47 protein-coding genes, 1 tRNA gene and 1 pseudogene (1 of these 49 only partly in view) are annotated in these 57,671 nt (G+C 43.6%); 21 read left to right on the forward strand and 28 right to left on the reverse strand.

Annotation, left to right across the window (positions count from 1 at the left end; all coding sequences use genetic code 11):
* The 3 genes from NBH14_RS05130 to NBH14_RS05140 all read left to right on the forward strand — a co-directional run.
* Positions 1–615: the 3' end of a DUF4906 domain-containing protein gene (locus NBH14_RS05130; protein ID WP_250817224.1), read on the forward strand. Its footprint begins 2,031 nt before the window's first position; 615 of the gene's 2,646 nt are visible here — the last part of the coding sequence; its start codon lies beyond the left edge, outside the window; it ends in the stop codon at positions 613–615.
* A gap of 59 nt (positions 616–674) precedes the next feature.
* Positions 675–1,037, forward strand: coding sequence for a hypothetical protein (locus tag NBH14_RS05135; RefSeq protein WP_186958577.1), 363 nt, complete (start codon positions 675–677; stop codon positions 1,035–1,037).
* 195 nt (positions 1,038–1,232) lie between these two features.
* A complete protein-coding gene (locus NBH14_RS05140; protein WP_186958578.1) occupies positions 1,233–1,676 on the forward strand; it encodes a thioredoxin family protein in 444 nt (147 codons plus the stop codon).
* Between the two features lie 328 nt (positions 1,677–2,004).
* Here the strand turns inward: NBH14_RS05140 and NBH14_RS05145 are convergent, their stop codons facing one another.
* The 8 genes from NBH14_RS05145 to NBH14_RS05180 form a co-directional block, all read right to left on the reverse strand.
* On the reverse strand, positions 2,005–3,939 hold the full coding sequence (locus NBH14_RS05145) for a RagB/SusD family nutrient uptake outer membrane protein (protein ID WP_186958579.1): 1,935 nt from the start codon (positions 3,937–3,939) through the stop codon (positions 2,005–2,007).
* Between the two features lie 13 nt (positions 3,940–3,952).
* Positions 3,953–7,402 (reverse strand): TonB-dependent receptor, encoded by a 3,450-nt coding sequence (locus tag NBH14_RS05150; RefSeq protein WP_250817226.1) that lies wholly within the window; start codon positions 7,400–7,402, stop codon positions 3,953–3,955.
* 141 nt (positions 7,403–7,543) lie between these two features.
* Positions 7,544–8,518, reverse strand: a complete 975-nt coding sequence (locus NBH14_RS05155) for a FecR family protein (protein WP_186958581.1) — start codon at positions 8,516–8,518, stop codon at positions 7,544–7,546.
* A 73-nt stretch (positions 8,519–8,591) separates the two neighbouring features.
* Positions 8,592–9,134 carry an RNA polymerase sigma-70 factor gene (locus tag NBH14_RS05160; RefSeq protein WP_186958582.1) on the reverse strand — a complete coding sequence of 181 codons (543 nt, stop codon included), beginning with the start codon at positions 9,132–9,134 and terminating at the stop codon, positions 8,592–8,594.
* Between the two features lie 268 nt (positions 9,135–9,402).
* The gene (locus NBH14_RS05165; RefSeq protein ID WP_186958583.1) at positions 9,403–10,590 is read right to left on the reverse strand and encodes a phosphoribosylaminoimidazolecarboxamide formyltransferase; all 1,188 of its coding nucleotides are present in this window, start codon (positions 10,588–10,590) and stop codon (positions 9,403–9,405) included.
* Between the two features lie 20 nt (positions 10,591–10,610).
* The gene (locus tag NBH14_RS05170) at positions 10,611–11,498 is read right to left on the reverse strand and encodes an SDR family oxidoreductase (RefSeq protein ID WP_186958716.1); all 888 of its coding nucleotides are present in this window, start codon (positions 11,496–11,498) and stop codon (positions 10,611–10,613) included.
* Positions 11,495–12,718, reverse strand: coding sequence for a DcaP family trimeric outer membrane transporter (locus tag NBH14_RS05175; protein WP_186958584.1), 1,224 nt, complete (start codon positions 12,716–12,718; stop codon positions 11,495–11,497). Before NBH14_RS05175 ends, NBH14_RS05170 begins: the two co-directional genes overlap by 4 nt.
* A 15-nt stretch (positions 12,719–12,733) precedes the next feature.
* Positions 12,734–13,960 (reverse strand): DcaP family trimeric outer membrane transporter, encoded by a 1,227-nt coding sequence (locus NBH14_RS05180; RefSeq protein ID WP_010800869.1) that lies wholly within the window; start codon positions 13,958–13,960, stop codon positions 12,734–12,736.
* 156 nt (positions 13,961–14,116) lie between these two features.
* Between NBH14_RS05180 and NBH14_RS05185 the strand changes: the two genes are divergently transcribed.
* A complete protein-coding gene (locus NBH14_RS05185; RefSeq protein WP_186958585.1) occupies positions 14,117–15,481 on the forward strand; it encodes a TrpB-like pyridoxal phosphate-dependent enzyme in 1,365 nt (454 codons plus the stop codon).
* A gap of 103 nt (positions 15,482–15,584) precedes the next feature.
* On the opposite strand, the gene NBH14_RS05190 is transcribed toward NBH14_RS05185, so the two are convergent.
* Entirely contained in the window at positions 15,585–15,992 is a 408-nt protein-coding gene (locus tag NBH14_RS05190) for a DUF3836 domain-containing protein (RefSeq protein WP_186958586.1), read from the reverse strand.
* Between the two features lie 369 nt (positions 15,993–16,361).
* Between NBH14_RS05190 and NBH14_RS05195 the strand changes: the two genes are divergently transcribed.
* A complete protein-coding gene (locus NBH14_RS05195) occupies positions 16,362–17,570 on the forward strand; it encodes a hexokinase family protein (protein WP_186958587.1) in 1,209 nt (402 codons plus the stop codon).
* Between the two features lie 47 nt (positions 17,571–17,617).
* Here the strand turns inward: NBH14_RS05195 and NBH14_RS05200 are convergent, their stop codons facing one another.
* The 3 genes from NBH14_RS05200 to NBH14_RS05210 are packed head-to-tail and all read right to left on the reverse strand — an operon-like array spanning position 17,618 to position 21,999.
* Positions 17,618–18,289, reverse strand: a complete 672-nt coding sequence (locus NBH14_RS05200; RefSeq protein WP_186958588.1) for a DUF2461 domain-containing protein — start codon at positions 18,287–18,289, stop codon at positions 17,618–17,620.
* 39 nt (positions 18,290–18,328) lie between these two features.
* Positions 18,329–19,738, reverse strand: a complete 1,410-nt coding sequence (locus tag NBH14_RS05205; protein WP_186958589.1) for a sialate O-acetylesterase — start codon at positions 19,736–19,738, stop codon at positions 18,329–18,331.
* A 50-nt stretch (positions 19,739–19,788) separates the two neighbouring features.
* Positions 19,789–21,999 carry a patatin-like phospholipase family protein gene (locus tag NBH14_RS05210; protein WP_186958590.1) on the reverse strand — a complete coding sequence of 737 codons (2,211 nt, stop codon included), beginning with the start codon at positions 21,997–21,999 and terminating at the stop codon, positions 19,789–19,791.
* Positions 22,000–22,203: 204 nt separating this feature from the next.
* Between NBH14_RS05210 and NBH14_RS05215 the strand changes: the two genes are divergently transcribed.
* The 4 genes from NBH14_RS05215 to NBH14_RS05230 all read left to right on the forward strand — a co-directional run bounded on the left by NBH14_RS05215 (position 22,204) and on the right by NBH14_RS05230 (position 27,288).
* A complete protein-coding gene (locus tag NBH14_RS05215) occupies positions 22,204–26,226 on the forward strand; it encodes a glycoside hydrolase family 2 TIM barrel-domain containing protein (RefSeq protein WP_186958591.1) in 4,023 nt (1,340 codons plus the stop codon).
* A 152-nt stretch (positions 26,227–26,378) separates the two neighbouring features.
* A complete protein-coding gene (locus NBH14_RS05220) occupies positions 26,379–26,600 on the forward strand; it encodes a DUF3791 domain-containing protein (RefSeq protein ID WP_010800877.1) in 222 nt (73 codons plus the stop codon).
* On the forward strand, positions 26,597–27,073 hold the full coding sequence (locus NBH14_RS05225) for a DUF3990 domain-containing protein (RefSeq protein ID WP_010800878.1): 477 nt from the start codon (positions 26,597–26,599) through the stop codon (positions 27,071–27,073). The genes NBH14_RS05220 and NBH14_RS05225 overlap by 4 nt, the downstream gene beginning before the upstream one ends.
* Entirely contained in the window at positions 27,070–27,288 is a 219-nt protein-coding gene (locus tag NBH14_RS05230; protein WP_186958592.1) for a hypothetical protein, read from the forward strand. The genes NBH14_RS05225 and NBH14_RS05230 overlap by 4 nt, the downstream gene beginning before the upstream one ends.
* 89 nt (positions 27,289–27,377) lie before the next feature.
* On the opposite strand, the pseudogene NBH14_RS28975 reads toward NBH14_RS05230, so the two are convergent.
* From NBH14_RS28975 to NBH14_RS05280, 9 genes and pseudogenes are all read right to left on the reverse strand, one after another.
* Positions 27,378–28,539 (reverse strand): annotated as a pseudogene (locus tag NBH14_RS28975) (DUF4934 domain-containing protein).
* Positions 28,540–28,570: 31 nt separating this feature from the next.
* Positions 28,571–29,143, reverse strand: a complete 573-nt coding sequence (locus NBH14_RS05245) for a hypothetical protein (protein ID WP_222622079.1) — start codon at positions 29,141–29,143, stop codon at positions 28,571–28,573.
* A 1-nt stretch (position 29,144) separates the two neighbouring features.
* Positions 29,145–30,341: a DUF4934 domain-containing protein gene (locus NBH14_RS05250; protein ID WP_186958595.1), complete on the reverse strand. Its 1,197-nt coding sequence runs from the start codon at positions 30,339–30,341 to the stop codon at positions 29,145–29,147.
* A 118-nt stretch (positions 30,342–30,459) separates the two neighbouring features.
* Positions 30,460–31,992 (reverse strand): tetratricopeptide repeat protein, encoded by a 1,533-nt coding sequence (locus tag NBH14_RS05255; protein WP_250817229.1) that lies wholly within the window; start codon positions 31,990–31,992, stop codon positions 30,460–30,462.
* Positions 31,993–32,008: 16 nt separating this feature from the next.
* Positions 32,009–33,589 carry a tetratricopeptide repeat protein gene (locus NBH14_RS05260; protein ID WP_186958596.1) on the reverse strand — a complete coding sequence of 527 codons (1,581 nt, stop codon included), beginning with the start codon at positions 33,587–33,589 and terminating at the stop codon, positions 32,009–32,011.
* 19 nt (positions 33,590–33,608) lie between these two features.
* Positions 33,609–35,603 (reverse strand): TonB family protein, encoded by a 1,995-nt coding sequence (locus NBH14_RS05265; protein WP_186958597.1) that lies wholly within the window; start codon positions 35,601–35,603, stop codon positions 33,609–33,611.
* Between the two features lie 21 nt (positions 35,604–35,624).
* Positions 35,625–35,987, reverse strand: a complete 363-nt coding sequence (locus NBH14_RS05270) for a BlaI/MecI/CopY family transcriptional regulator (protein WP_009860035.1) — start codon at positions 35,985–35,987, stop codon at positions 35,625–35,627.
* Positions 35,988–36,185: 198 nt separating this feature from the next.
* A complete protein-coding gene (locus NBH14_RS05275; RefSeq protein WP_009860036.1) occupies positions 36,186–36,407 on the reverse strand; it encodes a hypothetical protein in 222 nt (73 codons plus the stop codon).
* A 51-nt stretch (positions 36,408–36,458) separates the two neighbouring features.
* On the reverse strand, positions 36,459–38,237 hold the full coding sequence (locus tag NBH14_RS05280; RefSeq protein ID WP_186958598.1) for a T9SS type A sorting domain-containing protein: 1,779 nt from the start codon (positions 38,235–38,237) through the stop codon (positions 36,459–36,461).
* Positions 38,238–38,307: 70 nt separating this feature from the next.
* Between NBH14_RS05280 and hflX the strand changes: the two genes are divergently transcribed.
* Together hflX and NBH14_RS05290 are read left to right on the forward strand one after the other, a co-directional pair.
* On the forward strand, positions 38,308–39,519 hold the full coding sequence (gene hflX / locus NBH14_RS05285; protein ID WP_186958599.1) for a GTPase HflX: 1,212 nt from the start codon (positions 38,308–38,310) through the stop codon (positions 39,517–39,519).
* A gap of 28 nt (positions 39,520–39,547) precedes the next feature.
* On the forward strand, positions 39,548–41,536 hold the full coding sequence (locus NBH14_RS05290; protein WP_250817231.1) for a DUF4954 family protein: 1,989 nt from the start codon (positions 39,548–39,550) through the stop codon (positions 41,534–41,536).
* 11 nt (positions 41,537–41,547) lie between these two features.
* Here the strand turns inward: NBH14_RS05290 and xerD are convergent, their stop codons facing one another.
* A complete protein-coding gene (gene xerD, locus NBH14_RS05295) occupies positions 41,548–42,453 on the reverse strand; it encodes a site-specific tyrosine recombinase XerD (protein ID WP_186958601.1) in 906 nt (301 codons plus the stop codon).
* A 99-nt stretch (positions 42,454–42,552) separates the two neighbouring features.
* Here xerD and aroQ point away from each other — a divergent pair, with 99 nt between their 5' ends.
* The 5 genes from aroQ to NBH14_RS05320 all read left to right on the forward strand — a co-directional run bounded on the left by aroQ (position 42,553) and on the right by NBH14_RS05320 (position 46,782).
* Positions 42,553–42,990 (forward strand): type II 3-dehydroquinate dehydratase, encoded by a 438-nt coding sequence (gene aroQ / locus NBH14_RS05300; protein WP_186958602.1) that lies wholly within the window; start codon positions 42,553–42,555, stop codon positions 42,988–42,990.
* 34 nt (positions 42,991–43,024) lie between these two features.
* Positions 43,025–44,476, forward strand: a complete 1,452-nt coding sequence (gene pyk, locus NBH14_RS05305) for a pyruvate kinase (protein ID WP_186958603.1) — start codon at positions 43,025–43,027, stop codon at positions 44,474–44,476.
* 95 nt (positions 44,477–44,571) lie between these two features.
* Positions 44,572–45,198, forward strand: coding sequence for an O-methyltransferase (locus NBH14_RS05310; RefSeq protein WP_186958604.1), 627 nt, complete (start codon positions 44,572–44,574; stop codon positions 45,196–45,198).
* Positions 45,199–45,210: 12 nt separating this feature from the next.
* Positions 45,211–45,546 carry a 30S ribosome-binding factor RbfA gene (gene rbfA / locus NBH14_RS05315; RefSeq protein ID WP_010800893.1) on the forward strand — a complete coding sequence of 112 codons (336 nt, stop codon included), beginning with the start codon at positions 45,211–45,213 and terminating at the stop codon, positions 45,544–45,546.
* Between the two features lie 12 nt (positions 45,547–45,558).
* On the forward strand, positions 45,559–46,782 hold the full coding sequence (locus NBH14_RS05320) for an ABC transporter permease (RefSeq protein WP_186958605.1): 1,224 nt from the start codon (positions 45,559–45,561) through the stop codon (positions 46,780–46,782).
* On the opposite strand, the gene NBH14_RS05325 is transcribed toward NBH14_RS05320, so the two are convergent.
* Positions 46,775–47,857, reverse strand: coding sequence for a mannose-1-phosphate guanylyltransferase (locus NBH14_RS05325; protein ID WP_128135368.1), 1,083 nt, complete (start codon positions 47,855–47,857; stop codon positions 46,775–46,777). The genes NBH14_RS05320 and NBH14_RS05325 overlap by 8 nt on opposite strands.
* Positions 47,858–48,033: 176 nt before the next feature.
* On the opposite strand from NBH14_RS05325, the gene NBH14_RS05330 reads away from it, so the two are divergent.
* Positions 48,034–48,117: transfer RNA gene (locus NBH14_RS05330), tRNA-Leu, on the forward strand.
* 120 nt (positions 48,118–48,237) lie between these two features.
* Here the strand turns inward: NBH14_RS05330 and NBH14_RS05335 are convergent.
* Together NBH14_RS05335 and NBH14_RS05340 are read right to left on the reverse strand one after the other, a co-directional pair.
* Positions 48,238–48,999: a class I SAM-dependent methyltransferase gene (locus NBH14_RS05335; protein ID WP_186958606.1), complete on the reverse strand. Its 762-nt coding sequence runs from the start codon at positions 48,997–48,999 to the stop codon at positions 48,238–48,240.
* 89 nt (positions 49,000–49,088) lie between these two features.
* Positions 49,089–51,440 carry an ABC transporter permease gene (locus NBH14_RS05340; protein WP_186958607.1) on the reverse strand — a complete coding sequence of 784 codons (2,352 nt, stop codon included), beginning with the start codon at positions 51,438–51,440 and terminating at the stop codon, positions 49,089–49,091.
* 201 nt (positions 51,441–51,641) lie between these two features.
* Here NBH14_RS05340 and NBH14_RS05345 point away from each other — a divergent pair, with 201 nt between their 5' ends.
* The 3 genes from NBH14_RS05345 (at position 51,642) to arsM (ending at position 53,949) form a co-directional block, all read left to right on the forward strand.
* The gene (locus NBH14_RS05345) at positions 51,642–52,628 is read left to right on the forward strand and encodes a sensor histidine kinase (RefSeq protein WP_186958608.1); all 987 of its coding nucleotides are present in this window, start codon (positions 51,642–51,644) and stop codon (positions 52,626–52,628) included.
* A gap of 108 nt (positions 52,629–52,736) precedes the next feature.
* Positions 52,737–53,063, forward strand: coding sequence for an ArsR/SmtB family transcription factor (locus tag NBH14_RS05350; RefSeq protein WP_128135180.1), 327 nt, complete (start codon positions 52,737–52,739; stop codon positions 53,061–53,063).
* A gap of 76 nt (positions 53,064–53,139) precedes the next feature.
* Positions 53,140–53,949: an arsenite methyltransferase gene (gene arsM / locus NBH14_RS05355; RefSeq protein WP_186958609.1), complete on the forward strand. Its 810-nt coding sequence runs from the start codon at positions 53,140–53,142 to the stop codon at positions 53,947–53,949.
* Between the two features lie 116 nt (positions 53,950–54,065).
* On the opposite strand, the gene NBH14_RS05360 is transcribed toward arsM, so the two are convergent.
* From NBH14_RS05360 to NBH14_RS05370, 3 genes are all read right to left on the reverse strand, one after another.
* Positions 54,066–54,857 carry a class I SAM-dependent methyltransferase gene (locus NBH14_RS05360; RefSeq protein WP_186958610.1) on the reverse strand — a complete coding sequence of 264 codons (792 nt, stop codon included), beginning with the start codon at positions 54,855–54,857 and terminating at the stop codon, positions 54,066–54,068.
* Positions 54,858–54,951: 94 nt separating this feature from the next.
* Positions 54,952–56,598, reverse strand: a complete 1,647-nt coding sequence (locus NBH14_RS05365) for a sigma-70 family RNA polymerase sigma factor (RefSeq protein WP_186958611.1) — start codon at positions 56,596–56,598, stop codon at positions 54,952–54,954.
* 66 nt (positions 56,599–56,664) lie between these two features.
* Positions 56,665–57,087 carry an ACT domain-containing protein gene (locus NBH14_RS05370; protein WP_186958612.1) on the reverse strand — a complete coding sequence of 141 codons (423 nt, stop codon included), beginning with the start codon at positions 57,085–57,087 and terminating at the stop codon, positions 56,665–56,667.
* 190 nt (positions 57,088–57,277) lie between these two features.
* Between NBH14_RS05370 and NBH14_RS05375 the strand changes: the two genes are divergently transcribed.
* Positions 57,278–57,628, forward strand: coding sequence for a hypothetical protein (locus NBH14_RS05375; protein ID WP_250817233.1), 351 nt, complete (start codon positions 57,278–57,280; stop codon positions 57,626–57,628).
* Positions 57,629–57,671: the final 43 nt, after the last annotated feature.

Raw genomic sequence — 57,671 nt, forward strand, 5'->3', positions numbered from 1 at the left:
AGAGGAAATCCGTATGCCGCCATCAAAACCTCCGGGATGCGACGAAACATTAACCGCGCAGATGAACGGGATTTCTATGTCACTCTCGATCTTTATACGGAGAATGACGGTAAGGCCGAACCGGTAGTGGACAACGAAGGAGATCAGGTTACGGTGCGGCGCATGAGGCGACATTTAATGGAAGATCCATTAGAGGACTACTATTCTTCCGGCTTTATGGTGGCTCCTGAAAATTTGTCTGGCATATCATGGGCTGGGGCAAACGGTTACCTGTCTACAGCAAATACAACAGATCCGACCATTGAAGCCTCCGCCGCACCTACAGGATGCCCTATGTACAGAGGTATCGATGACAAAGACCCGGAGGGAAGCTGGAGAGTGCCTACCTATAGAGAGTTGGCATTAATAATGATGTATCTGGATGACCTTAAAAATACTGTGGATCGAACAGGTTTTACATTATCTTCTTCTTATAGATCTTTTTGGTGTGCTACAGAATCCGACGGATCCGGCGCGCGCACTGGTCGATGTTATCCCAACGTACCCTATACAATGGGCTCTTCATATAGCAAATCCAGTACGCTTGAAGTCCGCTGTATCCGGGATATACCATAAGCCTAAGTCACCGGAATAGAGAAAAAACATGTTATTACAAATAAAAAGAACAATAATGCATGTCAAAAACCGATCTCGAAGAAATCCTCATGAAGGAAGCTGAAAACACCGGAGATATCCACCTGTATTTCCAGCCGGAATCCTGCGAATGGTTCGCCTATGGCAGGTCTGCCGACAATTTGCAGATCCTTGTTCCCGAAATTGAAAAGACACGCATTGACGAACAGTTTCCGGAAGTGGAAATGCACCTGCCCCGTGTCAGCATCAATTTTGAACAGACCGAACGCTACAACCTGGCGGCTCATTGCCAGCTTATCGGAGATAACTACGCGCAGTTGGGGATGGAGAAAAACGACCCGAAGCAGGAAGTGAATAACGACTTTTTCGGATTATCCGGGAAAAGCCATGCCCATGAATGGTAATTATAGATACACCACATACTTACCCACGACACTCCCTGCCTGTACGGTACGGGGCATACTTCATACGCCTGAGCATCGCCGGGCTGGCATTAGCCCTCTGCCTGGTATGTGCAGTCATCGTCCTGCCTTTTCACATCGCGGATGTCATAATCTGGAAAAAGAAGGAAAACAAGCTGAAACTTAATTATGAAAACCATGAAACGATTAAATAGCACGTTATTGCTTTTGGCTTTCCTGACCGCCTCCGGTTGCAGCGGTCAGGGAGGCAAACAGCAGACCTCCCAGGTCAGCGGGTCTTACACCGTCCTGTTTTTCAACAACCCCGATTGTCAGGAGTGTGAGCATATGAAAGAGGTCTTGTCCCGGTTGACGGTTCCCGGCGTAAGAATCGTGGCTATCTATCCCGATGAAGATGTCGAACTATGGAAGAAAGCGGCATATCCGAAAGGGTGGGTCAACGGGTATATCGGTCAGAAATCGGGGGAACAGCAATCTTACGATTTAAGAGCCATTCCCTGTCTGTACTTGCTCGACAAAGACAAAAAAATCATTCAGTTCACCCCTCACAAGGGTTTTCATTTTGATAACTTACCAACCGATTCCGAATTTAGCCCTAATAATGAAAACAAGAAAGAATAACACACCCAACCAAAAAACAAAACACCGGAACCCCGACCAAATACATGGTTTGAGTTCCGGTGTAGTCTTTTAGGTGGGTATCCGTTCCGGCAACCTTCTCTGTATATGTGATTTTCACGAAAACCCCTCATAAAGAGCGCACAAATCCAAATTTCAGTGCTATATTTGCTGGATAAGTTCTTTAAAGTATAAACCTCGTCCATGTCCCCCTATATGTACCATATAGAGGTTCTACCTAAAATTGACACCTGATTAACAGGGCGTTATCAAAAAAAAGAGACTATCTTTGACGTGGAGGCAACCTTTTTTATATAATACCAATAACCTTCTATTTGTCTTCCCACCCTTTGGTCTGAAGCAGATTCGTATTCAACAGCAATTCACCTTTCGGAATAGGCCAGTAATAACGATAATCGGACCATGGCAATGTGCCACTCTGGATATTCGTACTTTTCGGATGAAGGATAATGAAACCTTCTTCATCCAGAAATACATCCTTATCGACAATAGCAGTCACCGCTGTTTCACGAATACCCGTTTCCGGGTCTACCACGCCATTGTTATAATCACCGCTATAAAGTTCTTGCACTTCTTCGGTAAATTTCACACCCCTCATCGGGACAGTCAATAAACCTGCTGCTTTCCAACGCATCAAATCCCAGTAACGAAGATCTTCCTGAGCCATTTCGATGCGTCTTTCACGACGTATCTCACGCAACAACGGGGAAACGGTATAATCCAACTTCTCCCTGTAAACGGCATCCAAACGAGGGTCGGCCGGGATATTTCCCATATCCAATCTTGCAGTAGGATATTTATCGAAGTCGAAACCAGCCCTCTGGCGTAGCGCATTGATAGTAATATCAATATCATTCTGAGAAATTGTTCCCAACTCACATTTTGCTTCTGCATACATCAATAAAGCTTCCGCATATCTGAATTCAATGGCAGATTGTGTAGATCCACTGGCTCTTTGGTAGTTTACCAGGTCCGGTTTCCAATGTTTGATGAACCGGTAACCGGATTGCTCAGATCCGAGATATTTCAAATTAGGGTAAGTTATGCCATTCTCTTTAATTCCATACACCCCCGTATTTCTGTTCCAAATGGTGATATATTCCCCCGGTTTACAGATTGTCTGCGACATACGGGGATCACGATTGTTCAGTTCACTCCATTTTCCATATCCTTCAAACAAAGGATTCGCATCATAATTGCCTTTCGAACCGCTTAAATAAATCGGACGTCCGTCTTCACACAAATATTCATCGACTAAACTCCTTTGAGCACAAATACCCATGTGATTATTCTGGTCATAATAACGGAGCAAATCATTACCTATCTTATTGTCAAAACTGTACTCCACACCTAATATGGCTTCCGGATTAGATCTGATTTCCGCATCGAATTGAGCGAATAGCGCCCAATAAGAATCCTTGTTTCCGTTATCAAACAATTTGTATCTGCCCGACTTGATCAGATAATCGGCAGATTTCGCAGCTTCTTCCAACCACATGGCAGCCGTATTCTGCAAATTCAATTCTGTATGATATTTCCGGAAAGTTCCTTCGTTCAAACAGATTCTCGCTTTTAGGAATTGCGCCATGTCCTTGTTTATACGACCTACCGAATTGGGAGTTGTAACTTCCGGAAACCATTCAATGGCACGGTTTATACAAAACAAAACTGAATCCATCACCAATTCCCTCGAGTCGCGCGGAGCATACAATTCTTCCGAGTCGATGTTCAGATCGCGGCTAAGCCAAGGTACATCGCTAAAAATCTGTACCTTTTTGAAATAATCCCATGCTTTGAAGAAATAAGCTTCGGCAGCATAAGCTTTTTTCTTATCTTCAGTGATAGGTGCCCTATCATAGTTTGTCAAGAAGTAATTCACACGGCGCAGATCTCCCCAACTCCATCCGTTGTAACTGTCATTCAACGGTACGGTATAAGCATTAGTCAAACGAACATTCACATTTTGTCCGCTGCGGACAGCATTATCCGAAAAAGCATCACCGTAAGCAATATGACTACCTCTGAAATTCAGTGGTGCCACATACGGATCCTGATTATGTCCGCGGGCATAAATACGGTACATTCCATTCAGGTAAAGCTCCAGGTCGGTCTCCGTATTCCAGAAATTTTCACTTACTATATCGTCTTTAGGAGGACGGTCCATAAAATCGTCATTACATGCAAAAAGGCAAAATGACAACGCTGATAAAGCCAGCACTTTTATATTTGAACTATATTTTCTCATATTATCATATCATTTAAAATCCAACTTGTACACCTAATGCGATACTTCTCATCTGAGGATAAGAAGTCGAAAGCAGATCCGGATCATAGACATCGGGAAGTTCTGTAATTTCAAACAGGTTAAAACCGGATACATACACTCTGAGTTTACTCATTTTGATCTTGTTGGTAATCTCGGCCGGAACCGTATAACCCAAGATTGCCTGTTTCAAACGGAGATAAGCGCCATTGAACATATAAGCAGATTGCGTATACCAGTTCTGTGAACGACGGGCACCGTAAAGAGGATATTTAGCATCCGTCTGTTCCGGAGTCCATGAATTTTCATACACCTTTTTGCTACCCGGACCGTCTTCATCACCCCAGTATGTCTTGTCACTAATCCAAACGTCTCTCTTACCAACACCTTGGAAGAAAAGATTTAAGTCGAAACCTTTCCAAGCAAAATTGGCTGTCAAACCGAATTTCAAGCGCGGAGTATTATTACCCAAAACCTTCAAATCCCCATGATCGTCCAATGTATTCAGGCCTCTGTCTACTTTTCCGTCTCCATTGATATCTTTATACATGATATCGCCCGGATAATAAGCGCTGTTCGATTCATTCGGGCGGTGCAGGTTGTTTCCGTTTTCATCCGTATATTGAATAATCAGGTTGTTTGCGATATCACCTTCCTGCAAAATCCGGTCGGTTACATATCCCCATATTTCCCCTACTTTCTTACCGGTATACAAAGAACCCAGGCTGCAATTGTCGTTACCATTGAATAGAGCAACTTCAGTTTGATAATCAGACAATACAAAATTCAAGTCGTAGAAAAAGCCGTTTGAAAGACGGTCTTTCCATCCGAGACTCATTTCCCATCCATGCGTTCTCAACTTACCGGAATTCACCATCGGTGCACTGGTACCCAACACTGAAGGATATGTCGAACCATCCATAATGATATCTTTTGTTTCACGTCTGTAGATATCAAAAGAATAGTTAAGCCTGTTACTAAGCAAAGATACATCCAAACCGCCATTGATTGTCGTAGCTGTTTCCCAGGTAAAATCCGGACTGATCAATCCGGGAGGGTTCACCTGATAAGGACGCTGCCCGTTGATCATCGCACTAGACTGACTGGATCCCATACGGGAATAGAAACCGTAGTTGGCTACATTCTGGTTACCGATAGAACCGTAAGAGGCCCTTATCTTCAAATTATCCAACCAACTACGCGTATCGGCCATGAAGCTCTCTTCCGAAAGACGCCATGCAGCAGAGAAAGAAGGGAAGAACTTGAAACGTGAGTCATGCGGGAATTTGGAAGATCCATCATATCGTCCGTTCATTTCAAAAAGATAACGGTCGGAATAATTATAATTAATTCGCATAAATACACCCCGTACAGCCCAATGTTCATCAACCTCCCCTTTAGAGGGATTTACACCATACGTATTGCCAAGCGTAGGCGCACCGATACTCATAATACCTGTATTTCCAGCCGACAACTGTTCTTTCTTCCAGACCTCCTGGTTAAAGCCGACCAATCCGCCCAACGTATGTTTTCCGAATGTCTGGTTATAATCCGCATATACATTAGTCGTAAAAAGTTGTACATCTTCTTTTATCTTACTGATACGCCCGGTTTCCGTATTAACGGCAATATCCATCGACTCCCAGCTATCCTGGATATAGCGGAATTCAGGTTCCACATCCTTTACATCATAAGAAGAAGGACGATAAGAAAAGTCTGCTTTCAATTTCAACTGGGGCAACACCTGGTATTCCGGACTTGCAGTAAATACCCCAACCGCCCTGTCTGTTTTTTTATTCCTGTTACTATAAGCATAAGCCGACACAATGCTGTTCGTCGGAGCATTGGGTACAGGGTCATTCGGCCCTGTCAGCAGAGGCATGTTCTGATTCCATTTTCCCTGATACAAGATGACCGACCACGGATTGCCTTTATAAGAATAAGGTAACGGTTCGTCATAACGAGTCGCGTTATATGATAATTTGATATTCACTTTAAATTTATCGTTAATCTGGGCATCCAAATTAACCATACCATTATAACGACGCATATTATCATTACGAAGTTTATAGAAACCATCCTGGTCCTGAAAACCCAATGAAGCGTAATAACGCAAAGCTTCAGTACCGCCCGAAATGCTTACGTTATGTTTCTGTGTAGGACTCCAATCTCTTACCATCAATTCAAACGGGTCAAAGTTACCTACCCACCAGATCGATTGCTGATTACTTCCCGGCGCATACATCCAGGCATTTTCGGGGACAGGATTATCAATATAATTCTGCAATGCTTCCAAACGGATATCATCATCCGTAGTTCTGGTACCACCTGTATATACCCGGTTCATCACTCTAGCATATTCAGACTCATACGAGTTCATGAAGTCTGGACGCGCCGAAGGATGGTTCCACTGCACATCGTACGAATACTGTACCCTGCCTTTCCCCTTCTTCCCTTGTTTGGTTGTCACCAATATGACTCCATAAGCAGCACGCGCACCATAGATAGCTGACGCTGAAGCATCTTTAATAACGGAAATACTCTCCATATCATTAGGATTCAAGGCACTAAGATTGAAATTTTCCATCTCGATACCATCTACAAGAATAAGAGGACTGCCATTATCAACTTGCCATGCACCGTCACTGTTTTTCGACATAGATGTTGCACCACGGACATTATAAGATGCAAACGTATTAGGCGCACCGTTTGAGATATCGACATTCAGGTTAGGAACAACCCCTTGCAACGCCTGAGCAATATTTGTCACAGGACGGCTCTCCATGACTTCAGCCGAAACAGAGGAAACAGCACCCGTTAAATTCACCTTCTTCTGTGTACCGTAACCTACGACAACAACCTCATCCAGGGTTTGTGTATCCTCTTTCAGTACGACAGAAATATTCGTCTTGTTTTTAACCGATACATTCTGTGTCATATAACCGATATAGGATACTTCTACCGCATCGCTTTGTCCTAGTGTCAGCGAGAATTTTCCGTCGATATCCGTTATGATACCGTTCCTTGTCCCCTTTTCGACTACGTTTGCACCGATAATAGGCAATCCGGATTCATCCGTTACAATACCTGTTATCGTTTTCCTACTATCTTGCTGAGTCTTTACTGGTGCCGGTTTGATTAAAATCAGGTTTCCTTCGATAGTAAATACAGCGCCTGTCCCTTCCAATATCTCGGCCATTGCTTCTTTTACCGGTTTACTGGCTATATTTACCGATACCAGGCGGTTCTTGTCAATGGTAGATTCACTGTAAGCAATAGATAATTTTGTTTGGTTTTCCACTTCTTCAAAAACATCGGCCAATGTGACGTTTCGCTTGTTTATATTTACATTTTGTGCCGATAGGATTGTGGTCATGAAGAAAAGGAATAAATAGGTAAATATCTTTCGCAAATATTTATAAGATAAATTGTTATTCTTTTTCATGAATAATATTATTTTTGTTGTTGAATACTATTTTTATAATTAAGCCTTATGAAATGTGTTCGGATTTCAAACCGAAGAGTTGAGCCGCAAACAAAACTCTTCGGTTCTTTTTTTCATGGTACTATATGTGTGTGTTAATCATTAATAAATATATACTTTATCCCCTTCTATCTTATATTTAAACCCGGCAATAATTTGTTGTAAAGTATAAAATACTTCCTCCAACGTCTCATCATGCAGGAATTTAACCGTTAAACGTTCATCCTTCAATCCTTTGGAATTGAGGTAAACCGTTACCCCATGATTCCGTTCTATTTCTTTTATGACAGTATACAATGAAACACTTTGGAAAACCATCTGCCCCTTTTCCCAGGCCAGTACATAATCCAACCGGACATGCTTATGTTCACTTCGCCCTGTTTCCCTGTCATATACGATTTGTTCCTCCGGGTTAAGAATAAAACTTTCCTGACCTGAATTAATATCGACTTTAATTTTCCCTTCCACCAGTGAAGCGGCCGTTTTTTTATCATCCGGATAAGACGAAATATTAAAAACCGTACCCAATGCCTCTACAGACATATCCTGTGTTTTGACAATAAAAGGTTTCTTCTTATCCGGCGAAACCGAAAACTTAGCCTCTCCGCTTAAATAAATATTACGATTCTTCCCTTTAAATTCAGCCGGATAAAACAGAGAACTTCCTGAATTAACCATCACCTCTGAATGATCGGGCAATATAACGGTACGTATTTCCCCTGCGGGGACAAAACATTCTACCCATGCAACTTCCTCCACCGTATGATTTTGCACATACTGCCATGAAAACCATACGCTAAGTAAAGGTATCAGAATAACAGCAGCCACCTGTCCCCATTTCCGGAATGAGAAATGTATCCTCCTGCGTTGCGGAAATCCTAAACGCCTTTCCACTTCATCGAAAGATTGCTCTACCGATCTATCTCCTTTTATCTGGATATCATCCCAAATCCGGCAAAGGGCTTCATCCTTCTCTTCCGATGAAAAAGAGAAAAACCAGCGGGCAAAGCTCTTCCGGATTTCTTCCGGATGATCTTTCTTAAAGAAATTTTCTATGATCTGATATACTTTCGACATAATGTTATTTTCCGTTATCTATAAATTAAGACACGCGAGAATAACAATGCACCCAAAAAAAGTAATTATTTTTTTACATAAAGAAGGAAGTAAATAAAAACAAGGTCTTTCTGATCTCTTTCAACGCCAAGTTCAGGTGATTCTCTACGGTTTTCTTAGAAATACCCATCCGGGTCGCTATCTCATCATTTGTCAGCCCCTCTCTCCGGCTCATTTCATAAATAGCTTTACGTTTACGGGGCATACGGCTGACAGTCAATTGCTCCAGTAATTTTATCTCACGGGCATACAATTCCCCTTCAATGGTCAGTTCAGTCTCTCCTTCATACTCTTCCAGATAACTTTCTTCCACATATTTACGCCGCAAATAATTCAGAGCCATATTCTTCGCCATCCGGTAAACGTACGAATTAAACGATTCGACAACCCCCAACTGTTCCCGGCTCTCCCAGACTCTCATAAAAACATCCTGAGCTAATTCTTCGGCTATAATCTCCGATTTGGTAAGATGACTTATAAAGTATTTAACCTTTGGGAAATAATTCATAAACAGGCACCTGAAAGCGTCATGACTCCCCAATACCAGTTCTTTTATATATAATGTATCCTTTTCCATAAAAGTATCTCCCAGGCAAATATAGTACAAATACAATAAAACGAAACGAATCCGATTTGATTTAACACCCCAGGAATAACTTACTTCGGTTATTTACTCAATAGAAGAAAGATACTCCCATACAGATGGGGGGTTTATCCCTTTCGGGTGGGATATTTTCCCCATTGGGATGGGGAAAAAGTTCCAACACGAAAATCATATTGAAACTATTAGTAAAAAATAAGCAGAATCCCTTAATAGCGAATCTGCTTATCTCCTATAAATATAATTAATGATGGAACAAACGTACCCCTGTAAATGCCATCGTTATGCCATATTTATCGCAAGTATCGATCACATGATCGTCTCGGACGGAACCGCCTGCCTGTGCGATATATTCGACACCGCTTTTATGAGCACGTTCGATGTTGTCACCGAAGGGGAAGAAAGCATCTGAGCCCAGTGCTACCCCTTTCAGGGTGTCCAGCCACGCACGTTTCTCTTCGCGGGTCAGCACTTCCGGTTTTTCGGTGAAGAACTGCTGCCAGATACCGTCGGTCAAAATGTCTTCGTGGTCATCGCTGATATATACGTCGATTGTATTATCGCGGTCGGCACGACGGATCTTTTCGATCCAGGGCAGGTTCATTACTTTCGGATGCTGGCGGAGATACCAGATGTCGGCTTTGTTTCCGGCCAAACGGGTACAATGGATACGACTCTGCTGACCGGCACCGATACCGATAGCCTGTCCGTCTTTTGTATAGCAGACAGAATTACTCTGCGTATATTTTAATGTAATAAGGGCAATGATAAGATCGCGTTTGGCAGCTTCAGAAAATTCCTTATTTTGAGTCGGGATGTTTGTCAGCAAGCTTTCGTCTAGTTTAATCTCGTTACGGCCCTGTTCGAAAGTGATACCGAACACATCTTTATGTTCAATCGGAGCCGGCTTATAAGACGGATCGATCTTAATCACGTTATACGTTCCTTTCCTTTTGTTTTTCAGTATCTCTAAAGCTTCCGGGGTATAACCGGGAGCAATGACACCGTCGGAAACTTCGCGGTTGATCAGGCGGGCAGTAGCTTCATCGCAAGTATCGCTCAAAGCGATAAAATCGCCGTAAGAAGACATGCGGTCTGCACCACGGGCACGGGCATAAGCGGTTGCCAGAGGAGTAAGAGGCAGGTCGTCTACAAAATAAATTTTCTTCAGGGTATCGCTCATCTCGATTCCCACAGCGGCACCCGCCGGACTGACATGCTTAAAAGATGCGGCAGCCGGTAGTCCGGTAGCCTCTTTTAGTTCTTTCACCAATTGCCAGCTATTGAAAGCGTCCATGAAATTAATATATCCGGGACGACCGTCCAATACCTCTATAGGCAATTCCCCCTGCTGCATAAAAATGCGCGACGGCTTCTGGTTGGGGTTACAGCCGTACTTCAGTTCTAAAGAGTTTTTGTTTTCTGTGCTCATATTGCTTGTTATATATGATTCTATCTCATCTCCGCCATTCCTTCTTCGAGGGTATGAGGAGTATAGCCTAACTCACGTTTTGCTTTTTCGATGCTCAGCCCGCTGAAACGGGGACGTGGAGTCGCTTCGTTCATTTCTTCGGTGGTGACCGGGATAATCAATGAACGGTCCAGCTTGAAATAATCGGCAACACGGTAAGCTATATCGGCTATCGAAAGGCATTCGCCTCCACAAATATGCCAGGTACCGTTTAGAGAAACATGCATAAGTTTTTCTACTCCGACAGCAATATCCCCTACCCAGGTCGGTGTACGGTACTGATCGGAAACGACCCATATCTCCTGACCGGCTTCCAAGCGGTTCTTTACCAATTGCAAGATATTGCCATGTTGCCCCGGCAATGCTTTTCCGTAGACAACGACCACGCGGACATTCGCATAATTACTGCAATTGGCAGCCACGGCCAATTCTCCCTGATATTTCGACAGGCCATAATAATTCACCGGAGCCGGAATATCTTCCTCGGTGTATAAAGAAGGATTCTTTCCGTCAAAGACAAAATCGGTCGACAGATGAATAAAACGGCTACCCTCCTGTTCACAGCAACGCGCCATATTTTCAACGGCAAGTACATTGGCGGCATGCGCCTCATTATGATGGGACTCACAATAATCGGGTACGGAAAGTGCAGAAGCGTTTATCACGACATCAGGGCGCGTCTCCCCGATCAATCGCCCGATGGCCGGATGATCGTTGATATCCACCTGAACGAAATGGGAATTACTCTCCGGCTGAATATCTTTATGCAGGGAGCATCCTGTCAATTCATACCCACCACACTGGGACAGATGTTGCAAAATACGTCTGCCTGTAAAACCGTTTGCTCCAATTATCAGCGTTTTCATCAGAATGAATATATTAATACACCTAATACACGGTGGTTAGTTACTGAATGGGTATCACGAATACGTCCATCGGCAAGTGTACGGTCGCCATACCAGGCCAAAGACGGGCTGTACTCCACTCCCAGTTTCCAGTGAGGCAACACATACGACAGTTGCAAATTAGTGGTAAAGACCTGATCCACATCGAGGCCCACTCCATAAGTCGGTCCGACAATATCCTTTCCTGCCCCCAGGTTCTTCAAATACCCGACAAACAGTCCGGGTTGCCATTTTTTACCATATACCACGTTCAACCAGGTCATTGAATGACGGTAAGACGTATACTCCTGTTCGCCGGTACGTTTGTCGATACTGCTGACACCATAACCACCCAGCATACAGAGATGGGCCAGGTTTTCTCCCATAATCGTCTTTGCCGAAATCTTCCAGTTATCATCCGTATAACGGGCATGCGCCTCGACAGAAACGGAGGTAACACGCTCTTTTACCTTATAAATCTTATCACCGACTTCGGATTTTACACGTGGTGCCAGCGAAATAAGGTCGGCACCTATACCTACCAGCCAATTGTTAGTTTTATAATCGACACCGGCATAAAATTCCGGCACACAACTATTCTTTATATATTCCTCGCTCTTTCCGTTCGGTCCGGTAGACAGATACTGCAACTGCCAGATAGCTGCCCCCGTCAGGCTCCATCCCTGACTGGTATAACGATAGCGAAGCATCGGGTTACGGCTGAACGGCTGGAAAGGTGCTCCGGTGGAAAGGTTCAACATTTGTGGAAAGATATCACCGAATAATGGGTGCCAGGTCTGTCCGATCAGGACAGCCGATTTTCCCCAATCCAGATTTACATAGGCATGCCGCACACGAATCATGGCAAAGTTACTTCCCGAACCACGGAAATCCACTTCCAATTTAGCGGTTGTCTTAGCTTTACCGACACTCGGTCCTGCCACATCTATCCCCAAACGGGAATACAACAGGTAAAAGCTACCGTTTGCCGTAGCATTCAAATCATTGCCATCTGCATCCGGAGAGATATCTTTCGGATAGAGATGAAACAAACCGTCTACTATCTCGGAATTGGCCCGGGAATTATAGAACAAGTCACCACGAACCTGTCCGTAAAACTTATACGAAAAATTCTTCTTCTGTGCATAACCGGACGTTACAGCTAACAATCCGGCCAATAAAAACATACCTAGTCTCGTTCTCATTTAAAAGCGTTCAAATTAGAAATAATACATAACCAATCCCAATATGCGGTGATTGGTTATGGCGTGAGTGTTTCCCACTTTACCGTTCTTCTGGTCGATCGTTCCATACCAGGCCGTTGCCGGAGAATATTCCAGTCCGATCTGCCAGTGAGGCAGATTATAAGAAAAATTCATATTTACCGTCAGCAACTGATCGATATCCAGTCCCATTCCGTAGACTGTTTTCGAGGCTGTCAGTTCATCATCCGTCCCCAGGTTCTTGGTGTATCCCAGGAATAATCCCGTTTTCCACTTCGTGCCATAGGTGAAATTCGCCCAGGTTGTCGAATGACGGAAAGGAGTATATTCCTGCTCGCCAGTCTTCGGATCGACAGAACTAATGCCATAGCCGCCGATCAGGGCCGTCTGGTCCAGACAGGAAGCCATCAGGCTTTTGGCTGCAAAGGTATAATTACGGCCGGTATATTTCAAGTGAGCTTCGTATGAATATGTCGTCATACGCTCATTTACTTTATATACTTTGTCATTTATCTCAGAAGTCGTACGGGGTTTTAAAGAAATAAGGTGAATACCGGCTCCTGCCAGCCAGCCATTGCCGGACGTATAATCGGCACCTACATAAAACTCCGGCACACAACTATTCTTTATATAATCTTCGCTCATCCCTTTCGGACCGCTCGACGTGTATTGCAACTGCCATATAGCCGAAGCGGTTAGTTTTACATTACCTGCCTTGTATTGATAACGAATCTGCGGACTGCGGTTGAAAGGTTGGAAAGGTGCGCCTGTCGACAGATTCAACATATCCGGAAATACGGAACCGAATAACGGATGCCAGGTATGACCGATCAATACATTACTCTTATCCCAATCCAACGCTACCCATGCCTGGCGGATACGCAACATAGTCGTACTTCCCGAAAAGCCGCCGAAGTCAGTCTCCAGACAAGCTGAAGTACGAGCCGAGCCGACATTCGGGCCGGTCACACTCAATCCCAGGCGGGAAGTGAACGTATAAAAACTACCGTTGGGAGTCGCATTCAGGTCTTTCCCGTCAGCATCCGGTTTTTCATCCAAAGGGAAAAGGTAGAAGTTTCCGTCTACCGGAGCCATATTTGCACGGGTGTTGTAGAACAGGTCACCACGTACAAAACCATAAAACTTGTAAGTGAAGTTTTTCTTCTGGGCAGTTGCGGAAAACAAAGTCAGCATACTTACCAATAGCAGAGCCAGCTTTTTCATCGTTGTCGTTTGTTATCTATTTGTCTAGTTTGAAGGCGCAAAGGTATATATTTTTGTTTATTCAATTTGAAGAACGAAATATTATTTGTTACTTTGCTTCCAAGTTGTAAGCCTGAAAGGCCAAAATGATTAATAATGTAAACTACATAAAGAATTATGAGTACTAAAAAGTTTTTATTGGAGGAGAAAGACATACCTACAGCCTGGTATAACATTGTGGCTGACATGAAGAACAAACCACTTCCTATTTTAAATCCGCAGACAAAGCAACCGTTGAAGGAAGAAGACTTGTATCCTTTATTTTCCAAAGGTGCTTCACACCAGGAAATGAACACGACAGATGCATGGATTGAAATACCGGAAGAAGTTCGCGAATTATATAAGGTATGGCGTCCGACTCCGCTGGTTCGTGCTTACGGACTGGAGAAGATGCTGGATACTCCTGCACATATCTACTTTAAGAACGAAAGCGTCAGCCCGATCGGTTCGCATAAACTGAACTCGGCTATCGCACAGGCTTACTACTGCAAACAGGAGGGTATTACCAATATCACTACGGAAACAGGTGCCGGACAATGGGGTGCCGCCCTATCCTATGCCGCCAAGGCTTTCGGCCTGGAACTGGCTGTATATATGGTAAAGGTCAGCTATCATCAGAAACCTTATCGCCGCTCTATCATGCAGACATTCGGTGCACAAGTGATCGCCTCTCCGAGTATGAGTACGAAAGCGGGACGTAAGATTCTGACCGACCATCCCAACTATCAGGGTAGCCTGGGTACAGCTATTTCGGAAGCGGTAGAACTGGCAATGCAAACTCCGAACTGCAAATATACATTAGGTAGCGTATTGAACCACGTCATGCTGCATCAGACTGTAATCGGCCTGGAAGCAGAAAAGCAGATGGAAATGGCCGGCGAATATCCGGACGTTGTAATCGGTTGCTTCGGTGGCGGTTCAAACTTCTCCGGTATTACATTCCCCTTCCTGCGTCATAAACTGACGGAAGGAAAAGATGTACGCGTTATTGCCGCCGAACCAGCTTCCTGCCCGAAGTTGACACGCGGACAGTTCCAGTATGACTTCGGTGACGAAGCCGGCTACACACCGCTCATCCCGATGTTCACGTTAGGACATAATTTTGCCCCGGCAAATATCCATGCAGGCGGTCTGCGTTATCACGGTGCCGGTTCTATTGTCAGCCAGTTGATGAAAGATGGCTTAATGAGCGCATACGATGTAAAACAGTTGGATACATTCCAGGCAGCCACCCTATTTGCCCAGGCGGAAGGTATCATTCCGGCTCCGGAATCATCACACGCTATTGCCGTTGCTATCCGCGAAGCACTGGAAGCGAAAGAAGAAGGCAAAACCCGTACGATCCTGTTCAACCTGTCCGGTCACGGATTGATCGACATGGCAGCTTACGACCAGTATCTGGCCGGCGACCTGACAAACTACGAAGTAACAGATGAGGAAGTTGCTAACAATTTGTCAGAACTGGAAAAGATCATCAAATAAGAGAACTATTTACCAAAATAAAAGTGGCGCTAATAACAGGGACTCACGTCTTTTGTTATTCGCGCCACTTTCGTGTGTGTCTATGAATGTTTTAAAATAGGTATTATGAGAAAATTTCCTCATAATTGGTAGCCGGAACAAGCATTTTCTGTGTATTCAGGCTATAATCTTTCTTCTTTTTGTCCCACATTCCGTATTCGGAAGTGATATTTCCGTCTTCATTATACTGATATGTAATCAGATAATAAGGATCCCATGTCTCTTTTGCCTGATTCCAGCGGTACGCTTTTTTCTCAGCGACTTTGCCGTTATCATTGTAGGCGAATTCATATTTCACCTGTTTGTTCAAAAGCCCTTCTTCCTGTAGGAATATTACTTTTGAAACGATCTTTCCGTTCTCTTCTTTCGTATCATACAGATAGTTTCTGGGAGAAGCGGCACTCATTGCCAGACTGCAAACAAACAAAACAACAAGTGATAAAATTTCTTTTCTTAAAATTGAAGCTTTCATAAAATATATTACTTATAAGATTTACTTTCAAATTGCGTGCAAATGAACACAGTTTCCCGGTAACAGCCAAATATATTCTGACATATTGATAGCAAAATAGTCTTATTTAACTATTTTAAACTACATCAGAACACCTACAAAAGAGCACACAACTTACAGTTTATAACAAAAACGATTTACAACATCAAAATAACATTGCTTTTAGTCACTATTTTCTTAATAAGCCAAAAGAAAAAGCCAACTTACTTACGAATTGACATCAATAGTTTTTTTCATCATCAGCAGCATTATTCAGAACTAAATATACACTCACGATTGTTATTTAGAAATAAAAGAAGGATATTAGCATCCAAATTAAATCGGTATATCATGGAGAGAAATATTTTTAAACTGGAAAATGACCAATTGAAAGAGATTGCTCTTTCATTGCGACAGAAAGTAGAAGAAGGTCTGGCAAAAGACGATCAGGAGATACAATGTATCCCGACATTCATCACCCCTAAAAGTACAAACATAAACGGTAAAGCCCTCGTTCTCGACCTGGGAGGTACGAATTACCGGGTGGCAACAGTCAACTTTAATAATGACAAACCGACTATCCATCCTGAAAACGGCTGGAAAAAAGATCTGTCGGTAATGAAAACTCCCGGCTTCACCCGTGACGAGCTGTTCAAGGAACTGGCCGACCCTATCGGAGAGATCAAGCGGGAGCAGGAAATGCCTATCGGTTATTGTTTCTCGTACGCAGCCGAATCGCTTCCCGACGGGGATGCCCGGTTGTTGCACTGGACAAAGGGAGTGCATATCAAGGAAATGCTCGGACAGCCAGTTGGGAAACCTCTGCTTGACTATCTGAATGACAGGAATACCCCCCGGTTTACAGGCATAAAGGTTCTTAATGATACCGTAGCCAGCCTGTTCGCCGGACTTACCGACAGCAGTTATGACGCCTATATCGGACTTATAGTCGGAACGGGAACTAATATGGCGACCTTTATTCCTGCCGATAAGATTACAAAATTACCATCTTCCGTACAGGCACACGGGCTAATCCCTGTCAATCTGGAATCAGGAAATTTCCATCCGCCCTATCTGACAACTGTCGACGACACGGTCGATGCCTGCTCCGACAGCCGTGGCATGCAACGTTTCGAGAAAGCCGTCTCCGGCATGTATCTGGGAGAGATATTGAAATCGACCTTTCCGCTGGATGAATTTGAAGAAAAGTTTGATGCGCAGAAGCTGACGACTATCATGAATTATCCGGATATTCATAAAGATAAATATGTACAGGTTGCCCACTGGATATATAACCGTTCTGCCCAATTGGTAGCTGCTTCACTTGCGGGACTGGTCTCTTTATTGGTTTCCTATAATAAGGATATCAAAAAAGTATGCCTGGTGGCCGAAGGAAGTATGTTCTGGAGTATTAACAGGAAAGATAAAAATTACAGTGTACTCGTAATGGAAGAACTGGAAAAGCTGTTGAATGAGCTTGGAATAGGTGATGTGAAAGTTCATGTGAACAAAATGAATAATGCGAATCTGATAGGGACGGCTATTGCGGCATTGTCCTGATAAGAAAACGAGGGTATGTCAATCAGTTGAAATACCCTCGCTATTCTTTATACTCTTCCTAAAAATTCATCTACCGTATAATTCAGAAAATTATTAAACGGCAGTAATTCTTCGAATCGCTTTAAGGTCTGATCCATCCAGTCGTCCGCCATAAAGAACTCGTCCGGCAAGTTGGCCGCAAAACAGAAATCTTTATGCTTCATGATCTCGTCATATTTGAAATCGGTCGGATAACCGGCCGGCATACGCCTCAGTACCTCCCCTTCCATCACCGGAAAGGCTTCCTTAAAGGATGGCTTTTCAATGATACCGACAAACTCGTCGATGTGATCGTAAATATCCTGGCGAAGCATTTTCAATAATTTAGGCGGAGGACACCATACACCACCGGACAGCATACAGGCACCCGGTTCGAGATGGATATAATATCCGCCCCGCTCGCTGGCACGTCCGCCCTGGGCCATATAAGCTGCAAAATGAACCTTATAAGGTGTCTTGTCCGGAGAGAAACGCAGATCGCGGTAGATGCGAAACTGGCAATCCTTCGATTCCAGGCCTGCTACCTGCGGATCGAACAGGGCAATCCGGTTGATTACTTCCTGCACTTCGTCGATAAATCCTTTGTGCAGGACATCGAAGCGGTCCTTGTTTGCCTGGAACCACTCCCGGTTGTTGTTTACGCTTAATTCCTTCAGGAATTGTATAATCTCTTTATTCATATTCTCTGTCTGTTTTACCTACAAAGATAGGGAATAATATTATTCATTCTTCCAGTTTCTGTCGGTACGGAAAGGAGCGACCGGCAAACCTTCCTTGCTGAACAGGTTGCCGATGGTCGCATCATCGAAACAATAGTGCACCACGACAGGCTTCTTCACTTTGGAAGAGGTTACAACAACCGTATTATCTTTGATCCGGACTTTGGCAGGTACAAAGACACCGTCTTCGCCGGCTATCATGAACCCGGTAATTTCCTTATCTTTACACATCAAACCGTTACCGGCATGCAGGAAAGAGATGACAGCTTTGTTCTTATCGATGGTCATACTTTCAAACAGAGGGCTTTCATATCCGGAATCGAGCCGGCCGTATATCTTGCCCAATGCCATATTCGCCAGGCGTTGTCCTACACTTTGCTTATCGGTCGGATGGATATTCTTTACATCTGCCACGCAATCTGAAACAGCGACCATCCCGGCCCCTGGAACCGTACGGGCAACCCATTCCTGATGCTCGCGAACCAAAGCAGCGCCATTATCGCCGGCATTATAGGTAAACGGTGCGATCTGCACCAGATAGAACGGAAAGTCTTTTTTGAAACTCTTACGCCAGCTCTCGACCATCGTTTTCAGCAGGATTCCATACGAATCCGGATGATCGCGGTTGGATTCGCCCTGATACCAGATAGCACCGGCCAGGGCATAAGGCACGACCGGACTGATCATCTGATTATACAGTACACCCGGCTCTACGGGCCACCAGGGATATGTTTTATCGGGCATTACATCACGTATGCGGGGATTATTCATTATCTGTTCTTCGGGCACCCATACCTCAGCCGGAGTACCTCCCCAGGCAGACACGATCAGGCCGACAGGGACATTCAGGTCTTTTTGCAAGTCACGTCCAAAGAAGTAAGCTATAGCGCTGGTACTCTTCATCTTGTCAGGGGTACAGGGTGCCCACGATGCTTCGCAATTATTCTGCGGGGTAGCGGCCCCGCGTTTGGGGATATGGAAGAAACGGATATTCGGATAATTGGCGGCGGCGACCTCTTTTTCACTGTTGTCGATACCGTGCATCGGAGTCCATTCCATATTGGACTGGCCGCTACACAGCCATACTTCGCCCAGCATGACGTCTTTCAGTTCACGGGTGCCATCGCCCAGGACCGATAAGGTATAAGGACCGCCCGCTCCGACCGTTTTCAGGGTAGTATCCCAGGTTCCGTCCGAACGGACGACAGTCGTTGCCGTATCCAGCGGAGCCCAGCTTCCGACAACTTTGATTGTAGCACTTGCAGATCCCCAGCCCCATACAGGCACTTCACTTTTCTGCTGTAACACCATATGGTCGGTAAAAACAGACGGCAGACTAACCTGTGCCTGCATACCGGCAACCAGAAGGGACAGACCGGCGGCTATCCCTGTAATTCGTGTAAGTTTCATGTATCTCTTTGTATTTGATTGATTAACGGATAACAAATGTACAACAAAAACTAGAACGAGAATCCCAGATTCAAATAAAATTGAAGGCTGGTGTTTTGATTGGACATGCTGAAAGTCGCGCTTAGCGGTCCCGCAATGCTATTATACGCATATCCGAGACTTCCGCCCCATACGCTTTTCCCTTTCAGCAGGTGGAAGAAGTCATCATGATGAATCGCATAATTACCGATCAGGGAAATATAGTTATTCCCTGCAATACGCTGACGGAAATGCAGGCGGGCAACGGCTACCGAGTTGTCGAATATCTCCATCCGGTTGATTCCGGCAAACGGCAGCTGCTGGGGCACATACCGTCCTTCCACCTCACCCCCGACCGCATTCAGGAAAGGATAGGCCAGGTTTCCACCGATCAGTACGCGGCCATACAGGGAAGGCAATATACTGAAATGGGAAGTAACAGGTATGACAGATGTGAAATTCAGACCCACCGCAGAGAACGGTGCATGCCCGTTATAACTGACGAAATTGTCCGTATAAAAAGAATAGTCTGCTTTCAGGGAAACGCCTTTTGTCGGGAAATACCGCTTATCGAACGTCTCCAGATGTGCCATAGCGAAATAACTGATAAAACCTTCCGGCTTTACCTCGTATTGGTTATTATCACCGGTATAGAGGAAGGAATTATAATCATAATATTCATAACGCAATCCCAGCTTGAACTTGAAATTCAGCCAGTTCATATCCGAATAGCCGAACTCGGCAAAATGATGGGTATAGCTGGTATTGAATGTTTTATCGCCTTTCTTGTAGATATCCAAATCCTGGTAAGTGAACTGGTAGGCCAGGTTCAGATTACGCAAGGGAGTCCTTTCGATGGCATAATCCAGGCGGGCAAACGAAGTCTTCCCCCCGACACGCCCGGTAAATCCCAGCTTCGAATGATTGCGGGCCCGGTGATCGAAAGTGGCATTCACCAAGACGCCGATGACCTCTTCCGAATCGAAACGCACACCCAGGTTCACAGAGCTGACTGATTTCTTTTGTGCCGTCAGCACCAAATTCTGCTGTTGCTCGCCGGTCAGCATATAATCTACATTCGAATAGGCATTGGAGCCGATCAGCACAGACATGGCATGATGGAGTTCGTGCAACGTGATCCGGCTGTTTTCCCGCAAACCACTGATCTTCATCAGCCACTTTTCATCCCTCGGATCGGTACCGACAAAGGAGATCGTCCGGATATAGAAGCTGTCGGTAGGCAACGCGGGGTAAGATTTCCGGACATGTCCATGCTCTTCCGGACAGGAATCTTCCGCTATTCCTATTTTCTCTTTCAGTGCAATGATCTCATCCCAATGGGCATAGGCTTCCTGCTCTCCGCGACGGATCAGCGTATCGAGTGCAACCGTACTGAAGCTGGCGGCATTATAAGAGGTCATATTCGGGCGGAGCAACAGGTCGGTCTGCTCCTTATTACGTGCATATTTATCATGTCCGTGCAAGGCGATGATCTGCCCGATCACATCACCGGGACTGTTCAGCTTGTCAAGCGTCTTCAAATCACTGGTACCCAGGTCTACACCGATAATAACGTCGGCACCCATCTCCCGGGCGACATCTACCGGGAAATTATCGTTCAATCCCCCGTCTATCAACACCATACTATCCAGCCGGACAGGGGTAAACACTGCCGGGATCGCCATACTGGCACGCATCGCCAGCGGCAAGCTGCCTTTACGGAACACATAATCCTTCCCATCGACTGCATCCACAGCGACACAGGCGAAAGGTATATTGAAGTTTCTGAAATCTACGGAATCATGATAACCGATCGTCAGGTTGGAAAAGAGATTCATCAAGTTCTGTCCCTTTATCATCCCCTGAATGACACGATCCTTTTTGTCCTTTCCAAAAGGCAGAGAAAGAATATATCGTTCGGAGTTTTCCTTTTCCGGAAAGGTAAGGCTGCTTCGTTTGATCCGGTCGCTGAGCAACATCGTCCAATCCTGTTCCAGCACCATCGTATCTATTTCCGCCGGCGTATACCCGATGGCATATAAGCCGCCGACAATGGCGCCCATACTCGTACCCGCCACGTAATCGATCGGAATACCGGCTTCCTCCAACACTTTCAACACCCCAATATGAGCTACACCTTTTGCACCCCCGCCGCCTAATACAACTCCAACCTTCTTCCGTTGAGCTGTCAGGGAAGGCAAAGCGACCAGTAACATCAGCAAAAAGCAAAGTAACTTTTTCATCTGCACACTATTTACGGCAAATGTAGTTCGTTTACGCTAAAGATGCAAACGATTCGGAGTTTACTGCATTTACTATACCGGATTCATAATTTATCATACGGGAGGAAACGCAATGAGATAAATAAAACACGAAGTAAACAACAGACTCTCCGATAAATGTATTAAATTTGAAGCCTATTTCTCACCTTAAGAAGAAAAACTCATATGCAAAAATCAGCATTCTGTCTATTACTATGCTGCTTGACATTTCAAAGCTATGCGACAGTAGATTTACTGAAAGGCTATCAGTATGCCTCAGAACAAGCGCCGAAAGGGGACGAGTGGGAATCGCCCGAGAACCTTGCGCTGAACAAAGAACAACCCCGTGCCTGGTTCTTCTCCTTCCAGAATCTGGAGAGTGCCCGGAAAGTATTACCGGAAAACAGTGCCTACTGGCAATCCCTGAACGGAGATTGGAAATTCAATTGGGCCCGTACGCCCGAAGAACGTCCGAAGGATTTCTACCAGACCTCCTTCGATGTATCAGGCTGGGACAATATCCCCGTGCCATCCAGTTGGAACATTGTCGGTCTTCAGAAAGACGGGACACAGAAGTATGGTACCCCTATTTACGTGAACCAACCGGTTATCTTCCAGCACAAAGTGGCTGTCGACGACTGGCGGGGAGGCGTGATGCGTACCCCACCGGAAAACTGGACGACCTTTAAAGACCGTAACGAGGTAGGTTCTTACCGTCGTGAGTTCACCATCCCGGAAGACTGGGACGGACGCAATGTATTTATCAGTTTCGACGGAGTAGATTCCTTTTTCTATTTGTGGATTAACGGCCATTATGTAGGTTTTTCCAAAAACTCCCGTAATGCAGCCAATTTCAACATTACTCCTTATCTTCAAAAAGGAAAGAACATCGTTGCTGCCGAAGTGTATCGCAGTTCCGACGGCTCGTTCCTCGAAGCACAGGATATGTTCCGCCTGCCGGGTATCTTCCGGACCGTTGCACTCTATTCGACACCGAAAGTGCATTTCCGCGATCTGGTAGTGACCCCCGATTTGGATGCAACATATACCGACGGTTCGCTAACCGTCAAGGCAGACATTCGTAACCTCGATAAAAAAGCAATCAAGAATTATAAAGTGTATTATTCGCTTTATGCCAACAAACTCTATTCAGACGAAAATACACTTGTCGACGGATTCTTATCGCCTGTCATCGAACGGATCAACCCGGATGAAACAACGGAGAACCTGATGACCATCAAAGTGAAAGCGCCCAACAAATGGTCGGCCGAACAGCCCTACCGCTATACACTAGTTGCTGAACTGAAAGATAAAAAGAATAAAACAATTGATATGGTTTCCACCACTGTAGGTTTCCGCAAGGTAGAAATCAAGGATACACCGGCATCTGAAGACGAGTTCGGACTGGCCGGACGTTACTATTACGTAAACGGCAAGACTGTCAAACTGAAAGGTGTGAACCGTCACGAAAGTAATCCGTCCGTAGGCCATGCCATCACACGCAAAATGATGGAAGACGAAGTGATGCTGATGAAACGTGCCAATATCAACCACGTTCGTAACTCACATTATCCGGACGATCCGTATTGGTATTACCTGTGTAACAAATATGGTCTTTATCTGGAAGATGAAGCCAATATCGAATCGCACGAATATTACTATGGTCAAGCCTCCCTGTCCCATCCGAAAGAATGGAGGGATGCACATGTGGCACGTGTCATGGAAATGGTAAACGCCCATATCAACCATCCGTCTATCGTGATCTGGTCGCTGGGGAACGAAGCCGGTCCGGGACACAACTTCGTAGAGGCCTACGATGCTTTAAAGAAAGCAGACCTGTCACGTCCCGTTCAGTACGAGCGCAACAATAAAATTGTAGATATGGGTTCCAACCAGTATCCGTCTATCTCTTGGGTGCGCGGTGCCGTAAAAGGCGATTATGACATCAAGTATCCGTTCCATATCTCAGAATATGCCCATTCGATGGGGAATGCCTGCGGTAACCTGGTTGATTACTGGGATGCAATGGAGTCGACCAACTTCTTCTGTGGTGGTGCTATCTGGGACTGGGTGGACCAGTCTCTTTACAACTATACGCCCGATGGCAAACGTTACCTGGCTTATGGCGGTGACTTCGGCGATACGCCCAACGACGGCCAGTTCGTAATGAACGGTATCGTGTTCGGCGACCTGGAACCGAAACCGCAGTATTACGAAGTGAAAAAGGTATACCAACATATCGGCGTCACAGAAGTCGATGCACAGAAAGGCCTTTTCGAGCTGTTCAATAAATACTATTTCAACGATCTGTCCGATTACGATGTGAAATGGTCGCTTTACGAAAACGGCAAAGAAGTGGAAAGCGGCTCCCTGAATCCGGGTAAGGTTTCACCACGTAAACGTGTGCAGGTAGCCATTCCTTATACGTACAGCCAGCTAAAAGCGGACAATGAATATTTCGTTAAAGTACAGTTCCTGCTGAAAGAGGACAAACCCTGGGCCCCCAAAGGTTATGTAATGGCAGAAGAACAACTTCCAGTCAAAGCATCTGCCGGTAAACCTGCCATCAACGAAGTGGCAAATGCCTCAGCGGTAGAATTAACTCTCGAAAAACAATCGGACGCACGCTTCTCAACGATCAAAGGAGAGAACTTCAATGTCACATTCGACAATGAAAGCGGTACGATCTATAATCTGAATTATGGTGGCGAAACAATCATTGCCGACGGTAACGGTCCGAAACTGGATGCTTTCCGTGCCTTCACGAATAACGATAACTGGTTCTATGGAAGTTGGTTCGAAAACGGATTACACAATCTGAAACATAAAGCTACTGCGTCCAAAGTGATCAAGCGGAAAGACGGTTCCCTGGTATTGTTCTACACCGTTGAATCGCAGGCCCCTAATGCAGCCAAGATACTGGGCGGAACATCCAGCGGCAAGAACAAAGTGGAAGAACTGACCGACAAAGCCTTCGGCGAAGACGGCTTCAAGTTCACGACCGACCAGGCATGGACCATCTACCGTGACGGTTCCATCGAACTGCAAGCCAGCATCACCTCCAACAATTCAAGCCTGGTACTGCCACGTTTAGGCTACCGGATGATCGTTCCTCAGCGTTATGAAAACTATACATACTACGGACGCGGTCCGGTTGAAAACTATGCCGACCGTAAAGCCGGACAGTTTATCGAGCAATATAAATCGACCGTAGCCGACCAGTTCGTGAACTTTCCGAAACCGCAGGATATGGGTAATCATGAAGATGTGCGCTGGTGTGCACTGACCGACAAGGCCGGCAAGGGAGCTCTCTTTGTGGCAACCAACCGCCTTTCTACTTCTGCTTTGCAATATTCCGCACTCGATATGACATTAGCCGGACATCCTTATCAGTTGCCAAAGGCCGGTGACACTTATCTGCATCTTGACCTTGCCGTTACAGGTTTGGGAGGTAACAGTTGTGGACAGGGTGGCCCGTTGATTCATGACCGTGTATTTGCCGGACAAAACAATATCGGCTTTATCATCCGCCCGGCTACACAAGACCTGTCGGCTGCCGCGCAGGTATCGGCTGCCGGTGAGATTCCTTTCTCCATCACCCGTTCCCGTGTAGGTATGGTTGAATTATCATCTATCGACAAAGATGCTGTCTTCTGCTACACGATCGGTAAGGAGAAAAAAGCGAAAGAATATACCGGAGCTATCCCGATGCGCGAAGGCGGAACAATCACTGCCTGGTTAAAGAATAATCCGGAGATCAAGTCGACAAAGACTTTTAACAAACTGGAAAGTATCCAGACAGAGGTTATCTACGCCAGCAGCGAAGAGGTTGGCGAAGGCGATGCCAAACACCTGGTAGATGGCGATCCGAATACGATCTGGCACAGTATGTATTCCGTCACGGTAGCCAAATATCCACACTGGGTAGATCTGGATGCCGGCGAAGAGAAAGCATTCAAAGGCTTTATCTATATGCCTCGCAAAGACAGCAACAATGGTAATATCAAAGAATATTCCATCCAGGTCAGCTCCGATGGCAAGAATTGGGGTGAGCCTGTCTGCAAAGGCCAGTTCGCAAATAACCGGGACGAAAAGAAAGTCCTCTTCGACAAACCGGTAAAAGGACGTTACATCCGTTTCACCGCACTGAGTTCACAGAACGGACAGGATTTTGCAACGGGGGCGGAACTGACTATTTTGAGTGAATAAGAGATTTGTATCTTAGGATGTCTCTATAGGGGCGGGCAAAAGCCCGCCCTTTTTAGTAATTGCCCAAGCAGCAATCAGCCTTACTGAATAAAGATTTGCCTCTATTTGGAAAATCAGGAAAAATCCTGTTTCTTTGTAAAAAGGTTATATCAATGAGTAACATAAGAGACAAAGTGGAATTTATAGCAGCTATGATTGATGCGTTTGCACAACGGAATAGCTTAAATAAACAGCAAGCTTACCGTTATATCCGCCGTTTTCACGGGATTGACTTCCTGGAGCAGCACTATGAGGCTATCCATACGCTTGATTTTAAAGAAGCTCTTTCTTATCTGACACTTTATTGCCAACGCCAGGGAGGGGCTATCGCATGATACTTTATCATGGTTCCAATGTCATCATAGAAAATATAGATTTAACTCGCTCTAAACCTAACAAGGATTTTGGGAAAGGTTTCTATTTGTCTTCGGATGAAGAACAAGCTTTTCATATGGCCGCACTAAAATCTGCTATTTTAGGTGGAGAACCTATAGTGACTCGTTATGAGTTTGATGAAACCTATCTTCACGGAACTGATCTATCAGTGAAAATATTCAGTTCATATACAGAGGAATGGGCGCAGTTTGTGTTTGCAAATAGAAATAGTAAAAATGGAAATGCCGTATTTCAATATGATATCGTTTATGGACCGATAGCAAATGATAAGGTTGGTTTACAAATCAAGAAATTAGAAGATAAATCTATTGATATACAAGAATTTCTCCATCGATTAAAATATATGAAAGGGATTACTTTCCAGTATTATTTCGGAACTGAAAAATCAATTCATTTACTAAGAAGATTATGACAGACTTTGATTATATGGTTGAATCGGTTACGGCAGACTTAGTTGTCTTACTGATGGAACGTTTGGGGATGGATTTACAAACCGCATTGGATACGGTTTATACATCGGATACCTTCGCTAAATTGTCCAACCCGGCTACGGAGTTGTATTATCAAAGTCCATATTATATTTACTCTTATCTCGAAACCGAAATAAAAACAGGTGTGATGGGATAAGGTATTATCTCGTCATAGTGAAGCCGGACAGGGGCCGGCTGTTCACTTAAAACAAGCTATTAGTAGCGGAACAATAATAGTAATCAGTATTATTTTTTCATTGTAACGATTATCAAAACAGGGTTATCATCTTCCTTCAGATTCTGTAAAGCTTTATGTTCCAATAAAGCAGGATCCTTTTTTGCCAGTTCCAAAATATCCGTTACCTCCCACAGATTAATAACCACATCATCCGTTGCCTGGATATTCGGATAAAAAGGTAACCGGCTATTCATATCATTTTTTATGTATCCGCCTTTTACATTATAACTACTTTTCCCCTTTTTATCGTATACGACCAGTTTGCGTCCTTTGATACGATCTTCAAATTTCCAAGGAGAATAAGGAACGAAAACCGAACGGGTGGTTTCCACCATATTAGGACGCCAGTAAGGAGCTGAGACTTCATTAAAGCGCTCCCAGTTTCCATCCAATACTTCAAACCGGTACTTATCGGGTAATCTATACTTTCCCATGTCAAAGATATAACGCGGTATAAGCTTATCCTTCTTTACAGTAAAAACGGTATCATTATAAAACTCTTTCAGACAGGTGTTTCCGGCAAACTGATACAAGTATCTGTCATAAGGGTCTGTATTATAAAACGTCATTCCGCTCGGGACGGTAAACTGATCGTATTGCGGGAAAGTATTTATCTGTTCTCCTTTCATATTAGACAAAATAATCTTCTCTCTTTTCTTTCCGTTACCATTATATACATAAGAAATACGTATCTTGCCCCAACAGTTCTAATTGCCACACCATCGGGAACCGGGCTTCCCTCAAAGATTTACCTTCCGACGAGAAAACCAGTACTTTTCCATTAGTTAATAAATGGATCTGCTTCTGTACTCTATCAACAGCGACATAACGGATATTAGCATATTCACCAGGCCCCTGCCCCTTACGGGAAACAGAGCGGATAAATTTACCGTCATCGGAAAATTGAAGCAGTCCCATATCACAAGGAATATAAATATCATGTCCGATCATCTGTATAGCACCTGCTTTCACTTTTGAGAGTAAACAAATCTCCGTTGTTTCCAACGGTACTATTTTCACATCCGCTGCAATCTGGCTCAAGACTAGTTCTTGCGTTATATTTAATGCTGTTTCAAACGGTATTTTAACAGGGGATACATCTTGTGCATCCATATCATAGTAACTACTTAAAAGCAGCAACATAAACAAAAATAAGTTTTTCTTTTTCATAATGCCCTTGACTTAAAGTTATAATTCAATGTTACTCAAAAAATAAATCAAACCATATATACTCTTTCATATTAAATGCTTCATGCCATTCCTTCGGAGGAAGTTTAGCATTACGGACATCACAATAGCTACCAGCCTGTTGTTTCTTTCCTTCAACCATCACTTCATATAAAGCACCACTCGTATAACTGGTAAGAGGTATCGTATCATTGGAAGTATAGGTTCTTGTCGGATATGTCTCCAATAAAATACTGTGCAAGACATCTTCTACCTCTGCTTTTTCCACAATTTGCGTTTCACCTTCCACTGTAAAGTCCACTTCATGCGCATGGAGCGGCTCAACCGCGATACGAATAGAGAATACGGTATCTTTTATTACATAAGCCTGTTCATTCAGGATTTTATAAGACACTACTCCTTCTTTATAATGTGCCATCCGTATCTTATAAGTTCGTCCTTGCAAATCTCCGGACAACTTAATAACCTGTGCACCCGAAGGAGAAGGTGTCGTCTCATCATAGTGAAGCCGGACAAGAACCGGCTGTTCAACTGAATAGTTGAACAGTAACGGAAACAACAAAAGAAATTGGATAAAATATATCATACTACTTCAAATAGACAATCATTAATACCGGATTATCATCCTCTTTGAGATTTTTCAGCTGTTCATATTCCAGGATAGAAGGATCATCTTCCGCCAGCTCCATTACCTCGGGTGCTTCAAGAAAATAAAGCAATACATCATCCGAAATGCGGGTCTCCGGATAGAAAGGTAAACTCCCCTGCATATCATTTATGATACGATTGTTTTTCACCTTATAGCAAGCGCCTTTCTTCTTATCGTACATGGTCAGACGGGGTAACTCATCTTTGTTGGTAACATCCCAGGAGGTATAAGGGAGAAATACCCATTGAGACGTTTCATGGAAATCCGGTCGCAGATAGGCTTGTGCAGGCTCTGAATAGGCTTGCCAATTTCCTTCCAGAACTTCAAAACGCCTTTCTTTCGGTATCTTATATTTTCCCAAATCCAGAATATAGCGCGGTTCAAGCCGTTCCGGGGTAACCGTAAAGACCGTATCATTATAATACTCTTTACAACAGGCTTCTTCCCTGAAAGAATAGAGATAACGATCATAGCGCCCCCACAAATAATAATTCAATCCATTGGCTATCGTAAACTGATCATATTGAGGAAAAGTATTCAGTGTCTCTCCCTGCCGGTCAACCAGGACAAGCCGGTCTTTCTTCTGGCCGGTATTATTATAAATGTAGCCGACATATGCACTATCTCCCAACAAAGTAAACTGCCAACAGAAAGGTATTTTAGACTCTCCTACATAGTCACCGCCTATTGTATAGGTAAGAATCCTTCCGTTATCCATTATATAAATTTGTTTCTGCCTGTCGTTAGCCGCTATAAACCGGATTATGCTGTATTCTCCCGGTCCTTGTCCCCGCTTGACTACCGAACGGACAAACTTTCCGTCATCTGTAAACTGCAATAACCCTTCGCTACATGGAATAAACAGGTTATGATCTACCATCTGTATCATTCCCTGAGATACTTTGGCAACCAGACATTCGGATTTTGTTTCCAACGGCACGATCTTTACTTCCCTGGCAATTTCACTCAACCGGACCTCCTGTTCCGTCTCAATGCCCTTGGCAAAGGAGATTGTTATCGGATATTCAGGCACTTCCGATATATTTTCAACCGGCTGATCACCGGACTTCTTTCCTCCGCATGAGAGCAACAAAAGGGTAAATCCCCCTAAAAGCAAGTGTTTGATAGTTTTCATATTTGTGTATTTTGTTATTTATTTTTCAGAACAGATTAACATAATCATATACAAACCAATAGCCATCGGCAAAAGTCATATCCTTTTGCACCATAACCGAATGTGTCATTGACACCTTCTATCGAGAAGTTTTCCCTTCAACATTGATGCCATTTGACGAATCCCTTGCTGCTATTTCTTTTTTCTTGTTTTTCTTTTCATATTCCTTCATGGCCGCCTTCATATCTTCACGACGTTTCCGTTCGAGTTCAGAGGGTTCGGGAAGCTGCTTGATTATGCTTTGCAAATCAGCCATAGAGAGTTTACTCTTTTTACCATCGGGAGCCAACATTGTGAGTTCAGTAATATCACGGAAGAAAGCCTCCTGATATAAGTCTTCAAAGAAATAACGAAAGCCAAACAAGTTCTCTTTAGATTCTTTCCGCTTCATCATTTCAGTCATATAAATATATTTACTGAAAAGAGTTTTCTGTAACAACTTCTCATCCTTAAACATTTCCGACTCCCTTAGCCAGTAGTGCTTATTGATTTCATATAGTAAATTCAACTGTGTCGGGTCTTTCTTCCATGCTTCATAATAGACTTTCTCCGCTTCATTGAAACGACCGTCCCGTTCGAGCGTACTTCCTCTGAAAGAGGCCAATAGATTGACATAAAACTTCTTTGGTTTCATACACTCTTCTGCCTGGTCAAACAATTGATAGGCACGTTTCCGGTCATAGGTTTTACCCAATGTAGCTCCGTACAACAAGACTGTTTCCACGTCTGTCGAATCTATTTCGTAAGCCAGCTCCAACGGCTCCACGGCATCTATTGCATGGCCGGACATATAACGAGAGGCACCTGCATATTTCAGATTGATAAAAGACGAATCACCTTCCGCTAACAGGCCGCTGTAAACGGTATCTGCTTTCAAATAATTTTTAGTCATGTATAAAGCCATCCCCTGGCTTTGCCGAATCTGTCGGTTATCAGGATTATAGTACAAGGCAGTATCACAAACCTGTAAAGCTGTTTTTCCATCTCCTTTCCATAGTAACGAGTTAATCAGGGAAGAGGCCACACGGATATTCTCCGGATTGATTTCCATAGCACGGGTATACAGTTCCAAAGCAATCAGCATATTCATACCGCCTTTTTTCATATGGCAATCCGCCAGGCCGGCCAGAATAGTCGGATTATCACTCTCGTAGGATGCCAACGTCCGGTAATGATCCATCGATTTATCATAATCACCCAACTGATAATAAAGACGTGCCAACTGATTATTGGCGTAAAAATTCAGACTATCCGATTCCAGCACTTTTCCATAGCAACGTTTGGCTTCCGTAATCTTACCATAATTAATTGCAGCACGGGCAAGTGCATTCAAAGCATCCACATTCGTTGTATCCATTGACAAACAATATTGGAAACAGGCATAGGCTTCCTTATACCGGAACATTCCCTCATAAGCCTGACCGATAGCCGACATAGTCGTATAGCTAGCCGAATCAGCAGCCGTAAGACTGTCTACCCGAGCCAGCACTTCCGGAAATTGTTTTCTGTTCACCAACTCCTGCAAAGAGAACAGCGTCTGCGCCTGTAACGCATGGATGTAAAAGGTAAGGAGGAGTAATAAAATCCCCGCCAACCTGATTCGTTTATCCATATCCGTACTTATTTAATTATTCAGATTCCTTTTCCTGTTCTTTCTTTTGACTGTCAAGATACTTTTGAGCAGCCTTCATTCCTGCCTTAAACGCATCTGAGTTCTCGTCAAGAGGCTCCAATTTTGTACTTCCGACTCCGTTTTCTTTCCTTTTTTTGAACACTTCTTCCATCTGTTGATAATATTTTCTTTCTACCTCCGGAAGTTGCGAGATATCCGGCAGCCGGTCTATTATAGACTTTAAGTCTTCAGCCGATATCTTACTTTTCTTATTGTCCGGGGCAATCATCACCAACTCTGTCTTATTCGTAAAGAAAGCGTCTTCATACAGATATTGCAGTATAGAACGATACCGCTGGAATCCCTGTAATTTCTTTCCTGTCAGAAAATATTCTCTCAGGAATGTAACCTTGGCAAACAAAGCCCTGGCCAAATCTTCTGCCGATTTATACTCCGGTCCCCAGTTGGAATACTCCCGTTCAATACGGAACAATAAGTCCAGCCGGTCCTTATTGGCAAGCCAAGCTTTATAAAGCAGCCCTTCAGCTTCACGCTGACGACCATCTTTGAATAAAGTCTCTGAACGGGAAGTCAACAACATATTTACCAACGCCTCATTCGGCTGCATCAACTTTTCTGCCTGATCGAACAACAGGAAGGCCCGTTTACGGTCATATGTTTTACCTAAAGCAGCTCCCAGTAACAGGTTCGTTTCTACATCCGTCGTATCTTTCCCATACGCCCATTCCAGCAAATCGATCGCATCCATGGCACGTCCGGCCAGGTAACGTGAAGCACCTCCATATTTTAATGTAAGGAAAGAGGTATCGCCTTCTGCAAACAATTCTCCATATAACGTATCAGCCTGGGCATATTGTTTATTCATATAAAAACCCATCGCCTTGTTACGACGCAACGCATGATTTCCGGGATTATAAAACAACGCCGTATCACAAATGGATAATCCGTCCTGTATATTCGGACCTCCCATCCGGTACAGGCAATTCACCAAAGCACTGGCCAATCCGGCATTTTCACGGTTAACATTATAAGCCTGAAAATAGCAGATCGTAGCTGCCGGAATAGCATTCATTTTCATGTAGCAATCGGCTATATTCCGGTAAATAACAGGATTTACCTTTGTCGTATCCTGATCGCGCAACACATTGAACTGCAACACGGCATTCTCATAATCTCCGATCTGGGAATACAGGCGGGCTAATTGATAATTAGCATAAAAATCGGTACTGTCGCTTTCGAGTACTTTCCGGAAACAATCCTGGGCTACGGAAGCTTTTCCCAGGTTCATTGCTACCCGGGCAACGGAACTTAGAGCATCGACATTCGTCGTATCCATTTGCAGACAATGCTGATAACACCGGTAAGCCTCATTATATTCCAATACACCTTCGTAAGCCTGGCCGATAGCCGACATAGTAACATAATCAGCAGAATCTGCCGGAGTAAGACTATCGGCCAGGGCGATCACTTCTGTGAACTTCTTTTTATTGAGTAGTTCCTGAAATGAAAGACTCTGTGCCTGCCCCATAAGGGACAGGACACTGAGAAGAAGCAAAACAGTATATTTGTGCATCATCTGCTCTATGTTTTAGTGATTACTGCAATGTGAAAGTGACAGGCATAGTATATTTTACACAAACCGCTTTTCCCCGTTGCGTACCGGGAGTCCATTTAGGCATTGCACTAACGATACGCAGCGCTTCCCTATCCAGAGAAGGATCAACACCACTAATCACTTCAGCATCTGTGACCGAACCATCCTGATTTATAATAAACGAACAAACGACCTTTCCCTGGATGCCATTTTCCTGTGCAATGACCGGATATTGCAACGTCTTTGAAATAAATTCATTGATCGCTTTTTCTCCGCCCGGGAACTGTGGCATCTTTTCCACTATTGCAAATACCTGGCCGGAAGTATCGGCTGATTTCTGTTCGCCATATCCCACAACAGTGATTTCATTATCGCCCTCTCCAGCAGGAAGAGGTGTTGGTTTATTGTCTTCTTTTCCTTGCAAACGGAAAGTCACCGGCACCGTATACTTCACACTGACCTCTTTCCCCTTTTGCATACCCGGTTTCCATTTAGGCATCATGGATATTACCCTGGTAGCCTCCAGGTCCAGCGACGGATCAACCCCGCGAATGACCTCGATATTCCGGATCACCCCATCTTTACCCACTACAAACGAACAGGTTACACGTCCCTGAATACCATTTTGCTGAGCAATTACCGGATATTTAATACTCTTTGCCAAAAATTGCAGTAAGGCACCTTGTCCGCCCGGAAATTCAGGCATCACTTCCACGACTGTGAAAACCAGATCTGAGGGGTCTGTCGATATCTGAGGTGACATAGGAGGAGGGGGAGGAGCAGACTGCGATCCCTGTGCACTTCCATCCGAGTACAACTGTACTTTCAACTTACCCTGCACATCCTTCACTGCGACTTCTTTCGCCTTCATACCCGGGAAAGAGAAGCGGAGAACAGCATTCTTTGTCGTTTCCAGCACAAAATAACCTTCCGTATCCGTAATGGTACCTACATTAGTACCCTTTACAATCACATTCGCACCGATAACCGGTCCGTTAAAATCATCAATTACCTGACCTGATACTTTCACATCATCCTCCGAAAGCACACTTATTTCAGTCGCTTCCTTTACTCCGGCAACAGCTTCGGCTGCAATTTCTCCCGTAATACGGGCAACCGCCTCAATATTGCTCAACAACATCAAAAATGCTGCCAGAGGAATGAATATCAGATATTTTGTTCTTCCGATCCCGTGAGATCTCTTTTTGTTCATCATACTGATTCTGTTTTTTAGATGTAATACGTTAAAACTATTATATAATGTTGCTGCAGCCTGATAATGATGGGCAAGGCCTAACAGATGGTACTGATAACTCTTGCAGTCGTATCCGGATTGGATAACGGTATTGTCTGCCAGGTATTCCAGGTTATGACGCACTTCGCGTTTCAAAAGCCACGCAAAGGGATTCACCCAACATATGACGGTAATCAGCTCGCAAATCATCACATCTACCGAATGCCACTGGAAAACATGGGTACATTCGTGTGTAAGTATCTCATCTATCTCTTTCTCCGAATGGCTTTCCGGATGTATGAAGATCATTTTGAAGAATGAAAAAGGTCCGGCAGGCTTATCCAACCGGTAGACAGGTACGCCATGTATAACAGTCCGTCTACTCCGGTAAGCCAGCAGCAGGATACTGCTTAACTGAATAAAAAAACGGACAAATAAAAGAGCCATGACACCCCAGTACATATATGAACTTGCCGAAAGCAGGATTCCTTTCCAGTCTGTTTTAACAACGACCTCTGGGGTTACTATCATCTCCGGCAGCATAGCCGAATAAATCTGTATCACCTCCGTCATCGGCTCCTGTTCCTTCACCCATTCCTGAATATTCAACAATGGATAAAGCAACGCCAACCCAAAGAAAGCAAGAAGGGAGGCCCTGCGCAACTTAAAGAATGTGTCCTTATAAAAGAGCAGACGGTAGAAGGCGTAAAAGAGTACAAAGGCTACATTCACCTTCAGAAAGTAGGCAAATTCCGGTGTCATGGTAATAAGGTGTTAAAAGGTTTATTCTTTTCCTTTTTCTATCAGATCAATGATGTCCTTCAGATCTTCTGCCGAAATCTTCTGATCTTTGGCAAAGAAAGAAACCATTTCTTTGTATGAGTCTTCAAAGTAGTTACGAACAACACCGCTCATAAAGGTACGTTTATATTCACTCTCCGGGATCAGCGGAGTGTATTCATACGTATTTCCATAGCGTTTGTTCTTCACGTACTTCTTACGTTCCAGATTTTTTACAATAGAAGCAAGTGTTGTATAAGGCGGCCTCGGATCGTCATACTTAGCCAGTATATCTTTAACGAAACAAGGCCCAATCTGCCAAATCAAGCGCATTACTTCTTCTTCCTGCATTGTTAATTTTTCCATGATCCCTATTTATTTACGATTATATCGCAAATCTACGAAATTATCGTATACCTGCAAATAGAAACAAGTTAAGAAGTATTAAAGATTAATACAAACGATTTCCTTTCGGTTCCAATCAATGTATCCGGTAAATCTCGTTTAAAACGAATCCTACACCCGTTTTAAACAAGATTTCGCTCGTTTTAAACGAAATATATCCTATTTTTCTGTTGAATGCCGATTCTCTTCTTTCCATTTATCCCGCATCTTCATCCGCTTAACTTGCAGATAGCGCAGCAGGAGAATGACGAAGAGGGATACTCCCATTACCGAGAAATACTGTACCCAGTCCGGATCGGGCTGTTTTCCAGGCCATCCCCATACACTCATCACAATCAGATAGATCACCAGAACGCCAGTTGTAATATTAATCTTCTTCATACGGCTTTTTTATTGTTTTGAACAGACAAAGATACAAGATAGTTTATTCTTTCATTGGGTCAGAACGCATTTGTGTTGGGCATGATAATGACCTGCCTCCACATTTATTATATAGAATCCTGCCGGTAAAGAAAGCGGAAGGGTTGAAGAACCCGGTAATATCGAATGAACAGACAGCACACGTCCGGTAAAATCAGATACCCGCACAGTTCCAGTCGACGGCAAATCTGACAGATAAAGTATCTTTCCTTTCAAATAGCATTTCTTCTCTGTTCCTGAAAATACAGAATTATGAACAGCCACTTCTTCCGGCTCTGTAGCCGCTACAGAGAAAGGATAACCTGTTTTCAGACGAACTGCATTTGTTGACAATGCAGCAGCCGTCAATTTAATCTCCGTATCTGCCGATGCTTTGACAAAGAAAGCCGAGAAAGGAGGAAGTACATACTCGCTGCCTATCGGATAGGACTCGTAGGCATTTCCATCATATATATAAATATTTCCATCCAGCGCCGGATTTGCTGATATCTGCGACAATGAGATAGGAGAAGGCAATGGATTCCCACAAAGATACCAACCCTTATGCGCTTTGTCCGTATTTCCGGCAGATGCCGCATAGACCGGAACAGACGCCGCTTTACCAAAACTTCCAGGAATATCGTTCCCTGCGGTTGAAAAGGTCAACGTATTATCGGATGCAGCTGCATCCAAAGCGACCAGATAACCTTTTCCTTTTTCAAAAACAAGACCATCGGATAATCCCTCTGGGGAAAATACCGTCCAGTTACCTGTCGCGTCATTGCTTTGGGCACGCTTCTCCCCGTCATAAACTTGCACGTACAGAAAATCACCTTTACCGGAAAAGGTTTTATCTTTCAACTGAAAACGTTTATCTATATCATTCAGATAGACATCAAAGGGGAAAGAGAGAAAATACCATTTGCCTTTTTCCGGAAATGTATAACGGACTTCCAATTGCTTGTTAACCGTCAGTTTACCAGCCACTGTCAGTGAATTGTCAGTAGTTGTCAGCGCTCTGTCAGTGTTTGTCAGTGGGTTGTCAGTGCTATAGAGAACAAGCCTATCCACGATGAAATGGCCTTTTTCTGAAATATGCAGACTGCCGTTACCCAACAGGGCTTGCTCACACTGCACGGTAGAATTAATTTCTGCCTCACCACTGATCAGGGCACTTCGATGACGCAAGGGAGGAAGGTGAGACCAACGAATGGAATCATTCCAGTTGCCATTTCCGGAGAAAAGGGAATATTGGCGGATTGAGCCGTAGCTATAGACACTATCTAGTTGAAAATAGCCGTTCTTAGAATTGCTAGCAGGTTCTGAGACTGATAACTTCAAATAATATGGGTTTCCCTTTACGCCCCAGGAATCATGAACTAAATCTTCATTTTTAGATGCCGTATGTATAGCCTGCTTACGATTCTCTCCATTTTTATTACTGAATATAACAAACAATGCTTCATCAGCGACTAACGAGTGAATAGTAAATCCGACAACCATATGCACATCATCATAACAGGACAGCGAATATTTTTCAAACTCAACAGAGCCGGATAATGGGACTTTTAACCACTTCTGATCTCCGGAAACAGCCGCACCGCCATCCAATCTATACCCCCAGTTATTACGCTCCGACGACGTGAACAACTGCCAGCGGAACGTATCCACCACCGACGGATTGGCTTTACCTTCTACAAAACTGCTCCATGTTTCGGGATTTGTTACCTGTGCCTGAACAGACACCATACTTGTTAGAACCATAGTTCCGGCAAGAATATGCCGAAACATACGTAAATGTTTCTTTTTCATAGCTAAACTATTTTAGTCGTTATTGTGTTTGCAAATATAAAGAAATAATTGAAATGATTATCTTTGCCGCATGAAAGAATTTATTATATCAGAAGCACTGACAGAAAAAGCGGTGCTCGTTGGTTTGATTACCCCCGAGCAAAACGAACAGAAAGTGAAAGAATATCTGGACGAACTGGCATTCCTTGCCGATACGGCCGGAGCCGATGCTGTCAAAAAGTTTTATCAGAAACTGGACTATCCGAATCCCGTCACATTCGTCGGAACCGGTAAATTACAGGAGATAAAAGAGTACGTGATCGAAAATGAAATCGGACTAGTTATTTTCGACGACGAACTCTCGCCTAAACAGCTTCGCAATATCGAAAAAGAACTTCAGGTGAAGATACTCGACCGTACTAGCCTGATCCTCGATATATTTGCCAGCCGCGCACAGACCGCCAACGCAAAAACGCAAGTCGAGTTGGCACAATACAAATATATGTTGCCTCGCCTGACTCGTCTGTGGACTCACCTGGAACGTCAGCGTGGTGGTGTCGGCATGCGTGGCCCAGGTGAAACCCAGCTGGAAACTGATAAGCGTATCATTCTGGATAAAATAGCCAAGTTGAAACGTGACCTGGTGGATATCGACAAGCAAAAGAGCGTGCAACGGAAGAACCGTGGCAAGATGGTCCGCGTCGCCCTGGTCGGATACACCAATGTCGGAAAATCAACATTGATGAACCAACTGAGCAAAAGCGATGTGTTTGCCGAAAACAAGCTGTTCGCCACACTCGACACGACAGTAAGAAAGGTAATCGTTGAAAACCTGCCGTTCCTGTTGTCAGACACCGTCGGTTTTATCCGCAAATTGCCCACCGAACTCGTCGAATCGTTCAAGTCGACCCTCGACGAAGTGCGCGAAGCCGACCTGCTGGTGCATGTCGTAGATATCTCCCACCCGACTTTCGAGGAACAGATCGAAGTGGTAAACAAGACTTTGGCCGAAATCGACAAGACCGAAAAGCCGATGATCATGGTCTTCAACAAAGTCGATGCGTTCACCTTCGTTCCGAAAGACGAAGACGACCTGACTCCGCGGAAACGGGAAAACATCGACCTGGACGAGCTGAAACGCACCTGGATGAATAAGTTGCAGGATAACTGCATCTTTATCTCCGCCAAGGAACGTACTAACATAGATGCGTTGAAAGCATTATTATATGAACGGGTAAAACAGATACATATCACCCGTTTCCCATACAATGACTTTCTCTTCCAGCAATACGACGAAGAATAAAGCAATAGAAATACAAACAAGTTGACCAATGGAAAAAATCAGAAACCTACACCCCGAAGAGATTGCGGTATTGCAATCTCAGGGTTGTTATGCCGAAAACTGGGGACAGGTGCTAGTCCCTTTATCCTTCGAGACCAGATATATCCATCATGTACATTTCTCAGGCACAGTTATTTTAGGACATTTCGAGAAAGAGTTCACCCTCCCCGGCGGAATAAGAAAACACAGCGGGCTCAGAAATACAACCTTGCATAATTGCATGCTGGGTGATAATATCCTGATCGAGAACACCCACAATTACATTGCTAACTACCGTATCAAAGACAACTGCTATATAGAGAATGTCAACGTGATGGTCGTGGAAGGAGAAAGCACGTTCGGCAACAACGTACAGGTTTCAGTGCTGAACGAGACCGGAGGTCGCGAAGTCCCCATATACAATCAGCTTTCCGCCCCATTGGCTTATGTAATCGCACTTTACCGCCACCGTCCGATATTGATCGAACGGTTGCAGGAAATGATTGCAGAGTATACCCAAAGTATCTCCTCCGACTACGGGACGATCGGAGAGAACGTAAAGATAATCAATGCCGGGACAATCCGTAATGTAAACATAGGCCAACACGCTACCATCGAGAACTGTACACGTTTGGAAAACGGAACAGTGAACAGTAATAAAGAAGCCCCTGTATATATCGGCGACAGCGTGATCGCCCAGGATTTTATCATCTCATCAGGTGCGGTAATAGCCGATGCGGCAAAGATCATCCGTTGCTTCATCGGACAGGCCTGCCACGTGACACATAATTTTTCGGCACACGACTCCCTGCTGTTCAGCAACTGTTCTTTTGAAAACGGAGAGGCCTGTGCCATTTTCGCCGGCCCGTTCACGGTATCCATGCACAAGAGCAGCCTCCTGATTGCCGGCATGTATTCGTTTCTGAACGCCGGAAGCGGTTCAAATCAAAGCAATCACATGTATAAGCTCGGACCGATCCACCAGGGTATTGTTGAAAGAGGGTCCAAAACGACCAGTGATTCTTATATCCTTTGGCCGGCACGCATCGGCGCCTTTTCATTAATTATGGGCCGCCATCACCATCACAGCGACACATCCGATATGCCTTTCTCCTATCTGATTGAAAAAGACGACGAGACTTATCTGGTGCCGGGTGTCAATCTGCGAAGTGTCGGTACCATCCGTGACGCACAAAAATGGCCGAGACGTGATAAACGAACCGACACAAACAAACTGGATATGATTAACTACAATCTGTTGAGTCCCTACACCATCCAGAAAATGATAAAAGCGGTCGGTATTCTAAAGAATCTACAAAGCCTTGTCGGCGAAACTTCCGAAATATATTACTATCAGAATGCCCGTATTAAAGGTTCTTCCTTACAGAATGCACTGAAACTATACGGAATGGCAATTAATAAATTTCTCGGTAATTCTCTGATAAAAAGACTAGAAGGCACACAGTTCCAGAACATAGAAGAAGTCCGCAAACAACTGACCCCAACCGCCGAAGAAGGAACCGGCGAATGGGTTGACCTGTCCGGACTGATCCTTCCGAAAGATCAATTAAACGGTTTGATAGAAGATATCGAGAGCCACCGGATAAATTCTTTGGAAAAGATTAATGCCTTTTTCCAGTACCAACATAATTCATATTATGAAATAGAATGGACATGGGCTTATCAGAAAATAGAAGAATACTACGGAATCAAGCTAAGTGAGATCACCCCCGAAAAGATCATCGAACTGGTTGAAATCTGGAAATCATCCGTCATCGGTCTGGACGAGATGCTTTACAAAGATGCCCGCAAGGAGTTCTCCCTTACCTCAATGACCGGCTTCGGCGTAGACGGCACACGCAAAGAAAAAGAAGAGGACTTCGAAGTCGTACGCGGCGCATTCGAACAAAACCCGTTCGTCACAGCCGTAAAAGAACATATCAGCACCAAACGGGCACTGGGAGATGAACTGATCGGAAGGATAGAAAAGCTAATATAATAAGATCCGTATCATTCCCGCCGACGGCTCCGGGGATGATGTTCCAGTATTTCCTTCCGGAGAAACTGCCGGTCGATATGCGTATAAATCTCAGTAGTCGTTATCTTCTCATGTCCCAGCATCTCCTGGATGGCCCGCAGGTTGGCACCGCCTTCCAGCAAATGGGTCGCAAAAGAATGCCGGAACGTATGCGGACTGACATTTTTATGAACGCCTGCTATCTCCGTCTGCTGCTTGATAATATGAAAAACCATGATACGGGAAAGAGCCGTGCCCCGGCGACTCAGGAATAAGATATCTTCGAATCCTTTTTTCACCACCATCCGGTTACGGTCCAGCAGATAATTCTTTATCTCCCGGATAGCCGTCTCAGAAATCGGAACCAGGCGTTGCTTGCTTCCTTTACCTTCCACCCTGATAAAACCTTCATCAAAATAAACATCCGAATAACGCAAAGAGATCAACTCGGAAACACGCAGGCCGCAACTATACAACACCTCCAGCATAGCCCGATTGCGCTGCCCTTCCGGCAAAGAAAGGTCTATCGTATCCAATATATCATTTATCTCATTGACCGTCAATACTTCGGGCAGCTTCAATCCGATCTTGGGCGATTCCAACAATTCCGTCGGATCGGCTGTTATATACTCGTCGAGTAAAAGAAAGCGGTAGAACGATTTTATACCGGATATGATGCGGGCCTGCGAACGCGGATGGATTCCTATATCACGCAACTGGGCTACGAACTGCTGTAAATCCTGATAAGAGATCGTAGCAAAGTCTTTCCCTTCACTTTCCACGAAGCGAATGAGTTTGTCCAGGTCGGTCAGGTAAGCTTCTATCGAATTGGCAGATAGAGACTTTTCCAGCCGGAGCCAGGTCTTATATTTGTCGATTATATTATTTCCTTGTTGCATTGTACACAGGCAATTATGTATGTATCAAATAAAATCATTACCTTTGCCGGATATTTTCAGCCCGTACCAGGTGGTGCAAAGGTAATAAAGTTACAGCAAATGAAGAAGATTCAGATTATTAACGGTCCTAATCTTAACCTGTTGGGCAAACGCGAACCAACAGTATATGGTAATGCTTCTTTTGAAGGTTATCTGGACGAATTACGCGCCCGGTATCCTCAATGCGAAATAGCTTACTTTCAAAGTAATATAGAAGGTGAGATGATCAACAAAATCCATGAAACGGGTTTTGAATACGATGGTATTATAATGAATGCGGGAGCATATACACATACATCCATCGCATTGCACGACGCCATAAAAGCAGTGACTACCCCGGTTATAGAAGTACATATTTCAAATGTACATGCACGCGAATCATTCCGTCATGTATCGATGATCTCTGCTGCCTGCAAAGGGGTTATACTGGGATTCGGTCTGGATTCATACCGGCTGGCGCTCGAAGCGCTTATGCAGCTGCCGACTGCCAACAACTAAAAAGTAAATAATAGGTTATAATATTTTAAGGTATATGTTAAAGCATACGAAGATTGTTGCTACAATTTCTGATCAACGTTGTGATGTGGAATTTGTCCGCTCACTGTACAATGCAGGAATGAATGTTGTGCGCCTGAATACGGCTCACATGATGGAAGAAGGTTTAAACAGTGTTGTTACTAATGTACGCGAAGTATCCGACCGCATCGGTATATTGATGGATACCAAAGGACCGGAAGTCCGCACTACAACGTCCAAAGAACCCATACCTTTTACAACAGGAGAGACTGTCAGGATTATAGGTGATCCGGAAGGAGAAACAACTCACGATTGTATCTATGTTTCATACAAAAACTTTGTCGGCGACCTGAATATCGGCAGCGATATCCTGATCGACGACGGAGATCTGGAACTGAAAGTTGTCGAAAAACAGGATGATTACCTGCTCTGTGAAGTGCAGAACGACGCTACATTAGGAAGCCGCAAAAGCGTGAACGTCCCCGGTGTACGCATCAACCTCCCTTCACTGACAGAGAAAGACCGTAAAAATATTCTTTGGGCGATTGAAAACGAACTGGATTTCATTGCTCACTCTTTCGTTAGAAACAAACAGGATGTATTGGATATACAACATATCCTGGACGAACATAAAAGTCCGATCAAGATCATTGCTAAGATCGAAAACCAGGAAGGTGTCGACAATATCGACGAAATCCTGGAAGTGGCTTACGGTATCATGATCGCCCGCGGTGACCTGGGTATCGAAGTTCCGGCCGAAAAGATTCCGGGAATCCAGCGTGTGTTGATCCGCAAATGCGTGGAAGTGAAAAAGCCGGTGATCGTTGCGACCCAGATGCTTCACTCCATGATTAAGAATCCGCGTCCTACCCGTGCGGAAGTAACCGATATTGCCAACGCAATCTATTACCGCACAGACGCATTGATGCTTAGCGGTGAAACAGCTTACGGTAAATATCCGCTGGAAGCAGTCCAGACAATGACCAAAGTTGCTCGCGAAGCTGAAAAGACCAAGCTAGCCGCCAACGACATCCGTGTACCTATCGAAGGTAACGACCTGGATGTTACTTCATTCCTGGCAAAACAGGCGGTAAAATCTTCCAACAAGCTACATGTAAAGGCAATCATCACCGACAGCCACACCGGACGCACAGCCCGATACCTGGCAGCTTTCCGTGGTACATCAACGGTGTTCGCCATCTGCTATAACCCCCGTGTAACCCGCATGCTTTCTCTGTCATATGGCGTATGGGCCGTATATCAGCCGTGGGATGACAGCCGTCGCGGTTATTTCTACAGCGCACTGAACGAATTGATTAAGAGCGGACGTATCACCCGTAACGACATGGTTGCTTACCTGAGCGGCAGCTTCGGTGAAGGAGGCGGCACGACATTCCTCGAAATCAACAACGTCGGAAAAGTGTTGGATGCCGGAAGTAAATATTCACTCCCAACCTTTAAGGAATAAATAAAATAAAACAGGAAAAGGTGTCGCAAAAGTCGGTAAAACGCTTTTGCTACATCTTTTTTCGTATATTTGAAGCATAAACATTCTTTATTTAAATGACATTAGACGAATACATTCTCAATCACAGCGACGAAGAAGGCGCATTGTTATCCGCGTTGAACCGCGATGCCAATGTAAACCTGCTGCGTCCCCGTATGCTGTCCGGCCATCTGCAAGGACGGATACTGAAAATGTTTTGTCGCATGCTTCGCCCCTGCCGTGTACTGGAAATAGGGACTTACACCGGTTACGCCACACTCTGTCTGGCCGAAGGAACCGAAGACAACGCCCTGATCCATACACTCGAGATCAATGATGAAATGGAGGATTTCATCATGAAATATCTCTCACGCTCTCCCCTGAAAGATAAAATAAAGCTGCATATAGGCGATGCGATGAAAATCATACCGGAACTGGACGAAACATTCGACCTGGTATTTATCGATGCCGACAAACGCTTGTATTCCGACTATTACGATCTGGTATTTCCCAAAGTGCGTCCGGGAGGCCTGATTCTGGCCGATAACACCCTGTGGGATGGTAAAGTTTTGGAAAAACCTCACCCGTCAGATAAACAAACCATCGGAATACTTAGTTTTAATGATAAAATAAAAGAAGACCCCCGGGTGGAGAAAGTGATCCTTCCGCTTCGTGACGGTCTGACAATGATATGGAAAAAATAAATTGATAACGATATGGAAAGTACAAGACTGAACAAGATAGGTCGTCTGATCCAGAAAGAATTGGGCGATATTTTCCAGAAACAGACCCAGGGAATGCCGGGTATATTGATTTCTGTAAGTGCGGTACGCGTCAGCCCCGACCTGGGCGTTGCCAAAGCATACCTGAGTATCTTCCCTTCCGAAAAAGGGAAAGAGTTACTGGAATCGATCCGTGCAAATACCAAAGCGATCCGTTTCGATTTGGGCAAACGTATAGGAAAACAGGTTCGCATCATCCCGGAACTGAGTTTCTTCATTGACGATTCGCTGGATTATATTGAAAACATTGACAAACTGTTACAGAAATAAGAGAATCAAGCGTTGAACCTTTCGTTTTATATAGCCCGGCGGTACCTCTTTTCGAAGAAATCCCACAATGCCATCAATATTATTTCGATGGTATGTGTCTGCGGTGTAGTCATTGCTACCACCGCAGTTGTTTGTGCACTGTCGGTCTATAACGGGTTCAATGACCTGGTAGCAGACATGTTCAGCAGTTTCGACCCGGAGTTGAAGATTTCTCCCCGCACCGGGAAAGTGTTCGACCCGACAACTGCCGAATTCCAACAGGTAAAACAATTACCCGATATTGCCTATTTCGGAGAAGTTCTTCAGGATAATGCATTGATACGCTATCACGACCGCCAGGACGTGGCAATAATCAAAGGGGTGGACGACAACTTCAGCCATCTGACCCAGATAGACAGCGTACTGATAGACGGCAGCTTCATCCTGAAAGACGAAGTTACTGATTATGCCATCCTCGGGGTCGGACTGTCATCCAAACTGGGTGCCAAACCGGGATTCGCTTCTCCACTGGAGATTTATGTTCCCAAACGGAATGAAAAGGTCAATTTATCCAACCCGGCTTCTTCATTCAGTCAGGAATATGCCTACATAGGCGGAGTTTTCATGATTAACCAGCAGGTATACGACGAAGGATACATGATACTCCCCCTTTCACTGGTACGTGAATTATTCAAATATGACAAGGAAGTCACCTCCATCGAACTGAAAATTGCTGACGGAGCCAATATCTCTTCAGTCAAAAAACAGCTCAAATCCATCCTAGGTGACCGGTTTATCATACAAGACCGTTACGAACAACAGGAAGCGTCCTTCAAAATGATGCAGGTAGAAAAATGGATCACTTACCTGATACTTTCATTCATTCTGACAATCGCCTTGTTCAACGTAGTCGGTTCGCTGTCTATGCTGATGATAGAAAAGAAAGATGACGTACATACCCTTCGGAATATGGGAGCTGACAATAAACTTATCCGTCGTATATTCCTATTTGAAGGCTGGATGATCTCCGGATTCGGAGCTCTGATAGGGATTGTGATAGGTCTGGCATTGTGTTTTTTACAGCGGCAATTCGGATTGATTAAATTAGGACAAACAGCCGGCGCCTTTATTATCGACGCATATCCGGTGCGAGTGATGTTCACAGATGCCCTGATTGCATTTATTACGGTAGCGGCCATTGGATTCATGGCCGCCTGGTATCCCGTACATTATCTGGGAAAGAAATGGTTTAATTAAATTCTTTCCCGTATTTTATCTGTGCATCTGCCACAAACTGCTTGATACGCTGTTCGTCATCTTTTTTGCAGATAAGCAATACATTTCCCGATTCAGCCACGATGCAATCTTCAACACCCTGAATCACAGCCAGTCTTTTTGAATTACCTACGGCTATTACATTTCCTGAACTTTCATAAAGCAATGCATTACTATTCTTCAACACAGCATTATTATTTTCATCTTTCGGAGCCAAATCAAACAAGGAACCCCAGGTACCCAAGTCTGCCCAACCGAAATCAGTGCACAACATATACACATTATCCGCCTTCTCCATAATACCGTAGTCGATGGAAATCTTCAGGCAATAAGGAAAGTTCTCATGAATAAACTCATGTTCGTTTTCTGTATTGAACTTATCCTTACCCAAGTCAAACCGAACGGCAATATCCGGAAGATATTTGGCAAAAGCTTCCAGAATTGTATTTACGTTCCACAGGAACAGACCAGAGTTCCAGAAAAACTCACCGCTTTCATAAAAGACTTTTGCCAGTTCCAGATTCGGTTTTTCCGTGAAAGTCTTCACCTTGGTAAATTCTCCCAGCATGGAATCACTGCTCTGGATATAACCATAACCTGTTTCAGGACGGCTCGGTTTGATACCCAACGTAACCAATGCATTATTGTTCTTTACAAAATCCAATCCTTTCTGAACGTCTTTCAAAAATATATCTTCTTTCAGGATCAGATGATCGGAAGGAGCAACAACAATATTGGCATTCGGATTACATGCTCTTATATGGTAAGCAGCATAAGCAATACAAGGAGCTGTATTTCTACGTGCCGGTTCCAGCAGGATCTGGTTTTCTTTCAATTCGGGCAACTGTTCTTTAATCAAGTCGGCGTAAGCTTCGTTAGTAACGATAAAAATATTTTCTACCGGGATGATTTTGGAAAAACGATCGAAAGTCATTTGCAACAGGGAACGTCCGGTTCCGAAAAAATCTAAGAATTGTTTTGGATAACTTTCTCTGCTAAAAGGCCAGAAGCGACTGCCAATCCCTCCACCCATGATAACGCAATAATTATCTTTCATGATACACAGGTTGTTTTTTAATTATACTCTTACAAAGTTAACGAAATAATCCGGGATTTATTCTCCTATCTTATATTATTCCCCGAAAGCTATAGATAATTTGAAAAAAAATCGCTGAACGCTTGCACAAATAAAAAATATGCGTACCTTTGCAACGCATTAGAAAAAAAGCAAATGCCCAGATGGCGGAATTGGTAGACGCGCTGGTCTCAAACACCAGTGGATTCACTTCCATGCCGGTTCGATCCCGGCTCTGGGTACACTACCTAAAATTAAGTTCCTGATTATCTACAGATAGTCAGGACTTTTTCTTTTAGTGCGTAACGAATTACGGAACGTTTGATGCTTATTAACTTCGGCATAGGCCTAAATTAACCACATCACTTATCAAATGCTAAAACGTATATCTGTTTTTCTGAATTATCGCTAAATGTTTCCTCTTCAAAGCCTCCAAACTTATGAATAATCTTAAATCCGGCCCATTCCAGATATGAATCCAATTCCTGAGGAAAAAACAATCTCATATCCAGATTTTGAATTGAATGAAACTCACCATTTATATAGTAATGCCATTCTATGCGATTAATTTGAGTTGCGTTTTCATAACGCATTGTCTGCTTTATCAAGACTTCCCTCCCATCATCTGTTGTATATGCCGCAATTTCCTGTTGTTCCTTTTCACCTTCAACAATATATTGAATATTAGGGTTAAAGCAATCTAACAGGAATAAACCTCCGTCTTTAAGATGATTTTTAACGACATTAAATACCTCAAATAAATCTTCATTCTTATATAAATGATGAATTGAATTAAATGGAATAAAAATAAAGTCAAATTTTTCGTGCAAATCTAACGTTCTAATATCCGCTTTAATGAAAGTAATCTCTACTCCTGCTTCAGAAGCTTTTGCCTTTGCTTGTTCAAGCATGGATGAAGTGTAATCGACTCCACAAATATTGTATCCATCCTTTGCAATTGGAAGCGTAAGTCTGCCTGTTCCACAACAAAGTTCAAGTATTTTAGCATCCCTATTTTTCGGCAGCCACTTTTTGTAAAACTGCAAATCGGATAGGAAGGTATTTAATCCATCATAAATACTTGCGTCATAAATCAAATCGCCAACTTTATAATCTGTATTCATTTTGTTCTCCAAATTCTATTTTTTATTGTGCTACTTACAAAAGTACTAATTATTTGAAATACAGAAAACAAAACACCCTAAACCGCTTCTTACTCATTCCTCAACGCTTTTACCGGATTCCCTGATGCAGCCTTGAAACTGTGCCAACTCACGGTAAGTAAAGTGATACCTACCACAATAAAGAACGACAGAATATACGTCCAGACACTAAAGGCTGCCCGGTAAACAAAGCTTTGCATCCATTGATTAAGCAACCACCAGGTCACAGGTACTGCAATTACAAAAGCTATCCCGATCCAAATAATAAACTGGCGGTCAAGTAACTTTATAATCTGCCACGTAGTTGATCCGTTTACTTTTCGGATCCCGATCTCTTTTGTTCGTTGTTCGATAGCATACAGCGCCATACCAAAAAGTCCGAAACACGTAAGCAGGATACTGATAACTGAATACATCATCAACAAATCGGACAATTCGAAAAGTTTCTTGTTATTACCCAAAACTTTATCATACAAGCTCTCATGTTCAAGGTAATTCCCAGGATAAAGCAGATCCCATTCCTTATAGATTTGTTTGATAACCGAAGCATTTCCGGGAGCTATGCGGACTTTTAAGTCAGTTCCATCCCTGGCAAAACCAATAATACCTTTATCGACAGGCGTTTCAAGGCTATTAGGAATATATAGCTTAAAATAATCTTCAACAACCCCGGCAATAACATGATCATCACCAAAAGGAGGACGGTCCTTCAACCGGGGTTCGTATTCTTTTATAAGACTCCCGACAGGCAGTTCTCCATCCGGAAACAAGCTTTGAGCCCATGTACGGTTCAGATAAACCGGATGCGGAAACCTTTCTATCGCCTCTTTCCAGGGCAGACCTTTCAACAGCTTATAGCCCATAACTTCCATTATTTCTTCATCGCCATCCTCTGAAGTATAAGATTCATATGTACCATTCGGCGAAAACTCACTGAGAGGCCATTCATATATGGGATTGCTTAATGCCACAGCCTGTATGCCCGAAAGAGAACCGATATTTTCTTTGAGCCGTAACATAGAAGTCTCGTTATCTCCGACTGAGAAAATATAAATACCTTTATAATTTTCTGCTTTATCATATAAAAGCGAGATTTGCCGCCGTACGGAAATATTACCGATTATCAGAATAAATGAAATAACGAACTGAACGATAGCCAGCGAGGTAATGATACGCCCTTTTGCTTTTCCCCGATAGAAATTGTTATACATGGAAATCGACATTTCCGGCAAACGTCGGCTCATATACAAAGCAGGAATACACGCCAATAAAAGAATAAACCCGAATGTAACCGGCAGCATCTGACTACTATACAGAAAATTAACCGGAACCTGAATAGACATGATGCGATTCATTATCCCCAACAGGTCGAATTGTATCAGTTGTGCAATCAGGAAACCGAAACCAACAGTCGTAAATGTATCAGTAAATAACTGCATGCTCAATTGTCCGCTTCCTGCCCCCATCAGTTTCTGTATATGCAAGGAGTATAACTGTTTAAATACACGTGAAAAGCTTAGATTAACATAATTGAAACAAGCTATGACCAATATCAGAATAGCGGAAAAAAGAGCGATAAACAGTAACGTCGTATTTGGTTTCTTCAACGATGACGGGAGCGTTACCGTATCAAAACAGGCCTGTTGAATAGTGAGGAATTCATTTTCAAAATCTTGACCATCACTTCTTTGAAGAACCAAACGCCCTGTTTTAGCCTGTAAGTCGGGAACGGAGACATTCTTTTTCAGCAGAAAGAAATTTAACCCGGAAGAAGGATCGCCAAAGAATAAAGCATCAAAGCCGAAAGCTGCCTGGCTATTATCTTTCACCACAGCAGAAACAGTAAAAGTTAATAACCCTTTTTCATCTCCGAAATCACCAGGGCCGAATAGTATCTGAACCGTTTGTCCTATCGGGTCACTCTCTCCGAATAAACGTTTCGAAAAAGATTCTGTCAGGACTATCCGATCCGGCCCCACCTGGGTATCCGCAAAACTCCCCCTTACAATTTCCTGAGGAAAGAATGAAAGGAAAGCACTATCCGACTCTATTACCTTTACCTCTTTAAAGAAATTCTCTCCGGCTTTACAATAGGTAACCATGAAATAAGGATGTACCCGGCACGCCTTATCCAATTCCGGGACACGTTCGAGTAACAAGGAAGTGATATCCCGTGAGACCGTATTGAAAGCAGTCATTCCTGCCCCCGAAATCGTTTGTTTAACCACAACCATCCTATCTTTGTTCGGATTCTCCTGTTCTATATTATACTCATGGATAACAAAAGCAGCCAGCAAATTGGTACAGGCGATACCTACTGCCAGGCTGAGAATAGAAATTACAGTAAATGTTTTATTACGCAACCAACTCCGAAATATAAGTTTGAATGATATGTTCCCCATGATATTTCTATTTTGGGCCAAAACTAATCAGTCTCTGTCTGCCTGACAACAAAAATAGCGTCCCTTTGTAACAACAAGATAAAATCGTCTAAATTTTAGACAACTCCGGGATTTGGTTACTAAAAAACCATACATCCAATTAAAAGCAGACCACTTTACATTTACCTTGTCGGTTTAAATTGTACTTTTGCAATAAAGGATATGCTGAATCGCAGATTACACCGGGTCATTATCAGCGGGATAACAGGAATTGTGTTATTCTCAATTGCAGGTGCCTGGCTTTTGATCAGCCGGACTTCCCTATTCTTTGCATTTGTCTGCATCTGTATGATCATAGCTTTGGCTATTATGCTGATAAGGAAAATGGACAAGACAGACCGCCAGTTGGAAAGCTTCTTCAGCGCAATCAATAATAACGACTTCAACGCCCACTTCACAGAAAAAGGGGACGATAAATTCCTGAACGGATTATTCCGGGAGATGAACCGGATTATCACACAATTTGAAAACAATCATACTGAATTAGAGGAACGGCGATTCTATTACGAGAGTATCATTCGGGTATTGACGCATGAAATCAGAAATTCCATTACACCTATAGCCTCTTTGTCGGACGACCTGATCAAATATAATGACGAATACGGTAAAGAAGGGACAATTGACGGACTGCAAACCATTAACCAGCAAGTGCAGCAGCTGAATACTTTCCTGAATGCCTATCACCGGTTAACCCACCTCCCTGACCCAGTCAAAGCAAAAGTAAAAATCAGCACTTTGTTTGATAAACTTGACCGTTTATTAAACTCGGAACAAGGCAGTGAGAACATCCGTTATATTTCACCGGAAAACATAGAAATCCTACTGGATCAAAACTTAATAACATTGGCACTCATTAATCTTATCCGCAACGCCTTACAGGCCACAACCAATACCCCGGAACCACAGATTAGGATTGAGGCAGGGAAAAAAGCCACTTCTTCATTCATACAAATAACTGATAACGGGGAAGGCATTCCGGAAAACCGACTGGAAGATATCTTCACCCCCTTTTATTCCACCAAAAAAGAAGGAAGCGGAATAGGACTGCCACTATCCCGCCGCATTATGCAACTCCATGGCGGAGAACTTATTGTAAACTCTGAACCCGGAGAAGGAACAGTGTTCCGCATGACATTCCCCGGCTTTTGACACCCATCAAAATCATACTAAACCTTTAAATAGACTAAAAATACCAAGTTACATTTGGAAAGCAGAATATTATTCGTAGTTTTGCGAACGACAAACAATAAAGGAATAATGAAAACGAAACAGTATACAAAAGAACAAGAGCAGATTGCCCGTTTTGCTAAAGCGATGGGACATCCGGCACGGATGGCTATTCTTAATTTTTTGGCCAAACAGGACAGTTGTTTCTTTGGGGACATCCATGAAGAACTACCAATTGCTAAAGCAACTGTTTCACAACATTTAAAAGAATTAAAAGAAGCCGGATTAATCCAGGGAGAAATAGAAACTCCAAAAGTCAGGTATTGTATCAACCGGGATAATTGGGAACTTGCCCGTAATTTATTTGCTACTTTTTGGAATAATTGCAATTCTAAAGATACATCGTGCTGTGAATAACAGCACCTTTTTTTGAGAATATTGTTCGTGTTTTTACGAACTAATACGAATAGATTTAATTTAACATAGAAAGTATATGAAAGAGAATCAGGATTTAAAAGAGTTGGTAAAACAGCGTTATAACGAACTAGCATTAGATTCCGACACGCTAAAAGGTTGCTGCTGCGGCAAATCCCCGGCACCCCCATCAAAGAAAGTATTCACTATAATGAGTGAAGACTATAAAAATCTGAAGGGATATGAACCCGATGCAGATTTAGGGGTTGGATGTGGATTACCCACCCAATATGCCAATATTAAAAAGGGGGACACCGTTATCGATTTGGGTTCAGGAGCAGGAAATGATTGTTTTATAGCCCGCTCGGAAGTTGGTGAAAGCGGCAAAGTCATTGGCATTGATTTTGCCCCTCAAATGATAGCTAAAGCACGAGCCAATGCACTCAAGCGGGGATATACGAATGTTGAATTTTTAGAAGGAGATATTGAAAATATGCCTTTACCGGACAATACAGCAGATGTGATTGTCAGCAACTGTGTATTAAACCTGCTTCCTCAAAAAAATATTATTTTCAAAGAAATCTACCGTGCATTAAAACCGGGTGGACATTTTTGCATCTCTGATGTCGTACTGAATGGGATATTCCCCAAAGAGTTTACCGATAATGCCGCTATGTATGCAGGCTGTATCGCTAGTGCCATTCAAAAGGAAGACTATTTAGCAGAGATAGAAAAAGTGAATTTCACAAATATCCGTGTGGAAAGGACTAAGACAGTAATTATCCCCGATGAAGTACTATATGAACATCTGGATGAAAATACAATTCAGAAATATAAATCAGGAAATGTCGGAATCTACTCAATTACGGTAACAGGAGAGAAACAATAGATAATCTAATAGTTTTAACCTTATATAGATAACGGTTATCAGAGTTAATCAAATCTCTCTCTAACTGTTATCTACAAAGGTTAAAATGACCATTTTTAAATATAAATTGTTGCCATTCAACTCTCTTTATCTTCTGTTTTCTTCAACAAATAAAAGCAACTTGTACTAAAGAAGTTTCTCAGATACGGAATGGAAGAAAGAACTCTCCCCAGCTTTCGCGGTGATAATCCGAACTTAACCTCATAATGCGGATTTATAAAAAATAATTGCTGGTCAACAATCTGATATCCCGTCTGTTTTACAAGATTCCGAAACATTTCAATGGTGCATTTCGTTTCTTTAATACTCAGCAACTCCTTTATTGTATCTTCTTCTTCATCGCCTGTTTCCAGTATCCATTTATATAAAACCCGTGGAAGTAAATGTATGAAAGGAAGATGCGAAACAACCGTGCCCCGTGCTATCTGCTGATGCCCGCCAAACGGCATCTGCCAGGCAGGGAAGGCAATAAAAATGACCCCACCAGCCGACAGATAACTTTTCATGCCGGATAGGAACTTGGATTTGGTTTCGATATGTTCAATTACATCGTGTATCAGGATAAGCGGAAAATGCTTTTCCAGATCTTTTAATCGGAAAATATCAGATGCGATAAAGGTCCCTTTCTGATTTCTTCGGGCGAAGAATGTTCGAGCCTGCTCTATTCGTAAAGAGGCAATATCCACTCCGACTATTTCACAACCTGACTCGGCAAAAGGGAGCAGATTACCTCCTTCACCACATCCCACTTCCAAGACTTTCTCCGGAAGGTCGCCTACTATTTGCTTTATATACGGAATATAATATTTCCGGGTCGTCTGTGCCTGTTCCTCAAAATAACGGTCACGGTTGATATGTCGTTCCTGCATCTCTTTTCTGTTTTTAAATATCTATAAGTATGATATTCTTTCAGGCAAAAGACTGCGTGGTTAAATCATTTTATTGAGACTTATTGTTTTTCCCCTACCAACTGAAACGTAAGCCGACAGGGACTGTGAATGTCACCGGATGCTCTTTCCGGATAGTACGCAACCCGCTTCCGTCAGGAATATAATAATTGACAGTAGGCTCTATATAGAGACTGATGCGGGGAGTGAAATGATATTGTACACCTGTACTGGCATTAATCGACCATTGTAGAGGTACATTCAACGAGTGACAGCCCATGCTCATAGGTATACTGTCCGTAATATGAGATGTTTGAAGTGTCCCTTTTAACGGAATATCAAGTTGCATACCGGCTGTCGAGTAAAGCGAGAAATTCCTGAAATTACCCCAGCGATAAGATACACGGAAAGGGATTCCTAGGTAATGGATTTTTTGTGTTTCCTGAATACGGAAATCATTACCTGTGGTAAAGTCGGATTTCAGGAAAGTATATTGCAAGCCCGTTTCAAGGCTCCAGCGTTCGTTTAGTTTTTTGTTTGCCGAAAGCCCAATGGTAATAGGAGAATAGTGGTGTTGACTTTCTACAATATCTCCCTGATTGTTTTTTGCGATATTCATTATCGTAACCGAATCGCCCAAAGTACCTTCCTGATAACGGGCATTCAGGTAAGTGTAATAATCCTCCCAGGTACTTACCTGCTGAGGAAGATCAGCCCCTACTCCACTATCTGAATGGGGAGTAGCAATCAGTTTGTACATATTCTGAGCCAGCTGCGGACCTAACGAACCTGCCAACATAAACTTCCACGCTCCTGCTTTCTTTTTACGTTGCACGGAGACAAAACTTCCTTCCGGACACAAACCGGAGATAGTCGCACTTGGCAAATCAGAAATAAATAACGGTTTATTGACAGGTGGCACACTTATCGTAATATTCCCGACAGGCAAGATAGGCGGTACTTTTCCTGCATCCGCCAGCGGTGGCGCACTAATCAGTCCCGGCAATTGTGAATGTTCTCCCGTACCGGAACGAACCTCCTGTTCCTGGGAATCGGTCTGCCTGTCTTCCTCCCTTTTTTCAGCTTTCGGCTGACGCACTGCTATCTTAGGCTGATGGCTTTGTTGTTTCTTTTTCCAGGGCAGATAATTGTAGAACAGCGGGATAAGAAGCAGCAGAAACATTATAATAACCAGGCGACAATCGACAATCATCTTTTTCAGCAACGCTTTCGCACGATGCAATTGCGAAGATGATGAATGAGGAGCTATATGCAACAAGTCGCCTATCTCTTTATGAGGCAGCCCTTCAAGCACCGCCAGTTTGAACACCTTCGAATAACCTTCGGGAAGCCCTTCCACCAATTCCATCAACCGGTCATACGATATCAAATCAGTCATGAAAGGACTTTCCGCCGGTTCATCTTCTTCAGACACATCAGACAAAGGGATGGTATTAACCATATTGTTTTGACTGAGATAATGAAGTGCAATATTCTTCATCACGACTCCCATCCAGCTTTCCAGCCTATCCGGATTACGTAATGAGCCAATGGAAGTAAAGATAACAATGAAACCGTCATGCAGCAGATCTTGTGCAATTTGTCTGTCGGGCACATAACGAAGGCATATCTTCATCATCTTTCCCGAATAAGTTTTATAAAGCTGGTTTAATGCCTGCTCATCTCCTTTTTTGCACAAATCTACGAAGTCCTCTCTGTCCATGTCCCACAACATCATATAACTATGATGCACTAATATGGAAAAGACTGCATAGGGTTTGCTCTTTTTTTATTCTCTACATGAAAAAGATTCTGCTTGTAATTCCATTATAGCCTCCATCGCCTGCCCGGCTTTCTCCTTCTGAACAAATATATGGTCGTGATAATAAGCCGCTACAACATTAGCACTGATATCTTTTGATGCTAGTTTTGTGGCTATGGAAGCGGTTAATCCCACGGCATTGAGACTTGAATGAACTGTGAGCGATATTAATTTATAGACAGTATCAAAACGGATACCATTCGATGACGCATCATCCGTTGTAAGAATTAATATCAACCCCTCTTTTTCCCGGAAAGTACCAATCGGGGTTAAATCCGTTATTGCCTCCATAGAAAGGGGATTATCAAACGTACAGAATACAAATTCCCTACTATCTAATCCCGGTTTCATAGAAGACAATAATATCTTCAAATCCTCAATTCCTGCCATAAGTTTATTCATTAGTTTATAGTATACTCACAACAAATATAATACTCTTACGGAAAGAAACATGAGAAAGATACTCAAATAGATGGATGTTAAAGCAAATTCGTTAAAGTAACACAAAAACGCGTTGAATACTATGTACCGAACAGACGAATATGTATTTTCGTACCCAAATTCAGCTGTACATTATTGCATGGCATTTACGCAACATACGATTTATACTGTCAAAGCACGGGCAATCTGTATCATCATGTTATTCCTGGTGTTACTCGATGTATTCGGATACGTTGTGCCCAATTATGATACACATACAGCAGACCAGACGGAAATTTCCAACCAGGCGGAAGATACCGATGAGCCGGGTAATACGGACGAACTGTTTTACCGCAACGGGAACCGTCCTGTTCATCCCCTGATTCCAGTTTATTCCGTACCGCTTCCCGACCTGTTCACACAGCTGGTTCATATTGATTACTATATACCCGTTAACAACAGACCTGCCCCACGGCAGATACATTCCTTGTTCTGTACATTCCTTATTTAGTACACAGCCATATTCTTTCACCGGACGAAAGCATAATATCATA

This window comes from Parabacteroides caecihominis, assembly GCF_023656785.1.
Lineage (GTDB): Bacteria > Bacteroidota > Bacteroidia > Bacteroidales > Tannerellaceae > Parabacteroides > Parabacteroides segnis.

What these genes read in the sequence shown, in the direction of transcription:
- NBH14_RS05260 (WP_186958596.1), bottom strand. Translation starts at nt 33,589, where the DNA reads ATGATGCACAAATATACTGTTTTGCTTCTTCTCAGTGTCCTGTCCCTT.
- aroQ (WP_186958602.1), top strand. Translation starts at nt 42,553, where the DNA reads ATGAAGAAGATTCAGATTATTAACGGTCCTAATCTTAACCTGTTGGGC.
- NBH14_RS05340 (WP_186958607.1), bottom strand. Translation starts at nt 51,440, where the DNA reads ATGGGGAACATATCATTCAAACTTATATTTCGGAGTTGGTTGCGTAAT.
- NBH14_RS05140 (WP_186958578.1), top strand. Translation starts at nt 1,233, where the DNA reads ATGAAACGATTAAATAGCACGTTATTGCTTTTGGCTTTCCTGACCGCC.
- NBH14_RS05370 (WP_186958612.1), bottom strand. Translation starts at nt 57,087, where the DNA reads ATGGCAGGAATTGAGGATTTGAAGATATTATTGTCTTCTATGAAACCG.
- rbfA (WP_010800893.1), top strand. Translation starts at nt 45,211, where the DNA reads ATGGAAAGTACAAGACTGAACAAGATAGGTCGTCTGATCCAGAAAGAA.
- NBH14_RS05185 (WP_186958585.1), top strand. Translation starts at nt 14,117, where the DNA reads ATGAGTACTAAAAAGTTTTTATTGGAGGAGAAAGACATACCTACAGCC.
- NBH14_RS05180 (WP_010800869.1), bottom strand. Translation starts at nt 13,960, where the DNA reads ATGAAAAAGCTGGCTCTGCTATTGGTAAGTATGCTGACTTTGTTTTCC.
- NBH14_RS05135 (WP_186958577.1), top strand. Translation starts at nt 675, where the DNA reads ATGTCAAAAACCGATCTCGAAGAAATCCTCATGAAGGAAGCTGAAAAC.
- NBH14_RS05230 (WP_186958592.1), top strand. Translation starts at nt 27,070, where the DNA reads ATGACAGACTTTGATTATATGGTTGAATCGGTTACGGCAGACTTAGTT.
- NBH14_RS05325 (WP_128135368.1), bottom strand. Translation starts at nt 47,857, where the DNA reads ATGAAAGATAATTATTGCGTTATCATGGGTGGAGGGATTGGCAGTCGC.
- NBH14_RS05220 (WP_010800877.1), top strand. Translation starts at nt 26,379, where the DNA reads ATGAGTAACATAAGAGACAAAGTGGAATTTATAGCAGCTATGATTGAT.
- NBH14_RS05375 (WP_250817233.1), top strand. Translation starts at nt 57,278, where the DNA reads ATGGCATTTACGCAACATACGATTTATACTGTCAAAGCACGGGCAATC.
- arsM (WP_186958609.1), top strand. Translation starts at nt 53,140, where the DNA reads ATGAAAGAGAATCAGGATTTAAAAGAGTTGGTAAAACAGCGTTATAAC.
- NBH14_RS05310 (WP_186958604.1), top strand. Translation starts at nt 44,572, where the DNA reads ATGACATTAGACGAATACATTCTCAATCACAGCGACGAAGAAGGCGCA.
- NBH14_RS05280 (WP_186958598.1), bottom strand. Translation starts at nt 38,237, where the DNA reads ATGAAAAAGAAACATTTACGTATGTTTCGGCATATTCTTGCCGGAACT.
- NBH14_RS05290 (WP_250817231.1), top strand. Translation starts at nt 39,548, where the DNA reads ATGGAAAAAATCAGAAACCTACACCCCGAAGAGATTGCGGTATTGCAA.
- NBH14_RS05245 (WP_222622079.1), bottom strand. Translation starts at nt 29,143, where the DNA reads ATGATATATTTTATCCAATTTCTTTTGTTGTTTCCGTTACTGTTCAAC.
- NBH14_RS05210 (WP_186958590.1), bottom strand. Translation starts at nt 21,999, where the DNA reads ATGAAAAAGTTACTTTGCTTTTTGCTGATGTTACTGGTCGCTTTGCCT.
- NBH14_RS05160 (WP_186958582.1), bottom strand. Translation starts at nt 9,134, where the DNA reads ATGGAAAAGGATACATTATATATAAAAGAACTGGTATTGGGGAGTCAT.
- NBH14_RS05255 (WP_250817229.1), bottom strand. Translation starts at nt 31,992, where the DNA reads ATGGATAAACGAATCAGGTTGGCGGGGATTTTATTACTCCTCCTTACC.
- NBH14_RS05155 (WP_186958581.1), bottom strand. Translation starts at nt 8,518, where the DNA reads ATGTCGAAAGTATATCAGATCATAGAAAATTTCTTTAAGAAAGATCAT.
- xerD (WP_186958601.1), bottom strand. Translation starts at nt 42,453, where the DNA reads ATGCAACAAGGAAATAATATAATCGACAAATATAAGACCTGGCTCCGG.
- NBH14_RS05205 (WP_186958589.1), bottom strand. Translation starts at nt 19,738, where the DNA reads ATGAAACTTACACGAATTACAGGGATAGCCGCCGGTCTGTCCCTTCTG.
- NBH14_RS05270 (WP_009860035.1), bottom strand. Translation starts at nt 35,987, where the DNA reads ATGGAAAAATTAACAATGCAGGAAGAAGAAGTAATGCGCTTGATTTGG.
- NBH14_RS05145 (WP_186958579.1), bottom strand. Translation starts at nt 3,939, where the DNA reads ATGAGAAAATATAGTTCAAATATAAAAGTGCTGGCTTTATCAGCGTTG.
- NBH14_RS05360 (WP_186958610.1), bottom strand. Translation starts at nt 54,857, where the DNA reads ATGCAGGAACGACATATCAACCGTGACCGTTATTTTGAGGAACAGGCA.
- NBH14_RS05365 (WP_186958611.1), bottom strand. Translation starts at nt 56,598, where the DNA reads ATGGACAGAGAGGACTTCGTAGATTTGTGCAAAAAAGGAGATGAGCAG.
- NBH14_RS05200 (WP_186958588.1), bottom strand. Translation starts at nt 18,289, where the DNA reads ATGAATAAAGAGATTATACAATTCCTGAAGGAATTAAGCGTAAACAAC.
- pyk (WP_186958603.1), top strand. Translation starts at nt 43,025, where the DNA reads ATGTTAAAGCATACGAAGATTGTTGCTACAATTTCTGATCAACGTTGT.
- NBH14_RS05250 (WP_186958595.1), bottom strand. Translation starts at nt 30,341, where the DNA reads ATGAAAACTATCAAACACTTGCTTTTAGGGGGATTTACCCTTTTGTTG.
- NBH14_RS05350 (WP_128135180.1), top strand. Translation starts at nt 52,737, where the DNA reads ATGAAAACGAAACAGTATACAAAAGAACAAGAGCAGATTGCCCGTTTT.
- NBH14_RS05190 (WP_186958586.1), bottom strand. Translation starts at nt 15,992, where the DNA reads ATGAAAGCTTCAATTTTAAGAAAAGAAATTTTATCACTTGTTGTTTTG.
- NBH14_RS05165 (WP_186958583.1), bottom strand. Translation starts at nt 10,590, where the DNA reads ATGAGCACAGAAAACAAAAACTCTTTAGAACTGAAGTACGGCTGTAAC.
- NBH14_RS05335 (WP_186958606.1), bottom strand. Translation starts at nt 48,999, where the DNA reads ATGAATACAGATTATAAAGTTGGCGATTTGATTTATGACGCAAGTATT.
- NBH14_RS05225 (WP_010800878.1), top strand. Translation starts at nt 26,597, where the DNA reads ATGATACTTTATCATGGTTCCAATGTCATCATAGAAAATATAGATTTA.
- NBH14_RS05195 (WP_186958587.1), top strand. Translation starts at nt 16,362, where the DNA reads ATGGAGAGAAATATTTTTAAACTGGAAAATGACCAATTGAAAGAGATT.
- NBH14_RS05150 (WP_250817226.1), bottom strand. Translation starts at nt 7,402, where the DNA reads ATGAAAAAGAATAACAATTTATCTTATAAATATTTGCGAAAGATATTT.
- NBH14_RS05215 (WP_186958591.1), top strand. Translation starts at nt 22,204, where the DNA reads ATGCAAAAATCAGCATTCTGTCTATTACTATGCTGCTTGACATTTCAA.
- NBH14_RS05345 (WP_186958608.1), top strand. Translation starts at nt 51,642, where the DNA reads ATGCTGAATCGCAGATTACACCGGGTCATTATCAGCGGGATAACAGGA.
- hflX (WP_186958599.1), top strand. Translation starts at nt 38,308, where the DNA reads ATGAAAGAATTTATTATATCAGAAGCACTGACAGAAAAAGCGGTGCTC.
- NBH14_RS05265 (WP_186958597.1), bottom strand. Translation starts at nt 35,603, where the DNA reads ATGACACCGGAATTTGCCTACTTTCTGAAGGTGAATGTAGCCTTTGTA.
- NBH14_RS05275 (WP_009860036.1), bottom strand. Translation starts at nt 36,407, where the DNA reads ATGAAGAAGATTAATATTACAACTGGCGTTCTGGTGATCTATCTGATT.
- NBH14_RS05175 (WP_186958584.1), bottom strand. Translation starts at nt 12,718, where the DNA reads ATGAGAACGAGACTAGGTATGTTTTTATTGGCCGGATTGTTAGCTGTA.